Here is a 57,671-nt window from a genome sequence, read left to right as displayed (position 1 = left end):
GGTGCATCATGAAGTTCCCGGCTCGTGGGTGGCACGACATCGCCGCACGGTTCTGGTGCTGATCCTGCTGGTGCTGACATGGGTGCTGGGCCAGTTCTCGCCCCTGCTGCTGGAATATCCCGAAGGCCAGACCATCACGACGGGCGCGTTCTGGGACAACACGGTGGAATATCTGAACGTCAACTATTTCGACACGTTCGAGGCGATCAAGGTCTTTTTCCTGACGTGGTTCATGATCCCGATCAAGACGGTGCTGCTGGGCATCCCATGGCCATGGGCGATTGCGATGCTGACCCTGCTGGGCTGGCACGCGGGCGGCTGGCGGCTGGCGCTGCTGTGTGGCGGTATGGCCTCGCTGATCCTTGTATCGGGTCTGTGGTCCAAGGCGATGGTCACGGTCTATCTGTGCGGCGCGTCGGTGATTTTGGCGACGCTGATCGGGGTGCCTCTGGGCGTGCTGGCGGCGTTGAACAAACGGGCCGGGACGGTCATCAACCTGCTGATCGACACGCTGCAAACCCTGCCCAGCTTTGTCTACCTGATCCCCGTGGTGATGCTGTTCCGGGTCGGCGATTTCACCGCCCTGATCGCCATTGTCCTTTACGCGTTGGCGCCAGCGGTGCGCTATGCCGCGCACGGGGTACGGTCGGTCAGCGAAGAACTGATCGAGGCCGGTCTGGTCTCGGGCTGCACCCGCGCGCAACTGCTGCGCCATATCCGTCTGCCGATGGCGTTGCCGGAAATCCTGCTGGGCATCAACCAAACCATCATGCTGGCGCTGTCGATGCTGGTGATCACCGCCCTCGTCGGCACCCGCGATCTAGGGCAAGAGGTCTATATCGCCCTGACCAAGGCCGACACCGGTCGGGGTCTGGTGGCCGGTCTGTCGATTGCCTTCATCGCCATCATCGCCGACCGGCTGATCAACGCCAGCGCCCGTCAGGCCCGCATCCGCTTTGGACTGGAGAGTTGACATGAACCAATCCGATGTGATGGCCCGCATCCGCGATCTGCCGATTTGGCAGGGCGAGATCGAGGCCACTCCGCTGACCGGCGGCATCACCAATGTGAATTACAAAGTGACCGATGACAGCGGATCTTATGTGGTCCGTGTCGGCGACGATATCCCACTGCATCAGGTGATGCGCTTTAACGAACTGGCTGCGACGAAAGCCGCCCACGCCGCGGGCCTTTCCCCCGCAGTGGTCCATGCCTCGGGCGATCTGACAGTGCTGGAATTCGTCGAAAGCCGCACCCTGACGGAAGAGGACGTGCGCCACCCCGACATGCTGCCCCGTGTGCTGGATCTGGTAAAGCGATGCCATATCGAGGTGCCCAAACACCTGCGCGGCCCGTCTCTGGTATTCTGGGTGTTCCACGTCATCCGCGACTATGCCGCCACGCTTGCGGAACGCGGCAGCGTCCACGTGGCCCTGATCCCGGAGTTGGTGCAAACTGGTAACGATCTGGAAACCGAGGCAGCACCTTTTGACATGGTCTTCGGTCATAACGATCTGCTCTGCGGCAACTTTCTGGACGATGGCACCCGCCTGTGGCTGATCGACTTCGACTATGCCGGGTTCAATTCGCCGCTGTTCGATCTGGGCGGGCTGGCTTCGAACAACGGGCTTTCACCGGATCAAGAAGATTGGATGCTGGAAGCCTATTTCCAGAACCCTGTCACCGACGACCTGCGCCACCGTTATACGGCGATGAAATGCGCCTCGCTGCTGCGCGAAACGATGTGGAGCATGGTGTCCGAGATCACCTCGGATATCGACTTTGACTATGCGGCCTACACCGCCGAAAACCTCGCGCGGTTCCGCGCGGCCCTTACCGATTTCAAAAATACCTGAGGACAGACATGACCGACCTTCCGACAACAGCCAAAGCCGTCATTATCGGCGGCGGGATCATCGGCTGCTCGACCGCGTATCACCTGGCCAAGCTGGGCTGGACCGACACGGTGCTGCTGGAACGCAAGAAACTGACCTCGGGCACCACCTTTCACGCCGCCGGACTGGTGGGGCAGTTGCGCTCGAACGCCAATATCACGCAATTGCTGGGCTATTCGGTCGATCTGTATAACAAGATCGAAGAAGAAACCGGCCTCGGCACAGGTTGGAAGATGAACGGCGGGTTGCGGCTGGCCTGTAACGAGGAACGCTGGACCGAGGTCAAACGACAGGCCACCACCGCGCATTCTTTCGGTCTGGACATGCAGTTGCTGACACCGTCCGAGGCGCAGGAGCTGTGGCCGCTGATGGATGTCTCGGACGTGATCGGTGCGGCCTATCTGCCGACGGATGGTCAGGCGAACCCCTCGGACATCACGCAGGCGCTGGCCAAAGGTGCCCGCATGGCCGGAGCGAAGATTTTCGAGGACACCAAGGTCACCGATATCGAGATCGAAGATGGCAAGATCCGCGCCGTGATCACCGAACATGGCCGCATCGAATGCGAAAAGGTGATCTGCTGCGCCGGTCAGTGGACCCGCACCTTCGCCGGGCGCTTCGGGGTGAACGTGCCGCTGGTGCCGATGGAACATCAGTATATGGTCACGGAACCCTTTGACGTGCCCGGGAACCTGCCGACCCTGCGCGACCCCGACCGGCTGACCTACTACAAGGAAGAAGTCGGCGGGCTGGTCATGGGCGGGTACGAGCCGAACCCGATCCCATGGGCGACTAAGGGCATTCCGCAGGGCTTTCACTACACGCTGCTCGACAGCAATTTCGACCATTTCGAACAGTTGATGGAACTGGCTTTGGGTCGTGTGCCTGCTTTGGAAAACGCAGGTGTCAAAACCCTGACCAACGGGCCGGAGAGCTTTACCCCCGACGGCAATTTCATCATCGGTGAAGCGCCCGAATTGAACAATTTCTTCGTCGGCGCGGGTTTCAACGCCTTTGGCATCGCCGCTGGAGGTGGCGCGGGTATGGCGCTGGCGGAATGGGTGCATAAGGGCGAGCCGCCGTTCGACCTGTGGTCTGCCGATATTCGCCGCTTTGGCCGCCCGCATTTCGACACCGATTGGGTGCGTACCCGCACGGTCGAGGCCTATGGCAAGCACTACACAATGGGCTGGCCGCATGAGGAGCATGACTCGGGGCGTCCGTGCCGGAAATCGCCGCTCTATGACACGCTGAAATCGCAGGGCGCGTGTTTTGGCGAGAAACTGGGCTGGGAGCGTCCAAACTGGTATGCGGATACCTCGCTGGGTGAGACGCCCAAGGACGAATACAGCTTTGGACGACAGAACTGGTTCGCCGCTGTGGGCCGGGAACACAAGGCAGCGCGTGAGGCGGCGGTGCTGTTCGACCAGACCTCATTTGCCAAATTTGCCCTGAAGGGGCCGGATGCGCTGGCGGCGATGAACTGGATCTGCGCCAATGACGTGGACAAGCCGGTGGGCGCGCTGACCTATACCCAGATGCTGAACGACAAGGGCGGAATCGAATGTGACCTGACTGTGGGCCGCGTGGCACATGATGAGTTCTACATCGTCACCGGCACCGGCTTTGCCACCCATGATTTCGACTGGATCAGCCGCAATATCCCCGAAGGCATGAATTGCCAGCTGTTCGACATCACCTCATCCTACGCCGTGCTGTCGCTGATGGGACCAAAGGCGCGGGATATTCTGGCGGCGGTGACGCGCGATGATGTCTCGAATGACGGGTTCAAATTCGGCACGATCCGCACCATCGGCATCGCCGGTTGCCCGGTCAAAGCCTTGCGCGTGACCTATGTGGGCGAGCTGGGTTGGGAATTGCACCTGCCGGTGGAATACGCCCAGACGGTATACGCCGCGCTGATGCAGGCGGGTCAGCCCCATGGACTGGTCAACGCAGGCTACCGCGCCATTGAATCGCTGCGGCTTGAGAAAGGCTATCGCGCCTGGGGGGCCGAGATTGGGCCGGATCACACGCCGTTCGAAAGCGGGCTGGGCTGGGCCGTGAAGCTGCGCAAGGATGTCAATTTCAAAGGCCGCGCGGCGTCTGAAAAACAAAAATCCGAGGGCGTCAAAAAGATGCTGGCCTGTTTCACCGTCGACCCGGATGTGGTTCTGCTGGGCCGCGAGACGATCTATCGCGACGGTAAACGCGTCGGTTGGCTGACCTCGGGCGGGTGTGGCTACACGGTGGGTAAATCCATCGGCTACGGCTATGTCCGCAATCCGGATGGGGTCGATGCGGAGTTTGTCACCTCTGGCACTTATGAGCTTGAGGTTGCGACCCGACGCGTGCCGTGTCAGGTCTCGCTACAGCCGCTTTACGATCCGAAAATGGAGCGGATCAAGGCGTGACCCGAATGCAGTCAAAAGGAACCTGACATGCTGGATGCCATGGCGCTTGAAGACCACGCAAAGGCGATCTCGGATATCGCATCGCAGGCGGCGATGCGGTACTTCCGGGGCACGCTGGGGGTGGAATTCAAACAGGATGAAAGCCCTGTTACCCAGGCCGACCGGGGCGTGGAAGCCGAAGTGCGGGCCTATCTGCGCCGGCACTTCCCGGATCACGGTATCTTCGGTGAAGAACACGGCAAGGAAGACGGTGACGGGCGACATCTATGGGTGATTGACCCGATTGACGGCACGCGTTCGTTCCTGTCCGGGCATCCCCTGTTCGGGTTCCTTCTGGCGCATCTTGTCGATGGTCAGCCGCAGCTTGGCATCGTCGGTATGCCTGCGATGAATGAAACCTTTGTGGGCGCGCGTGACAGCGGGGCCACGCTGAACGATCGAGCCATTCAGACCTCGGACGTGACACGTCTGGATCAGGCGATCCTGTATGTGAATGAGGGCGACAAGATATACCGCGATCAACCGTTGGTCTTTGACCGTCTGATGCGAGCCGGGCAGACCCGCCGCTTTGCGTATGATTGCTACCCTCATGCGCTGCTGGCTGCGGGGCATGTGGATGCAGTGGTGGATTATGAGCTTCAACCCTATGATTACCTTGCACTCTGCCCGCTGATCGAGGCGGCTGGCGGGGTGATGACCGATTGGAAGGGGCAGGCCCTGACCATGCAATCCGACGTGGCGGTTGTGTCAGCCGCAACCCCCGAATTGCACGCCGAGCTTTTGAGCCTGCTGAACGCCTAACCGATGGAGCCGAGAATTGAAAAGCCGCCCTACTGTTGAGATCATTAACCCCGATGGGGCGGGGCGCGTGGTGTTGCTGTGCGAACATGCCAGCGCGTTTATCCCACCTTATTACGAAGGGTTGGGACTGGCCGAGGCGGATCGCGAAAGTCACGCTGCCTGGGATCCCGGTGCGCGCGACCTGACAATGCGTTTATCGCAGGCACTGGATGCGCCCGCTGTGGCCTCGACCGTGTCGAGGCTGGTCTATGACTGCAACCGCCCGCCTGAAGCCGCCAGTGCCATGCCGGTGAAATCCGAGCTGATCGAGGTGCCGGGCAATGTTGCTCTGAGCCCCGAACAGCGCAGGCTGCGCATGACAACCGTGTATGATCCGTTCTGCAACGCCGTCGCGCGGGTTCTGGGCGCGCGCGGGCCTGATACGGTGCTGGTTACGGTCCATTCATTTACGCCCATCTATTTCGGCCAACCCCGCGCCGTCGAAATCGGCTTGCTGCATGATGAGGACAGCCGTCTGGTCGATCTGATGCTGGATCACGTGGATCAGGTCTCGGGCCGCCGGATCGAGCGGAACGAGCCCTATGGGCCGTTGGACGGTGTAACCCATTCCCTGCGCCTGCACGCGATCAGCCGAGGACTGGCGAATGTCATGATCGAAGTGCGCAACGATCTGTTGCGTTCAGATCAACAGGTTGCCACGGTGGCGGATGAAATACTGGCGCTGCTCAGACCCGCCATTCAGGAACTCAGGGAGGACGCATCTTGACCGCAACACTTACCTTCGAACATCTCAAGACGCAGGTCGCTGCGGGCGAAGTGGATACGGTTCTGGTCTGCATGGTCGATATGCAGGGCCGCCTGATGGGCAAGCGGTTCCATGCGGGCCACTTTGTTTCGGGCGCGTGGGAAGAGACCCATTGCTGCAATTACCTGCTGGCGACCGATCTTGAGATGGGCACACCGGACGGCTACGCCTCGACCAGTTGGGAGCGGGGCTATGGCGATTATGTCATGAAGCCGGACCTGAGCACGCTGCGCCCGGTGCCGTGGCTTGAGGGCACCGCAATGGTTATGTGCGATGTGCTGGATCATCATACGCATGAAGAGGTGCCGCACGCGCCGCGTTCGATCCTGAAGAAACAGGTGAACCGCCTGAAAGCCATGGGCTATGAGGCGATGTGCGCGACCGAACTGGAGTTTTTCCTGTTCGAAAAGAGTTTTGACCAGATCCGCAAGGAAGGTTTCCGCGATCTGGAGCCGATCTCGGGCTATAACGAAGATTACCACATCCTTCAGACCACCAAGGAAGAGCATGTGATGCGCCCGATCCGCAACCATTTGTGGGATGCAGGCATTCCAGTCGAGAACTCGAAAGGTGAGGCCGAGACCGGGCAGGAAGAGTTGAACATCAAATACGCACCGGCGATGGCGACAGCGGAATATCACTCGATTGCCAAAAATGCAGTGAAAGAGATCGCGTGGCAGCATGGGCACGCAGCGACCTTCCTGCCGAAATGGCATCATGAAAAGGTGGGCAGTTCTTCGCATGTGCATCAGTCGCTGTGGAAGGATGGGCAGCCTGCGTTTTATGACCAGTCGGATGCCTTGGGTATGTCGGCGCTGATGAAAAGCTACATGGCGGGTCTTTTGAAATACGCCGCCGATTACACTTATTTCATGGCGCCTTACATCAACAGCTACAAGCGGTTCATGAAGGGGAGCTTTGCGCCGACGCGGATCATCTGGTCGGTGGACAACCGCACCGCCGGGTTCCGCCTGTGCGGCGATGGCACCAAGGCGGTGCGGGTGGAGTGCCGGATACCGGGCTCGGACATGAACCCCTATCTGGCGATGGCCGGGATGCTGGCCGCCGGGATTGCAGGAATCGAGGAAGGTTTGGAGTTACAGTCGCCTGCCGCAGGTGACGTCTATCAGGGCGATACGGGCATGATCCCGGGCAACCTGCGCGCGGCGCGGGATGCGTTGCATGGGTCGGCCATGTTGCGGGCTGCCATGGGGGATGAGGTGGTGGATCACTATGCGCGCGCGGCTGAGGTTGAGATCGAAGAGTTCGAGCGTGTGGTGACCGATTGGGAAATTGCGCGCGGGTTTGAGCGGGCGTAAAGGGAAGGAGCGAGGGGCCAGCCCTTCGCGCTCCCCGAGGTATTTTTGAACAGAAGAAGCAGGGGACCCTGCGTTTCTGGTAGATGGAGTGGATATGGGGCAGATGTTGCGATGTGTCTCGCCGATTGATGGGTCGGTTTTTGCGGAACGCGAGGTGCTGTCGCCGGAGGCGGCGTTTGAGGTTGCTGGCCGGGCACGGGCGGCGCAGGCTGGCTGGGCTGCGCGACCGTTGCAGGAGCGGATTGATTTGGTGATGGCAGGCGTGGCCGCTGTGGGCGCGATGAATGATGAGATCGTACCTGAGCTTGCGCATATGATGGGCCGACCGGTGCGCTATGGCGGTGAGTTTGGCGGGTTCAACGAACGTGCGAGCCATATGGCCGAGATCGCTGAAGGCGCGCTGGCGGATATCGCGGTGGGCGAGGATGAGACGTTCAGGCGGTATATCAAGCGCATTCCGCATGGGGTGGTGTTTGTGGTGGCGCCCTGGAACTACCCTTACATGACCGCGATCAACACGGTCGCTCCGGCGTTGATCGCAGGCAATACGGTGATCCTGAAACATGCGACGCAGACCCTGTTGGTGGGTGAGCGCATGGCGCGGGCCTTCCATGCGGCGGGTGTGCCCGAGGATGTGTTCCAGAACGTGTTTCTGAGCCATGACGTGACCAATGATCTGATCGCAGGCAATGCGGTTGATTTTGTGAACTTCACCGGCTCGGTCGGTGGCGGTCAGGCGATGGAGCGCGCGGCGGCAGGGACATTCACCGGCGTCGGGACAGAACTGGGCGGCAAGGACCCCGGCTACGTCATGGAGGATGCCGATCTGGATGCTGCGGTCGATACGCTGATTGACGGGGCGATGTTCAACTCGGGCCAATGTTGCTGTGGGATCGAGCGGATTTACGTGCATGAGAGTCTTTATGATGATTTTGTCGCCAAGGCGGTTGAGATCGTAAAGGGCTATAAGCTGAGCAATCCGCTGGATAGCGAGACAACACTTGGTCCGATGGCGAACGTGCGATTTGCCGATGAGGTGCGGGAGCAGATTGCCGCGGCCGTGGCCGATGGCGCTGTGGCCCATATCGACACTTTCGCCGAAGATGATGGCGGCGCCTATCTGACCCCTCAGATCCTGACCAATGTGACCCACGATATGCGGGTGATGCGGGATGAAAGCTTTGGTCCCGTGGTGGGCATCATAAAAGTGTCCGGCGACGAAGAAGCGATCGCGCTGATGAATGACAGTGAGTTCGGCCTGACCGCCAGCCTCTGGACCCGCGACGTGGATCGCGCGGCGCGGGTAGGGGACCAGATCGAGACTGGTACCGTGTTCATGAACCGGGCCGATTATCTGGATCCCGGCCTGTGCTGGACCGGCTGCAAGAATACCGGGCGGGGCGGTGGCCTTTCGGTTATCGGCTATCACAACCTGACCCGCCCCAAATCCTACCATCTGAAGAAGGTGACATCATGAGCCTTGTTGGAAACTGGTCCTACCCGACCGCGATAAAATTCGGTGCTGGCCGCATCCGGGAATTGCCCGAGGCCTGCGCGGCGGCCGGGATGAAGCGCCCTCTGCTGGTCACCGACAAGGGGTTGGCAGATCTGCCGATTACCGTCGCAATGCTGGATATCATGGAGGCCGCCGGTCTGGGGCGCGGGTTGTTTGCGGATGTGGATCCGAACCCAAATGAAAAGAACCTTGATGCGGGGGTCGCGGCCTATAACGCGGGTGGCCATGACGGGGTGATTGCGTTCGGCGGCGGCTCGGGGTTGGATCTGGGCAAGATGGTGGCCTTCATGGCCGGTCAGACGCGGCCCGTCTGGGATTTCGAGGATATTGGCGACTGGTGGACCCGCGCCAATGCCGACGTGATTGCGCCGATCATTGCGGTGCCGACCACCGCCGGGACCGGGTCGGAAGTGGGCCGCGCCAGCGTCATCACCAATTCCGAAACCCATGTGAAGAAGATCATCTTCCATCCCAAAGTGCTGCCCTCGGTGGTCATCTGCGACCCGGAACTGACCGTCGGGATGCCCAAGTTCATCACAGCAGGCACCGGTTTGGATGCCTTTGCCCATTGTGTCGAGGCCTATTCCAGCCCGCACTACCACCCGATGTCTCAGGGTATTGCGCTGGAGGGGATGCGGCTGGTCAAGGACTACTTGCCGCGCGCCTATGCCGATGGAACCGATATCGAAGCCCGCGCCCATATGATGAGTGCAGCAGCCATGGGCGCGACCGCCTTTCAGAAGGGTCTGGGTGCGATCCACGCCATGAGTCACCCGATCGGCGCGCATTTCAACACCCATCACGGCACCACCAACGCCGTCTGCATGCCCAGCGTTCTGGAGTTCAATGCCCCTGCCATTGCTGACCGGTTCCAGTCGGCCGCAGCCTATCTGGGCATCGACGGCGGGTTCGACGGGTTTCGGGACTTTGTGCAGGAGCTTAACGACTCGCTCGGCATCCCACGCACGTTGTTCGAACTGGGCGTGACCGAGGCGTCGATCCCGGAACTGGTCGAAGGTGCGATCATTGATCCGTCCTGTGGCGGCAATCCGATTGAACTGACCAGGGAAAACCTGACCCAGCTGTTCAAAGCGGCGCTGTAAAGCACAAGGCCCGGCGTGTTTCCCCGCCGGGCCTTTCATGTGATGCGGTTATTCCGCTGCGATGGCGTTTTCTCTGATCTCGGAATTGACCATAGGGACCCACTCAAGGTCTTTCGTGTAGCGCCAGGCAAGATCGCCGTTTTCGTCCATGGCGATCAGGTGCAGCCAGCGGTTGTCGAACAGCTCTTTGACGCTTTGATGGCGTCTCAGGATGTCGTTCATTGCTTCACGCGGGGCTTCGATGACCACCGACAGGCGCAGCGGGTCGTGCTGATAGGTTTCGCCATCATGCACCGATTGCCAAGGCAGGCCGGGGCGCAGCGCACCGCCATTGCCTTCGACCACGCCGATGCCTCCTACCACGTTGTGCAGCAGCTTGTTGCCGCCGCCGAACAGGGTCGGCGCAACGGTCGAGCCATAATATTGCAGGCTGATCCAGCTTGCGACCACGACCGGGGCGGTCATGATCAGTTCCAACACGCCAAACCCGGTATCGTCCCGCCAGTCATAGCTGTGCAGGAAGGTTTGACCTGACAGGCCGGTCCCATCCGTCCTGGATCGGGGTGCAGCGATGAAGGCCCGGCATCCGGCCAGACCCCATTCGGGGCGCAGTTCGGCCCAGTCGGTGGCGCGGCGGGCGATGTCGCGGGCCCCTCGGGCCCGAGGCAGACGTGTTGAGCGTTCGGTCCGGGCAAGCCGCCCAGCCGATTGCAGCCACATCTTCAGTTGCGCGATATTCTGCGCCCATTGGCCGGTCGACTGGTCCTGATCGAACAGTGTCACCTCATCCGTTGTCGTGTGGTGCATGGCGGCCAGGAACAGCGTGTCCCTGGGGATGTCGATCCCTTCTTCGCGCAGCCCGTTGCGCACGGCTGGATCGTTCAAAAGACCTGCCAGAAGGCGGGCGCTGACATCTCCGGCATGGCCGCCGCACGCACCGCATTGCAAGGCGCTTTCATGCGGGTTGTTGGTCACATCCGCGCCATGACCGGTCAGCATGACGATGTGGCCAAAGTTGCTGGTCAGGGACATGGCACCAAGGATGGCTTTTGCCGATGCGATCCGTGTGGGCAGGTCAATTGATGGGTCCAGCTTGGGTGCAGGATCGAACGTAGACCCACCATGTCCTTTCCCCAGCGCATCCCGCAGCAGCTTTCCGGCATAGACCGGTCCTGTCGCCTCGACAAAGGCAAAAGAGGACACCGCGGCCAGCTTAAACCGGCCCCAGGCGCGCTTGGCCCGCGCGGAATAGCGGCGGTTGAGGTCGGCCTGCGTATCCTCAGCCGCATGCGAGCAGACATTGGGGTTTAGCAGCACGGGACCCCGCAATTCGGTCACATCCGAACCCGCCGCCTTGTGGGCGCTGGCGAGGCCGAAGAAGCCTGCGAACCCGAGGGTTTCGATCCCTTCGCCCTGCGCCTCCAGGGCGCGGCGAAAGACCTCTGACCGGACGTCGATGCAGAACGCGGCCTGAACCATCGGGCGGCCCGCGATCTTGCGCGGCAGCCGCTTGGCAAGCGACTGTCCCAGCTGGCGTTGTTGCGCGCGTTCAGCGGCATCCTGCAGCACCGCGTCGATCACCATATCGCGGGATGGTGTAACTGGGGTTTCGTGTTGCGCGACGGTCTCGGCCCAGCGTTCGGCAATCTGATCGCGATAAAGGTCGAACAGCGCCTCTTCAAACACCATGCGGATGGCCAGCAACTCGGTCGTGGTTGTATCGGTCTTGCCTTCAAGCTCGGCCTGCCACAGCAGATAGCGCGCATATTGCGCCCATCCGCCCAGCGTCATCAGCCAGCGGTGGAAGGCGGTTCCAGCGGCTTTGGGCGTCACCCCCAGCGCCTCGGACGCCCGGCCAATCGCCCGCCATTGCGAGCGGTTGGTGCCGGCGACAAAAGCACCAAAGCCTTTCAGGCCGTGTATCTCGAGCGTCAGATCACGTGTGGCGAATTCACGCCAGGCAATATAGGCCCCGCCGGTGCGGTTGGCCTGCCACAGCGCCTGACCCTGATCAAAGTGGCTGGCGGCCCAGGCTCCGATCCGCTCGTCTATCAGGCCGGGCCAGTCGATCCCCGAAACTTCTGCGGCCAGATCAGCGACAGTGGGCAGAGGTGCGGGATGTGCCGCCTCGGTTTCAAGCGCTGCTGCCAAATCCTCTGGCGACGGTGTGTCAAACGGGCTGTCGATATGGGCCAGTGCTTCAAGCAGATCGGCTTCGGTGATCTCTCCGGCGTTCAACTTTTCTGCAAACGCCCTGCGATCCGGCATGATCCGCGTTCCTGCAACCCGGCCAAGCCGCGCGGCGGTTACGGCCAAAGGCGCGTTGGTTTGCCCAAGAAACGGGTTCACCGCGACGTTCGAGGACAAGGGAAACAGAGGCGGGATCTGACGGGCCGCGTCATTGGCCAGTGCGACCAGTTCCAAAAGGGCTGCGGGATAGCTTTCGTGCTTCATATACATCTTGGGAACCCCTCTTACACAGTCTGCCGCTTGGACCATCCGTCCAGCAGCCGGTCAAAGATTGCATTGGCGTAAAGCCCGTTCGACAAATGCACCCGGATGCCCGCCGCTGCAGGATGCGAGGCCCAAAGCGGGAAGGTGGATTGCGCCAGTGCGACCGCGCCAAAGCTGATGAGGGCGAGGATGATCAGCGCCCATTCCAACGGTCCCGGAACCGGGGTCGCGGGCAGGGTGCCTGCGGTCAGTTTTTGCGCGATGATTTGCAGCACAAAGTAGCTGACCGAGGTGACGCTGGCATAGATCACCGTGCGACGAGTCAGTGCTCCGGGCGCTGCATCCGCGAAACCCTGCGCCAACAGGTAGGCGACGCCGAAGATCAGGATGACGCCCAGGGCAATGGCCTGGACCGACTTGCCGTCGATGCCAAACACCGCCGCCACGATGCCGTAGATCAGGATGCCCGTGGCAAAGGCCAGCACCACATTCCGTGCGCTTGGCACCGCAACCGGGCCGGGGCGGCGAATTGCGGCCACGTTCCGCACGGCCTCACCCGCGCTGAGAAAGGCGTGCGCCTTGTACAGTGAGTGCGCCACGATATGCAGCAGGGCCAGCGGGAACAGCGCCAGACCGCACTGCATGATCATGAAGGCCATCTGCGCGATGGTGGACCACGCCAGCGAGGTTTTCACAGCCGGTTGCGTCAGCATGACCAACCCGCCGAACAGCGCGGTGAACCCGCCCAGCATAACCAGCATTGCCATGATCCCCGGGGCGACCAGCATGACGTCCGCGAAGCGGATCAGCAGGAAGCCACCGGCATTGATGACACCTGCATGCAACAGGGCGGATACCGGGGTCGGGGCCTCCATTACTTCGGTCAGCCAGCCATGGATCGGGAACTGGGCCGAGGCCATGACCGCAGCCAACGCGATCAGCAAGGCCGCGACGATGGTCAGGGCGTTTCCTTGGGCCGAAGACAGGATCGTCGCAATGTCAGTGGTGCCGTAGCTGGCAAGCAGCAGTACGACCGCAACGGCCAGCGCGCCTTCGCTGATCCGCGCCACCACGGCCTTTTTACGAGCAGCACGTCGAGCGGTGGTGCGTTCTGGGTAAAACAAAAGCAACTGGTGCAGCATCAGGCTGGTCGCGATCCAAGCCGCCAACAGTTGGACCAGATTGCCCGACATCACCAACAGCAGAACGGCCGCAAGCGTGGCAGACATCCAGCCTGTGAACGCACCTTGACGCGCTTCGCCGTCCATATAAGTGGCCGAGTAGCGCAACACGATCCAGCCGATAAAGCTGACCAGCACCAGCATGATGGCGCTGACTGCATCCAGTCGCACTGATAACCCCAGACCCAAAAAGCCAATCAGCGGCGATGTGCCGGAACCCTGCGTCACCAGCACCAGCGCCGAGATAGCAGCCACCGCAAAGGCGGCCAGGGCGGCCCATTCGGACAGTTTCGCGACATTGCCCGGCCGCAACCCCGGATGGCGACTGGCGTAATACGCCGATGCCAGCAGAATCAGCGGGCTCAACAATGGAAGAAACAGATGAAGCATTTTGCGCGTCCCTTTTGGTCTTGGGCTGACTCGGCCCGTTTTGCAGGACATATTGCGCGTGCAGCCCAATGAAAAATTCATTGTTCTGATGTTTTCGTTCATTTAAATAGAACGATATGCCGTTGAACTATCATCACCTCCGCTATTTCTGGGCCGTCGCCCACGATGGGAACCTGACCCGAACAGCCCAGCGACTGAACCTGTCGCAATCGGCGCTTTCGGTTCAGATCAAAGAGCTGGAGGAGAGGCTGGGCCACCCGCTATTCGAACGGCGCGGGCGCAAGCTGCACCTGACCGAGGCCGGGCACATCGCCTTGGACCACGCGGACGCAATTTTTGCGGCAGGGCAAGAGCTTGTGGCAACGTTGCAGGATGCCGGAAACGCCAGGCAGGCGCTGCGTGTCGGCGCACAGTCGACCTTGTCGCGCAACTTTCAGATCGGGTTCTTGCGGCCCATTCTGGCCCGTACGGATGTCGAGGTCATCTTGCGTTCCGGCAGCCCCAGTGAGTTGCTTGAAGGGCTTGAGACGCTGAATTTCGATCTGGTCCTGATGAACCACGAACCGGCCAGTGACAGCCTGACCAGTTTCGTCACCCATCATCTGGCGGAACAACCGGTCAGCATTGTCGGCACCCCGGCGCGGCTGGATCCCAAGCGCCCCATCAAGGCGCTGCTCGAAGAACAACCGTTCATCCTGCCAACCAGCAAAAACAGTGTGCGCACGGCTTTTGACGCAATGGCCAGCCGGATGTCCGTTCGTCCGCAGGTGGTGGCCGAAGTGGATGACATGGCGATGATGCGCCTGCTGGCACGTGAAGATATTGGGCTGGCCCTTGTGGCCCCGATTGTGGTGCGGGATGAGTTGTCCTCGGGCCGGTTGATCGAGGCGCAAGAGCATCCGCGCATCAAAGAGAACTTTCACGCAGTCACGTTCAAGCGGCGGTTCCCCAATCCGCTTGTGCAGGAATTGCTGTCAAACAGTCAGGGTCTGGACGGCGCAGCAGTGCGGGAAAAGGCCGGGGGTTAACCCGGCCTTTGTCCAAATCGTCTAAAGGCTGGCGCGACACCAGACGCAGTCATGATCGGACAGGGGCGTGCCCTCATCCGAGATTGATGTCAGCAACCCTTTGTCGATGCAGCTCAGATCCCGGCCTGCGAGCCAATCAAGTTTCATCACCCGCTGCGGGTGCGGGGTGATCAGGCTGGGCCGTGTGGTGGGGCCATCGATCGTAAAACCCCAGTCGTATCCGTGCGTTTCGGCCAAGCTGAACAGGCTTTCGTCCTGCCAGTTGAAATCCGGGGGCAGGTGGTTGCCGGTGTTCAGGTCGCCACCGATCAGAACCGGCAGGCCCGGTGCAAACCTGTCGATTGCATCCAGCAGAAGAACGAATTGGGTGTGCCGGTGCGCAGCATCCGCATTGCTTTCCAGATGGGTCGAGATCACACAGATTGGTCCGTTTTCCGTCGGCACGATGGCAGCGAGTGCCATACGGCCCCCGACTCGCGGCTGATCCGGGTCGGCAGCCCCTTCATCGCAGGAAAACCAATGGCCGTGATCGTCCAGACGGATCAGGGCCGTGCGCTGGAACGGAACCGAGGACAGAATGGCGTTGCCATGCCAACCCAGCGTGTTGAAGTCGTCCTTGCAAAAACTGCGTTCGGTCGGGCCGCCAAGGTCCAGTTCGTGGAATTCGACACCAAAGGCATAGACCATGCCCAAGGCCTCGGCCATGGCTTCGGTCGTGTGCCGTTGCGAGGTGCGGGCCATGCCGTGATCGACCTCGGACAGCAAAACAATGTCCGGTCGGATCGGGCGCAGATGGGCGGCAGTCGCCTCGGGGAAGAGGCACCGTTCCACATTCCACGCCGCAACATTGAACTGCGCGGGCAAGTGCGTGGCTGTTGCCTGACCGCCTTGTTGCAACGCGTTCATCGCCGGAATGCCGCCCAGCAACTCGCGATGAGCAGCGGCCGTGCGCGGCGCCGACAGGATATGCGCCCGCTGATCCGCTGTCACAGCGGGCAGGGCGTCCATAACGTCTGTAATCAAATGACTTTTCCCGTTTCCACATCAAACAGACGCAGCGCGTCGGGTTTCAGGGTGATATGCGCCTCGCCGGTCTGGGCGGCATGGTCCTTGCCTACCAAGACGGTAAAGGGCTGACCGCCAAGCTGACCATGCAGCAGCCGGTGCGCGCCCAGTTCTTCGAGTATATCAACCTGAAACGGAACCGAGCCCTGACCGTCCAGTTCAATGTCTTCGGGCCGGATGCCCAGCGTCACAGGGCCATTGGCCGAGGCCGGCGCGGTCATGATCCCGTCATAGCCATTGATCCGCACCTGGCCCTGATCGACTTCGGCGTCAATCAGGTTCATCGGCGGCGCGCCCATGAAGGATGCCACAAAGGTTGAGGCTGGGTTGTGGTAAATCTCGGACGGCGTGCCGATCTGTTCGATCTTGCCCGCGTTCAGGACGATGATGCGGTCGGCCATGGTCATGGCTTCGACCTGATCGTGGGTCACGTAAACCGCCGTCGTACCAAGGCGGCGTTGCAGGGCCTTGATCTCGATCCGCATCTGATTGCGCAGTTTGGCGTCGAGATTGGACAGAGGTTCATCAAATAGGAACAGCGCCGGATCGCGCACAACGGCGCGGCCCATGGCAACGCGCTGACGCTGACCACCGGACAGTTGCGCCGGTTTGCGGTCCAGATATTCGGTCAGATTCAGCATCTTGGCGGCGTCTTCGACCTTGGCCGCAATCTCGGACGCGGGCGTGCCCCGGTTTTTCAGCCCATAACCGATATTCTTGCGCACGGTCATATGCGGATACAAAGCGTAGTTCTGGAACACCATCGCAATGTCGCGATCCGCTGGGTCCACATCGTTCACCACCCGGTCGCCGATTTTCAGCGTGCCTTCGGTGATATCCTCCAGCCCCGCGATCATCCGCAGAAGCGTGGACTTGCCACAGCCCGAGGGGCCGACCAGAACGACAAACTCGCCGTCCTGAATGGTGAAATTGGTGGTCTCAACCGCCTGAAAGCCGTTGGGATAGACCTTGCGGATGCCCTCTAACGAGACCTGAGCCATGCGCGTGTTTCCTTATTTATCGGATTCTGTGAGGCCCTTGACGAACCAATTCTGGAAGAAGATGACGATGGCCACCGGCGGGATCATTGCAACGATCGCCAGCGCCAAGGCCTGCCCGTGTTCGGGGATCTGACTGTCGGTATAGGTCAGCACGATCTGCTTGATGCCCCGGACCAGCGTGAAGAAGCTTTCATCCGTAGTGATCAGCGTTGGCCACAGATACTGGTTCCAGCCGAAGACGAACATGATGATGAAGATCGCCGCAATCATCGTCCGGCTGAGCGGGACGAGGATGTCGATGAAGAACTTCCACGGCCCTGCGCCATCGATTCGGGCGGCCTCGGCCAGTTCCTCGGGCACGGACATAAAGAACTGCCGGAAGAAGAACGTGCCTGTAGCGGACGCGATCAGTGGGACGATCAGGCCGGTATAGGTGTTCGTCAGGCCCAGTTTCTGGATCGCTTCGTATGAGGGCAGAATCCGCACCTCAAGCGGCAGCAGTAGCGTGGTGAAGATGATCCAGAAGGCCAGCGTGGCAAAACGCAGGCGGAAATAGACAATGGCATAAGCGGCCATCATCGAGATGATGATCTTGCCCACCGCAAAGCCAATGCCAAGGATGAACGAATTCATCAGCATCAGCGTGCCATCGACGGTTTGGGTAAAGCCGCCTTTTTCGAACATGGCGGCGTTGAAGTTCTTGCCGAGATCGTCGCCAAGGCCCAGTTGAATGCCCTGCCGGTGGATGGTCACCGCATCATGGCTGGCCGTGGTCAGCGCCAGCAACGGCGGCAGCATCATCAGCAGCGAGCCCAGGATCAGGACGGTGTGATCGCCAACCGCGCTCCATTTGATCTTGCGGGGGCGGCGGGTGGTTTGGGTTGTCTCAAGGGTTGTGTCAGCCATTTTGCGCCCCCATCACGTATAGTGGATCCGGCGTTCAACCAGCCGGAACTGAAAGACGGTCAGGATCAGAACAAGAACCATCAGGACAACGGATTGCGCGGATGAGCCGCCAAGGTCATTGCCCCGGAACCCGTCCAGATAGACCTTATAGACCAGCGTCATCGGGTTGTTCCCCGGCTCACCCTTCATAAGCGCATCGATGATGCCGAACGTGTCGAACAGTGCGTAGGTGATGTTGATGATCAGCAGGAAGAAGGCGGTCGGGGCCAGCAGCGGAAAGGTCACCTGCCAGAACCGACCGGTGGCCGAGCGGTTGTCGATCATCGCCGCCTCGCGGACCGAACGCGGGATGGACTGCAGGCCGGACAGGAAGAAGATGAAATTGACCGGGATTTGTTTCCAGACGGCGACGATGATCATCGCGGTTGCGGTGGCATTGTAGTCGACGCCCAGTTTGAAATCCCAGCCAAACATCTGGAAGAACTTGGTCATCGGGCCGGTGCTTTGGTCGAAGAACAGGATGCCCAAGAACCCGGCGACCGGTGGCGCGATGGCGTAGACCCACATCAGAAGCGTGCGATAGGATTTGGCACCCCGGATCACCTTGTCGGCCTTGACCGCCAGCAGCAGGGCGATGGACAGCGAAAAGAATGTGACCAGGACCGAGAAGACAATCGTGAACCACGCGATGCGCTTGTACTGATCGTTACCCAGCAACGAGGTGTAGTTATCCGCCCCTACAAAGGTCGAACCGAAGCCAAACGGGTCCTGCAGAAAGAAGGACGATTGCAACGCCCAACCCGCAGGCCAGTAGAAGAAGATTGCGATGATCATCAGCTGTGGCAGCAGCAATGCCACAGGAAGCCAGATAGTGTCGAAGCCCGCGCGTTTCATGACCCGTCCAGTTGCGAAAATGGGGGATGGCCGCGCCCGGAGGCGCGACCATCTTGGGGGTGATCCCGGGGTTTAGCCCTGGGTTTTTGCGAAGCGGGCCAGCAATTCGTTGGCTTCGTCTTCGATTGTCTGGAACGCAGTGTCCACGTCGGTTTCACCGGTCAGGATACGGCCATATTCGCGGTTCATGATGTCGCGAATCTGCACGTAGAAGCCCATGCGATAGCCCTTGGTGTTGTCACCGGCTTTCGCCTGCAACTGGTTCACACCGACTTCGGCTGCCGGGAAACGGTCATAGTGGCCGTCTTTCTTGGCAACGTCATAGGCGGCCTCGGTGATCGGCACATAGCCGGTTTCCTGATGCCAGAAATACTGGGTTTCAGGCGCGGTCAGGAAACGGAAGAACTCGGCAGTTGCCTTGTTTTCTTCGTCCGATTTGCCGGCCATCGCGAACAGGGCGGCACCACCGATGAAGGTCTGGGTCGGCTCGGGCGTCACGGCTTCCCAATAGGGCAGTTCAACCGCGCTGAATTCAAAGCCCAGATTTTTCTGCAACAGGCCACCGAACGAACCGGACGAGCCCAGCCACATGGCAACTTTGCCCTCTTCAAACGGCTTGGCGTTGTCACCCCAACCGGTGCCGTACCACTCGAACAGGCCATTGTCCTTCCACTCGGTCACGGCGGTGAAGTGCGCCTTGATCGCGTCGTTGTTCACCAGAATCTCGGTATCCATGCCGTCATAGCCGTTGTTGTTGGTCGCAAACGGCAGGTTGTGGCGCGACATGAAGTTCTCGGTGAAGATCCAGGGCAGGTGCGATTGGCTGAGCGGGATATAGCCCGCCTCTTTCAACGCCGGGGCGGTGGTCGACTGGAATTCTTCCCATGTCTTCGGCGGGGTCACGCCAGCGGCTTCCAGCGCGTCGACGTTGTAGTACAGAATCGGGGTCGACGAGTTGAAGGGCATCCCGATCATCTTGCCATCGCTGTCGGCATAGAAATAACGCACACCGGCGATGTAGTCGTTGATGTCGAACTCGACACCGTTTTCGGCCAGCAGGTCCTGTACCGGAACGGTTGCGCCCTTGGCGGCGATCACGGTTGCAGCGCCCGCGTCAAAGACCTGCATGATGTTCGGCTGCTCACCGGCGCGGAAGGCCGCGATACCAGCGGTCAGCGTCTCTTCGTAGCTGCCTTTGTAGATCGGAGTGATTGTGTATTCGTCCTGCGACGCGTTGAATTTCTCGGCCACCTTGTTGACGGTCTCGCCCAATTGCCCGCCATGTGCGTGCCACCAGGTGATTTCGGTTTCTGCAAAGACTGTGGTCGCGGTGAACGCGAGTGCGGCAGCCGTTGCGCAAAACTTCAGTTTGGTCATTTCGATCCTCCGGTTCGGTGTCGGCCCCTTGCAGCTAAGGGACCGGTGGCAAATTTGTGCCAGGTTATTGTGCAGGCTCCCCTGCGGCGTTTGATGCGCGCAGCCTCCGACCTGCATCATGGACGCGTCTGGAATCTGCACACGTGCCCACATAGTGTTAACGTATGACAGTTCGGTGAAAGATTTCTAGCAATATTGACAAATTCCACCAAATCGAAGGACAGGTTGAGCGTGGTTCAGGATCGTGACAAACCCGCCGAAAGGCGCCGCAGGGTCACTGCGCAGGCCGTCGCGGACGCGGCTGGGGTGTCTCGATCGGCCGTTTCCCGCGCCTTTACACCCGGCGCATATCTTGATGAAAATAAAAGAAAAATAATCGAAGATATGGCCGAGCGTATGGGCTATCAGCCAAACGCTTTGGCCGCCGGTCTGAAGGACGGACGCTCGCACCTTGTGGCGGTGTTTGTCGGCAATATGCGCAGCGATTTTGATTCCGAATTTGTGCGTGCTTTGGTCGGTAAACTGAACGCTTTGAACAAATGGCCGATTCTCATCGACGGTGGGGATCAGCGTGCAGAAGACGCGATCGAGCAGGTTTTGCGCTATCCGCTGGATGCTTTGATCCTTCGCGGGGGCAGTATGCCTCAGGCGCTGGTCAAACGATGCAGCAAGCTGGGCGTGCCGATGATTTCTGCCGGGCGCATTGTGCAGGCGCCAGGGGTCGACAACGTGTGCTGCCGCAATGCCCAAGGCACGCGACTTGCGACTGAGGCGTTGATCCGGAAAGGTCGGACACGGTTTGGATTTCTGGGTGGCGCGCCCAGTTTCTCATCCTCGGCCGAGCGCAGGGCGGGTGTGATCGAGGTGCTGGAACGCGCGGGCCTTGGACTGGTGGCGGAAGAGACCGGAGATTTCACGGTCGAGACCGGGCGGGACATCGCGCTGACCTTGCTGGGACAGCACAGGCTGGACGCGCTGATCTGCGCCAATGATGCCAGCGCAATCGGGGCGCTGACAGCGGCGCGCGAGATGGGTCTGGACGTTCCAAACGCGCTGTCGCTGGTCGGGTTCGACGACATCGAAATGGCCAGATGGCCGATCTTCAACCTGAGCACGGTCAACAACCCGATTGCTGAGGCTGTCGATCAGGTCATTGCGCTGCTGGAACGCAGGCTGGCCGATCCCGCCAAAACCAGCGAGACGATCATGGTCGATCCCTATTTCGTGCCACGCGGCACGCACTAGGCTTAGTCGTTGCGGGCGGATTTGAACAGGTACAGGAAGACGAACAGTGATCCGATGGATGTGGTGACGATGCCGACGGGAAGTTCCTGCGGGGCCAGCAGCAAGCGCGACAGGATGTCGGAGAGCGTCAGCAGGATCGCACCCACGATGGCCGAGGTTACCAACAGATTGCGGTGCAGTGTTCCGGCAATGCCTCGGGCGATGTGAGGGACCATCAGGCCGACAAAGCCAATGACGCCCGCGACCGAGACAAAGCTTGCCGTGGCCAGAGCCGCAACAAAGAACATCCGAAACCTCAGGCCCTGAACCGGGATACCCAGCGTAGCAGCAGTGAAATCCCCGGTCAGCAGCGCGTCCAGCCAGCGGCTGCGGTAGAGTGAATAGCCCAGGATCATCGCAAGCCCGATCAGGACAAGGGGAAAGGTCTCCCACCGCGCGAGGCCAAGACCGCCCAGCATCCAGAAGATCACCGAATGCGCGGCACGACTGTCGCCGGAAAAAATCAGATAGTTGGTGATGGCAGAAAACAGGAACGAGACCGCAAGCCCTGCAAGGATCAGCTTTTCCGGCGCGCTTGTGCGCAAGCCCTGAACCAGCGCGAGAACGATGCCTGACGCGATCAAGCCGCCACAGAAGGCAGCAAGCGGCAGGGTCCAGATGCCAAGCACGTCCCCGGTTACCGTGATGACCAGAACCGCCCCGGCGGCTGCGCCCGAAGACAGGCCAAACAGAAACGGGTCGGCCAGATCGTTGCGCGTGGTCGTTTGCAGCACCACGCCGACCACACCCAGACCAGCGCCAATGACCGCCGCGAATAGGGCGCGGGGCAGGCGCAGGTCGAACACGATCCGATGCAGGGGGGACATCTCGCCTTCGGTCAATCCGGTGCCCAGCATGATCGCTGTGCCTACGTCTGCGACAGGAATGGATGTCGTGCCATAGACAACGGACAGCAGCAAAAGGGCGGTCAGAATGACCGCCCCCAGCAGGACCGCACGCCCCGTTTGAGCCATTTTAGTTGAGCTCCGGGTGCATGGCCGAAACCATCTTTTCGATGGCGTCGATATTTGCCGGTCCCGGTGTCAGCTCTTCATAGCGCAGACCGATCCAGCGTTCGTTCTTGACGGCATCGGTCAGGGACATGGCCGGATGCTCCTGCAGGAACTTGAACGTGTCTTCGGCACCGTTCCCGGTCTGATAGTCCAGTAGGACCAGAAATTCGGGGTTTGCGGCGGCCACTGCTTCCCATGAGGTGCGACCCCAGCTGGTGTCCATGTCATGGGTGACGCTGACACCGCCCGCAGCCTCGATCATGGCGTCTGGAATGGCGAATTTACCGGCGGTAAAGGGCGCATCGGCGGGACCGTCCAGCAGGAAGACGCGGGGTTTCGGCAGGTCTGCGGTTTTGGATTCGATGGCCGCCAGCTGGTCTTTCCAGCCCGAAACCAACGCTTCGGCCTTGTCTTCCACATGCATCACCTTGCCCAGACGCAGCACGTCATCGAACAGAAGGTCCATGCTGGCTTCGGGGCGGTCCTTGTTCAGGTGAACGCAGCTTTCGGTCAGGACCATGGTTTTGATGCCAAAGGGTTCCAGCGTGTCGGGGGTGACTTCGCCACCCGGCTGCATGCCGTAATACCAACCGGCAAAGAACATATCCGGCTCGACCGCGACCAGATTTTCGACGGTGGGGTATTTGGGCGCCAGTTCCGGGATGTCACCGCGTTTTGCATCGAAATCCGGGCTGGTCTTGTACCAGCCGGTAATGCCGGTCAGGCCGACAATCTTGTCCTGCAAACCCAGCGCAAAGGCCATGTCGGTCATGTTCATGTCGTGCACGACAATCCGCTCGGGCGTGCCGTCGAACACCAGTGGTTCTCCGCAATTGTCGACGGTCACTTCATGTGCCGCCGCACCACTCGCGAGGCCCGAAACAAGGACTACGGACCAGAATTTCTGCATCATCAAATTCTCCTGTTAAGATGACAGCTTTCGTTTTCGGATATCCAGCGCCGGGATCACGCGCCCTTCGTGCTGGAAACACAGGTAGTCAACGCCAAACGTATCGCGCACACGCTCGGGTGTTAGAACTTCGGGAACCGGGCCGAAGCCGGTCATGCGGGTTGCCTTCATCAAAGCGACATGGGTGGCGAATTCGGGGATCATGACCAGATCGTGCACGATCATCACAACCGTCACGCCCAGTTCGGCCACCAGCGACAGCATGTGGCCCTTGGCGTCGGGGTCGAGGTGGTTTGTCGGCTCGTCCAGAAACAAAAGCGATGGCCTTTGCGCCAGAGCCCGTGCGATATGCGCCCGCTGACGTTCCCCGCCGGACAGACGTTGCATCGGTTTATCGGCCAGCGGGACCAGTTCGGTGATCTCAAGCACCCGCTCAAGATCGGCCTTATGATCCTCGGCGGACCGGTCGGCCTGAATCGGGATTTGCCCAAGGGCCACATAGTCGCGCAGTTTCAACCGGCCGTCAGGCAGTTCCTGCTGCCCGACCACGGCGATGGTGCGTGCCCGTTCCGGGGCGGACAATTGACGCAGGCTTTGCCCCTTGATCGTCACATCGCCCAGGGCCAGACGTTCAAGGCCGCAAAGCAGGTTCAACAGCGTGGTTTTCCCGGCCCCGTTTGGCCCGGCAACGGCCAGGATCGACCCCTCATCCAACGAGAAGGAGACATCCTGTAGCAACACATCCCCGTTCAGGGCGTAGTATTCCAGACCTTTGGCAACCAGAAAACTCATGCCTCACCCTTCGATGACAGGCGCGGCAGACGCGCCAGAGTTTTGTAAAGCAGGGCAGGGGGCCGGTCGGTTGCGCTGGTCCAGCCGTCGTCACTGTCGCGGAACTGACGGGCAAAGGCGGCAATCGCGTCCAGATCGGCTGGGCTTTGGATATCGCCGAACAGATACTGCGCCTTGCCTTCGGCTTGCAGCCCAACGGTCATGGGGCGTTCGCACCCTGCCATGCAGGCAATCAACCGGGTCGCAAACTCCGGTGGTAGGGTTGCGTCCAAACTGGCCTTGGCTGCCTTGGCTTCGATTTCACCCTGACAGGTCGAACAGATCAGGACGAAGTGGTCAGCTTGGGATGACATGGCTGTCCCCGCTGCGGAAACCGCGCGAAAAGAAGACGCCACGCCCGCAGGCGAAAAATTGAGCCATCAAATCCTCCTTCCAGGACGCCCCGCCCCGGGTTGGTTGCACAGGTGATGGCAGGTCTCCTGACTTGCGGGTCGTGGCTTGGCCAACCTTCCCGACCTGTTCAGGCCAGTGGTGATTTGGCGTCGCTCTGCGCTTACAGTTGCGGGGGCAGTCACGGATTTGGCCGCAGGGCCGCACCGTATTCCCATTTTCATCCCGCAGGCATCGCTACGGGAACCATCGCTGGTCAGCTAGTCTGTCGCGGATTTAATTGTCAAGCGTTCTGGCCGAGATTTTGGCGACGCGGACTGAGTGTTTAGTAGTCCGCAACCAGCAAAAATTCCGGCGCTGCGTCCTCTTCAATGGTCGCGAACCGGGGGATCGGTTGCTCGAACACATTGTCCGTGCGGTCGTCATTGACGGTTGAGACTTCACCGATCAGACAATCGCCACGCTCGGCCCAGAAGGCATGCCAGATACCGGGCATCAGGGTAACGCTTTCGCCGGGTTTCAAGCGCAGCAATTCGCCGGGCGTGATGGTCACGTCGCAGCCATCGCTGGGCACAACAACCGGATTGTCGCGATCAATGCCGCCTTCGGGGTCTGAGGCGTAGATCTCCATCACCAGATCACCGCCACCCCGGTTGATGATGTCCTCGGCCTTGATGATATGGCGGTGCATCGGAGACAATTGTTTGTCGCGCGAAATCAGCAGTTTCTCGGCATAGAGCATACCGCGACCCTGGTTCAGATCATTCACGTCGCCATTGCGCAGGGTGAACAGGAACAGGCCCAGCTCATCAAACTTGCCCTGACCGTAATCGGTAATGTCCCAGCCCAACCCTCGGGCGCGGATCGTGTCGGCCTTTGCGCTGCGCATCTGATCAGGGGACCAGTCGGCGAAGGGCGGCAGGACCGCGCCGAAGGATTTGATGAAGGCCTGCGCCTCGGTCTTGATGTCGTTGATGTCGGATCGTTTCATGTCGCTTCCCTCGTGGGATCAAAGCTCATGCGCCCAGGGCGGATTTGCCCCGGCGCGGGATACGGTGACGGCGGCGACATCGGCGCCCAGGGACAAAGCCGCGCGCAGGCTATCAGGTGTCAAGGCGCGCAGGCCCTCTTTGCTCAGGTGCCCGGCGCGGTGGAGTTCGGCCAAAACGCCCGCGTTGAACGTATCGCCGGCGCCCACAGTATCGATAACCTGCACCGGTTTGACCGCCACCGAGGTCTCGGACCCGTCCGCCAGATAGCCTGTCGCCCCCTGACTGCCGCGTGTCACAATCACCACGGACGGCCCGGCCTTCAGCAACAAGGGCACCTTCTCGGCATGGGTTTCCGGCCCGGGAATGATCCAATCCAGATCCTCGTCCGAAACCTTGACGATATCGGCCTGCGCGATCATGCGATTCAGGCGGGTGCGATAGCGGGTCTGGTCCTTGATGAACCCCGGCCGGATATTTGGGTCCAGCATCACCGCGCGGTCGCCGCCATGACGGTCGAGCAGCGCGGCATAGGCATCGGCACAGGGTTCACAGGCCAGACTGATCCCCCCCAGATACAGGGTCGAGGTCGCCAGCAATTGCTGCGGCACATCCTCGGGCTGCAACATTCGCCCCGCCGTGTTTTCATCAACAAAATTGTACGAGGCATGCCCATCCACCAGCTTCACAAAAGCCAAAGTGGTCGGGCGGTCGCTGACAATCACATGCGAGGTGTCCACATGGCTTGCCTTCAGCGTGTCCGCCAATTGCGCGCCAAACATATCCGAGGACAGGCCCGTCAGCATCCCCACCGGCGCGCCCAAGCGCCCCAGCGCGATGGCCGTGTTGAAAATTGCGCCGCCGGAATGGGGCACATAGCCCTGCGCGCCCGAATTGGTCGGTTCGGCGATCATGTCGATCAGGGCTTCGCCACAACACAGGATCATCCCGCGGTCCTTCTTTGGAAATGGTCACACGGTTTTACCGCATGAGCGCATTTTTACAGAAGTTGTTAGCGCCAACAATGCCAAATTCGACCTGTTCCGAGATATAAAGGTTCATCCCTTGCCGCAAATCGCTGAATCGCCCGCCTTGATTGAAGGCATCCAGAAAGCACTCGCCAAACAGCCAGCGGTTCTTCTCCGCCACACCGCCCACCAGAAACACGCCGCCCCGGGGGATCAAGGTGACGGACAGATCACCCAGCAGAGCGCCCAGATGGGTCGTGAACATCTCTGCCGCTTTGATGGCATGCGCATCCGATCCGTTGCGGGCGCCGTCAAGAATGTCCTTTGCCGACAGGTGAGGGGTGTCTGTCTGACCAGCCGCAATCGCGATGGACCGGTAGAGGACAGGCAGACCCGTGCCGCTCAGGAACATTTCAGCTTCAAGCGTCAGGTTGTCGCCAAAGAAACAGTCCGGCGCGATGTGGCGGGCAGCTTCGAAAATATCAACCTCGTCCCGGTGGCGCGGGGAGACACCGACATGACCGCCTTCGCCCGAGGCTGTGTGGTAATGTCCTTCCGAATACAACAGCGCCCCGACGCCCAGACCGGTCCCGGGGCCGACGACCAGACGGGTGCCGGTTGGCGGTGTAGGGTCGCCCTGCAGCACGGCCACATCGGCCTTCGTTGCCTCGGCCACGGACCATGCCGCAGCGGTGAAGTCGTTGATCACATAGGTATGCCGCGCACCTGTGGCCTTGGCTAACTCGGCCTCGGACAGGTCCAGATGGGCGTTTGTCAGTTGGATGACGCCATCCCGAACCGGGCCTGCACCTGCGGCGACAACGGCCTGAGGGTCGGTGCCGACGTCATCACGCAGGCTGTGGAACGCCTCCAGCAGGTCGGGCAGAGTCCCTGTCGGATGCTTGCGCAGATCCGTCAGCTCTCCGTTTGTGATGACCCCAAGCCGGGTGTTGGTGCCGCCGATATCTGCCACAAGGTTCCAATGCGCATGCACCGCACCTGCCGGTTGTGCCAGGGGCACCGCAACGGGTTCACCTTGCGCCAGCGCCGATTTCAGCGCGTTAAACGAGGCTTTGGGTCTGCGCTCCAGCGTGTCGAAATCCACATCGACCAACCCGAACCGCTTTTCATAGCCGAACGCCCATTCGTAATTGTCCAGCAGCGACCAGATGAAATACCCCTTGACCGGAACGCCCTGTTCCAGCGCAGTCTGCACCGCCGTAAGATGCTGATTCAAATACTCTATCCGGTCGTCATCCTGCTGCCGCTCGGGGCTGGCCATGCCGTTTTCGGTGACATAGATCGGCAGGTCCCCTGTGTAATCCCGCGCCGTGCGGGTCAGAAAACGGGAAAGGGCCGTCGGCTCGATCTCCCACCCCATCTGCGTTTTTGGCAGCGGGCCGGGCATCTCTTTCAGGCTGGGCCATGCGGTGTCGGACGGGGCGATCAGCTTGCGGGTGTAATAGTTCAGCCCACACCAATCGACTGGCGTTCCGATCGTTTCGAAATCGTCCTGCCAACCGGTTGGCAAGTGCTTTTCCAACCCGTCCAGCACATTCTGCGGGTAGGCTTTTTTGAAGACGCCACCCAGGAAGAACCGGTTGTAAATCCCATCATAAAGATCGGCGGCCTCGCGCGCTGTTGGGCTGCTGTCGGCGGGTTCGGCCCATTCCAGATTGAACACCGCGCCCAGATTGTTCATCCCCAGCCCCCGCATGGCCTGAATGGCGCGCCCATGGGCCAGCAGAACATGGTGCATGGCGCGCGCCGCCGCACGAATGTCGCGCATGCCGGGGGCGTGGTGCCCTTCGAAATGGCTCAACCAGCTCACGCACCAGGGCTCGTTGATCGGGGCGACGCTGTGCATACGGTCGCCGATGCGGCCCATGATGACCTCGGTGAAATCGGCGAACCACCCGGCAATATCGCGGTTGCGCCAGCCGCCGAGGTCGGCCAGGGCCGAAGGCAATTCCCAATGATAAAGCGTGGCGCAGGGGCGGATACCGCGATCCAGCAGCGCATCGGTCAGGCGGTCGTAGTAGTCCAGCCCGGCCTGATTGACCTGACCGCGCCCCTCGGGCATGACCCGCGCCCAGCTGGTTGAAAAGCGATAGCAATCAAACCCGGCATCGCGCACCAGATCGAAATCCTGCGGGAACCGGTTCAGGTGATCGCAGGCCAGATCGCCGTTTTCGCAGCGCACGACATTGCCGGGCGAGGCGGCGAAGGTGTCCCAATGGGTCTGGCCAGCGCCGCCCTTCGCGTGGCCTTCAATCTGATAGGCCGAAGTTGCCACACCAAAGAGAAAATCCTTGGGGAAATCAGCGCGGGTGTATTTCATTTTGTTACCTGCTTGGCACCGGGCCGGTTGATCTGCCCACGACCAGTTCCGCCTCGAGCAATTTGGTTTTGGTCGGATCGTTCGGGGACTTGATGCGCTCGATCAGCATGTCGGCGGCCAGTTCCCCTGCCTGACGTACGGATGAGCGTGTGGCTGTGAAAATGGGCACGTCCTGCCCGTTCTTGAGGTAGGACAGGTCGTCGTCATGGGCAATCACGGATACATCGTGGCCCATCTGCAAACCGGCCTCCTCCAAAGCGCGGCGCACACCAATGGCCGAGATCATGGAGGAGGTCAGGATTGCGGTGGGTGGATTGTCCAGCGCCAGCATGGCGCGGGTTTCGTGATGGCCGTAAACTTCGGTCATTTCGGCGCTGCGCATCAGATCGGGATCCAGCTCCAGCCCGGCCTGCGCCAGCGCAGCAAGATAGCCGTCGCGGCGGCGATGGGCGAAATCCATATCCTCAAGCCCGTTGATCAGCGCGATGCGGCGATGGCCCAGATCCAGCAAAAACCGGGTCGCGCGCTGAAACGAACTTTTGTTGTTCACGTCGATCCAGTCATAAGGCATGTCCACCCCAGTTGAACGTCCGTGCACGATAAACGGCACGGACATGCGGCTGAGCACTGAAATCCGATGCTCGTTCACCTTGGGACCTTGCAGCACGACCCCATCTACCGCGCCGCGTTGAAACAGGCTGCGATAAGCTTCTTCGATCGAGGTGTCGTCGGCATTAGTGAACATCATGTCATAGCCATGCTCGGCATATTTCTTTGCAGCACCGGCGACGAAATCCCCAAAAATCGGGTTCACCATTTCATGCTGGGATGAGCTGGGGATCACATGCCCGATCACCATGGATTTGCCCGTCGCCAGCCCTTTGGCCCGGCTGTTCGGTCGGTATCCATGTTTCTGCGCAGCGGCCTGAACCCGAACCCTCGTATCCTCGCTCACCTCCGGATAGCCGTTCAGCGCGCGGCTGACGGTTGTCTGTGAAAGACCCAGGATTTCCGAGAGCTGTTTCAGGTTCATGAGCGGTTCAAAGCGCCTTCAAATGAGGTGTTAAACTTGTTTTGTGGCCAAATCGACCATTCGTCAACCTGTATTCCGTCAATTCGAACTCTGCCAACCATAGTGCAGTATCAGAAACAGATTGTTGACAGAGGCTGAATGTTAGCGGATAAAGTTCCGCATCCAAAGCGCTTTGAAAAACGAATCTCAGAAGCGCGTTGTTGTCTTGGGAGGATTATTGATGAAACACTCGCTATATGCAGGCGCGGCGGTGCTCGCCCTGATGGCCGGGTCCGCGCATGCCGAAGGTGAAATGATTCACGCGGTCGGCGATGGAAACTTTGATTGGGATGGGTTGCAGGCTTTTGCCGATGCTCATGACCTGACCGGTCAGGACCTGACGATTTTCGGGCCATGGCTGGCGGGTGAGGGCGATTCTTTCGAGAACCTCGTGGCCTATTTCATCGATGCAACCGGCGCCAATGCCAGCTATGTCGGGTCGGATTCGCTGGAACAGCAGATCCTGATTGACGCTGCCGCCGGGTCGGCCCCCAACCTGACTGTCTTTCCGCAGCCCGGCCTTGCCGCCAACATGGCAAAGAACGGGTATCTGACACCTCTGGCCGAAGGGTCGGCGGATTGGATCAAAGAGAATTTTGCCGCCGGGCAGTCCTGGGTTGATCTTGGGACATTCGAGAATGCCGAAGGTGAAGACGGGTTCTACGGCTTCTTCTTCAATGTGAACGTGAAATCCCTGGTCTGGTACATCCCCGAGAATTTTGAGGATTTCGGTTACGAAGTGCCCCAGACCATGGAAGAGTTCAAAGCACTGATGGACCAGATGGTCGAAGATGGCGAAACGCCGCTTTGTGTTGGTCTGGCGTCTGGTGGTGCCACTGGCTGGCCCGCGACCGACTGGGTCGAGGATCTGATGCTGCGCACCCAGCCGCCCGAGGTTTATGACCAGTGGGTTTCGAACGAAATGAAGTTCGACGATCCGCGCGTGATCGCCGCGATCGAGGAATATGGCAGCTTCACCCGCAATGACGACTACGTCGTGGGTGATGCCGATGACACCGCCGCGATTGATTTCCGCGACAGCCCCAAGGGTCTGTTCGACAGCCCGCCGGCCTGCATGATGCACCGTCAGGCCTCGTTCATTCCGGCCTACTTCCCGGAAGGGACCGAACTGGGTGTGGATGCCGATTTCTTCTACTTCCCGGCCTATGCCGAGAAGGATCTGGGCACCCCGGTTCTGGGTGCGGGCACGCTGTTCACCATCACCAACCCGAACCCGGCGGCCGAGGCCTTCATGGAATTCCTCAAAACCCCCTTCGCGCATGAGATCATGATGTCGCAGGACGGGTTCCTGACCCCGCATCTGGGGGCAAACCCCGAGAACTACGCCAATGACACGCAGCGCGGACAGGGTGAGATTCTGACCAATGCCACCACCTTTCGCTTTGACGGCTCGGACCTGATGCCCGGTGCGGTCGGCGCGGGGACCTTCTGGACCGGTATGGTCGACTATTCGTCGGGCGCGAAAGATGCCGCCACAGTCACCGGCGAAATCCAGTCCTCGTGGGATGCCGCGAAGTAACTGATGTTATGGGGCGGCCCACCGGCTGCCCCGTTTCCAAACACATGAGGGCGTCATGACACCGGCACTTCAGGGCCTGCTGACCATCATCATCGGTGTGTCGGGTTGCGTGGGCTACTTCTACCTCTCGAACCAGTTTCTGGACAAAGTCCTGTTCCCGCCGCGCGGGCCGAATGCGGGACGCAACATCAACCGCGCGAACATGATCCGGCCCTGGCTGTTTCTGTTTCCCGCGCTGGCCGCACTTGGGCTGTATCTGGCCTATCCGGTGGTTGAAACCTTGCGTCTGTCCCTCACGGAACGCGTGCCCGGCGGCGGGTACAGATGGGTCGGGCTGGAAAACTACGGCCAGATGGCAGCCGAGCCGAAATTCTGGGAGGCCATGCGCAACAACATGCTGTGGCTGATCGTGGTGCCTGCGATGTCCACGGCCTTTGGTCTGCTGGTTGCGCAACTGACCGACCGCATCCGCTGGGGCAATCTTGCCAAATCGCTGATCTTCATGCCGATGGCGATTTCCTTCGTCGGTGCATCGGTCATCTGGAAACTGGTCTATGACGCCCGGCCAGCCGAACAGGACCAGATCGGCATCCTGAACGCGCTTTATATCTTCTTTGGCGGGACCGAGCCGCAGACCTGGCTGACGGTGCCGTTCTGGAACAGTTTCTTCCTGATGATCGTCCTGATCTGGATCCAAACCGGCTTTGCCATGGTGATCCTGTCGGCAGCCCTGCGGGGTATTCCCGAAGAAACGATCGAGGCCGCTATTCTGGACGGGGCGAACCCGTTTCAGATCTTTTTCAAGATCAAGGTGCCGCAGATCAAGACAACCATTCTGGTGGTCTGGACGACGATCACGATCACGGTGCTGAAGGTCTTTGACATCGTTTTTGCTATGACCAATGGCCAGTGGGAGACGCAGGTCCTGGCCAATTACATGTATGACAAGCTGTTCCGGGGCGATGACTGGGGGGTCGGTTCGGCCTCGGCCATGGTCATCATGCTGCTGGTAACCCCGATCCTTGTCTGGAACGTGCGCAATGCGCGCAAGGAAATGGAGTAGCGGGTATGAGCGATATTGCAGGAACCAAACCCGCCCTCAGATGGGTGGTTCATGGCTCGGTCATCTTTCTGGTCGTGTTGTGGCTGGTGCCGACACTGGGGCTGTTGATCTCTTCGTTCCGCACGGCGGATCAGATTTCCAGCAGCGGCTGGTGGCGCGCCATGTTCCCGTCGGAACAGAACCTGACGATCCGCGCCGCCGCGCCCGAAACTCAAGTGCAACAGGGTGATCTCTATGTGATCGAGGGCAACCTGTTCGACGAAGCGCAGCAGGCGACGATTTCAAAATGGGGGATCAGCGCGCGTGAGATTGATGCCTTTGCACCCGGCGATGTGGCGGAGTTGCGCAGGGGCGGTACAATCACCGTGGACGCAGACGGCAACTACCGAATGGAGAACTCCGAGGCGTTCACCGGCAATCGTGGCGCGCGTGTCTTTGTCACCGCCAAAGTACCGTCGGAATTCACGATGGAGAATTACGGCACTGTATTGCTGAGCAACAGCGGTGACGACAATATGGCCAAGGCGTTCTTCAATACGCTGACGGTGACGATCCCGGCGACGATCATCCCGATCCTTGTGGCGGCTTTTGCGGCCTATGCGCTGGCCTGGATGGATTTTCCGGGCCGGGCGCTGCTGATCGCGGCGGTGGTCGGCCTGCTGGTGGTGCCGTTGCAACTGGCGCTGATACCGCTGCTGAAATTCCACCTGAACATCGGGATCGGCAAAGGCTATCTGGGTGTCTGGCTGGCCCATACGGGCTTCGGGATGCCGTTGGCGATTTACCTGCTGCGCAACTACATGGCCGGATTGCCGCGTGATCTGATCGAAAACGCCCGCGTCGATGGCGCGACCGAGTTCCAGATCTTCACCAAGCTGATCCTGCCGCTCAGCTTCCCGGCGCTGGCTTCATTCGCGATCTTCCAGTTTCTGTGGACATGGAACGACCTGCTGGTCGCCAAGGTTTTCCTGATCGATGCAACCGGTCAGACCACCGTAATGACCAACCGGATTGTCGAGCTTTTGGGAACCCGAGGCGGCAATTGGGAAATCCTTGCGACAGCGGCCTTTGTGTCGATCTTCGTGCCGCTGGTCGTGTTCTTCGCAATGCAAAAATATCTGGTCCGGGGCCTGTTGGCCGGATCTGTCAAATAGAGGCGTCTGATGAACGTGCAAAACATCCAGGATATTTCCAATTCGACCAAAGCAACGTCCGAGTGGTGGCGCGGCGGTGTGATCTATCAGATCTATCCGCGCAGCTTTCAGGACAGCAATGGCGACGGGATCGGGGATCTGAAAGGCATCACTCAACGGCTCGATTACATCGCGTCGCTTGGCGTGGATGCGATCTGGATTTCGCCCTTCTTCAAATCTCCGATGAAGGATTTCGGTTACGATGTCAGCGACTATCGGGACGTGGACCCGATGTTCGGCACGCTGGCCGATTTTCAGGACCTGCTGGCCAAGGCCCATGCCAAGGGGCTGAAAGTCATGATCGATCTGGTGCTGTCGCATACTTCGGACCAGCATCCGTGGTTCAGCGAAAGTCGGGCCAGCCGAGACAATCCGAAATCCGATTGGTTTGTCTGGGCCGACCCCAAGCCGGACGGCACACCGCCCAACAACTGGCTGTCGATCTTTGGTGGCTCGGCCTGGCAATGGGATTCCCGTCGCCTGCAATACTACCTGCACAACTTTCTGACCTCGCAGCCGGACCTGAATTTTCACTGCGTTGAAGTGCAGGACGCGCTGCTGGACGTTGCCCGGTTCTGGCTGGATATGGGCGTTGACGGGTTCCGCCTGGACACCATCAACTTCTATTTCCACGACAAAGCGCTTAGGGACAATCCGGCGCTGCCCGAAGATCAGCGCAACGCCTCGATCGCGCCTGCGGTTAATCCGTATAACCATCAGGATCACCTGTTCTCAAAAAGCCAGCCGGAAAACATCGCGTTTCTGGAACGTCTTCGCGCATTGACCGACGAATATGAAGGCCGCGCCTGTCTGGGCGAGATCGGGGATGCCCAACGCGGGCTTGAGATCATGGGCGAATACACCACCGGCGATAAGCGAATGCATATGTGCTACGCGTTCGAGTTTTTGGAAAAGCGCGCGCTGACGGCCGACTACGCCAAGCAGGTCTTTGATCAGTTGGAAACGAAAGCAGGCGACGCCTGGCCTTGCTGGGCGTTTTCGAACCACGACGTCGCCCGCCATGCCTCGCGCTGGAATCTGACCGAGGCTGCCGCCCGGCAACATGCTGTGTTGATGATGTGCCTGCGCGGTTCAGCCTGTCTGTACCAGGGCGAAGAGCTGGGTCTGCACGAAGCGGATGTACCCTTTGAAAAGCTGCAAGACCCTTACGGCATCGAGTTCTGGCCCGAATACAAGGGGCGCGACGGTTGCAGGACGCCGATGGTTTGGGCCGCACAGGATGAACATTCCGGTTTCAGCGCAACTGAGCCATGGTTGCCGGTAAGCGGGGCGCAGGCTGAACAGGCGGTGGATCGGTTGGAAAATGATCCGATGTCGATGCTGAACCACTATCGCCGTGCCATTGCCTTGCGTCAGGCGCATTCCGCGTTGGCCTCGGGCACGCAGACGCGGATGGAGCAAACCGGACCGATCCTGACTTTCCTGCGTGAAGATGAAACCGAACTGGTGTTCTGCGCCTTCAATCTGGGCTCGGACAGTGCCGATCTGCGCCTGCCGGAAGGTAACTGGCGGCCAATTGGTCAGGACCTTGGCGCGGTGGATGGTACCGGGCAAGTCACACTGAACGAAGCACAATTCTGCCTGATGATCAGGGAAAAGGGGTAAAGCTATGTCTGAACTCAAGCTGACGGACGTTGCCAAGTCCTATGGTCCTGTTGATGTCCTGAAACATATCGATCTGGATATTGAACAGGGTGAGTTGATTGTCTTTGTCGGCCCCTCGGGCTGCGGTAAATCCACCTTGCTGCGGATGATCGCAGGGTTGGAAAAGATCTCTGGTGGCACGCTAGAGATCGAAGGGCAGGTCATGAACGAAGTCCCGCCTGCACAGCGCGGCATCGCCATGGTGTTCCAATCCTATGCGCTCTATCCGCATATGACCGTGCGCGAGAATATGGCATTTGCCCTGAAAATCGCCAAGATGCCAGCGTCCGAGATCGATGCCTCGGTCGAGCGCGCCGCCAAAATCCTTCAGCTTGAACCGTTTCTGGATCGCTTGCCCAAAGCGCTGTCAGGCGGTCAGCGGCAACGGGTTGCTATCGGGCGCGCGATTGTGCGCGACCCGAAGGTGTATCTGTTCGATGAACCGCTTTCGAACCTCGACGCCGCCCTTCGCGTGGCCACAAGGATCGAGATCGCGCGCCTGAAAGAGGCGATGCCTGACAGCACGATGATCTACGTGACCCACGATCAGGTCGAGGCGATGACGCTGGCCAGCCGGATCGTGGTTCTGGCCAATAAAGGGATTGCGCAGGTCGGCACGCCGCTGGAGCTTTATGAAACGCCGGACAATGAGTTTGTGGCGCAGTTCATCGGCTCGCCTTCGATGAACCTGTTGCCGGGCACAATCACAGGCACCGGGCAAATGACGACCGTTTCGCTAGCCTCCGGCGGCACGGCGATTTCGACAATCCCGACCGAGGCTGGGGACGAAGGCAAACAGGTCAATATTGGCGTTCGGCCCGAAGATTTTGTCCTGACCGACAGCGATCCGATCCTGTCCGGCACCGTCGATTTCACCGAAGCCTTGGGCGAGGTCACACTGCTTTATTTCGAGAAATCCGAAGGGGCAGAATCGGTCATCGCCAAACTGCCCGGCGTGCAACGAAACCTGCGGGGCCAGACCGCGTCGGTGACCGCCGCCCCGGACAAGGTGCATTTGTTCCACAACGGAATGTCGATGCGAAAATAACCGAAAACAAGGGCCGTGCGGAGTGCTTGACAAGCGCGCCCCTCGTATTCCACCATATTTGAAACGTTTCAATGGTGGGATATGCGTATTTCCGCGCAGCTTTACACAGTCCGGCATTGCGGGGGTCTGGCCGATCAGCTGGACATGGCAGCGACCTGCGGTTTTGCGGATGTCGAGACGACGGGCTTACACGAACTGACGCCGTCCCAGATGGCAGAGATCGTTCAACGCTCGGGCCTGCGGGTTCGGTCTGCCCATTTTGACTGGGAAGAGTTCGAAGACCGGTTTGACGAGGTCTCAGCGGTTCTGAACCTGTTGGATTGCCCGGTGGCGATCATGCCCTGGCTGTCACCAGAGATGCGTCCAAAATCTCGTGCAGACTGGTCCAAGGTGGCGCATCAGCTATCCGAATGGGCCACCCGTTTGGCCGCGCAGGGTGTCAGGCTGGGCTATCACAACCACGATTTCGATCTGCAGGGCGAGGCGGGTGACACCCCGCTTGATCTGATTCTGTCGCAAGGCAACATCTACTGGCAGCCCGATATTGGCTGGGTTGTGGCGGTGGGTCTGGATCCTGTGGTCATGGTTCAGCGCCACGCGGGTTCGATCCTGTCCATCCATGCCAAGGATGTCGATCCGACCGAGCAAGGCGATGATCGCTGGCGCGATCTGGGGCAGGGCGTCGTTGATTGGGAGCCTTTGTTGGCGGCCCTTGCGCGGACCGGCTGCGCGGATTTGTTTGTCGAACATGACGAAAGCACCGACCTCAAGGCCACGCTGGAAACCGGGCGCAGGTTTCTGGAACAACAGCTGAGGACAGCCGCGTAATGGCGCGGGCGACGATCAAGTCGATTGCCCGTCAAACGGGCTATTCGGTTGGAACCGTCTCGAACGCCTTGCGCGATGACGCATCTGTCAGGCGCGAAACGCGCGAGGCGATCCAGAAGGTTGCGCAAGAGCAGGGATACCGGGTCAATCTGGACGGCCTGAAACTGCGCACCAACAAATCCTATCGTATTGCGGTTCTGGTTGGCGTCTCGGCTCATGAGCCTGAGGAGTGGGAAGGTGTTGAATTCACACGTATTCTGTCCGGAATATCGGGCGCCTTGCAGGGCTCACGCTATCAACTGAGCGTATTCAGCGTCTCGAACTTGAACGGCGCCATGACCACTTTGCGCAATATCGTGCAAGAGGGTCTGGCCGATGGGGTGATCTTTTCGGGTACGCTCAGGAACGATCCGCGCATTGCGTATTTGCAAGCACAGAACTTTCCCTTTGTGACATATGGGATGAGCGATGCCACCCAACCCCACCCCTATGTTGATTTCGACAGTCAGGCGGCAGCATTTGATGCGACCCGGCGACTGATCCGTTTGGGGCACCGCAGGATCGCGCTGGTCAATCCACCGTCCGAGTTGATCTATGCGTCGCAACGGGAAGAGGGGTATGTGCAGGCTCTGACCGCTGCGCAGATCGGATTTTCCGAAGACCTCATGTTCAACGGGCCGACCACCGCGTTGTCGGGTGAAATGGCTTTCCAGACATTTACGAGGCTTTCAAACCCACCCACAGCAATCATCTGCGCCAATGAGGCGATGACGCTGGGCGTTTTGTCCTCGGCTGCCAAATCCGGCGTGCAGGTCGGGCGGGATGTGGTGGTAATATCGACCGACGATCTGCAACTCAGCCAGTATTTCGTGCCGCCGCCCAGCACCTACTACCTGCCGATCGGCGAAACCAGCCGTCTGCTGGGCGAGTTCATGCTGAAATCCCTGGACGGGGCCGACCCGTCAGAAATTCAAAAAAAGATCAGGCCCACCTTAATCGAGCGGCAACCTGACACCCCCGCGCCGGAACTGGCGCAATCCAACTGATCCAACAAAGGAGAAACCGAACATGTTCAAACATCTATTTGCCGCAGCGGCCCTTGCCGCGATGACCGCGCCCGCAACTTTTGCCGCTGATCTTGAAGGCCGCGTGCTGAAGATCGGGACGGATGCCACTTATCCGCCGATGGAAACCGTGGATGAAACAACGGGTGAGATCGTGGGCTTCGACGTAGACGTGATGAATGCGATCTGCGCCAAGGTCAATTGCGTGCCCAACTTCGTCAACACCGCCTGGGACGGCATCTTTGCCGCGCTTCAGCAGGGTGAGTTCGATCTGGTGATCTCGGGTGTGTCGATCACCGATGAACGCGAAGAGACCATGGATTTTTCCGAACCCTACATCATCGTCAGCCAGGCCATCCTGCTGCAGGTGGACAATGGCGACATGACGCTGGATGACTTCAAGGCCGGGGGTCAGAAACTGGCCGCGCAGACCGGCACCACCAACGCACAACTGGCCGAAGAACTGGTCGGGCGCGAGAATGTCAGCCTGTATGACAACTTCTCGGCCGCCATTCTGGCGCTGCAAAACGCCGATGTGCAGGGCGTGATCATCGACGGCACCTCGGCTTCGGCTTACGAGCAGGAGTTCGCCGGAGAGCTGACCGTGGGCATCACCGGCCTGCAATCCGACCCGCTGGGCATCGTGTTTCAGGAAGGCGACCCGACCGTGGATGCGATCAACACCGGGCTGGCCGCCATTCAGGAAGACGGCACTTTGGACGAACTGAAAGCGAAATACTGGGGCACCAACTAATCCCATAAGACACGAACAGCCCCGGCGGACCCAATCGCCGGGGCTTTGACTTAGCGGAGAACCCCATGTCGCGCCTCAGCTCGATCCGCCCGAGCAACCTTGTGTTGCTCGCCGCCGCGCCGTTTATCATTTACCTGTTCGCCACGTCGTCGAAATACCTGCGGTCCCTGGTGGCCATTCTGGGGATCGGCAACAATGCAGGGCCGATCTTTGTGGGCTTTCTGCTGGTCCTGACGGCCGCAATCCTTGGATACCTCTGCGCCCGGCACACCCGGTTCCAATCGCAAGCCCCCCTTTGGTTGCGCCTCGCCGCGCTGGCAGCGTTTCCGGTGGCGGTTGGCTTGTCGATACTGGCCCTTGTCGCACCGCAAATGCTGATGCCTTTCGCCGAATCCGTGTTCTTTCATGCCCTCAGCGAAAACACGTCGACCCTGATTGACCGGTCCAACCAAACCTGGGTGCTGTTCCCCGAGGTGGTCGCGCAGGTGCAGACGGGTTTACAGGTTTTGCTGGCAGCTTACGCAGTGATCATTGCGCTGTGTTCGGTCTCGGGCCGTTTGCCCAATCCGATGCGCGGGTATGTGCAGTTGGGGTTTGAAATCCTGACCGGGGCCGCATTGTTCTATCTGATGTTCATGGCCCATTGGCAGTTTGCCACCGGCGTCGCCATCACATTCCGCGCGGCGATCTTTGCCTACATATTTGCGGCCATCCTTGGGCTGATCTGGGTGGGGCTGCAATCGTTCAAGGCCAGGGCGCGTACGACGATGATCTACGGGGCGATCAGCCTGTCGTTGCTGGCCATTTCGACGTTTTTCTTCATGCAGCCAAAGGTGAGCTATATCCTCGTCGGCAGCACCGAGGCGCGGATCGCCATCGTGCGCGGCACGCCGCAAGCGCAGGCCGATATCATCCGGTTTGGCGAATTCGACGGCGGAGGAGATCAACAATACCGCATCCGCAGCGCAACCGATGCGGCCAGCGCGTTGGAGCAGATCGAAACCGTCGACAGCGTCTCGGGTGCGTTTGTGCCGGTCGAGGCGCATACACAAGGCTATCCGGTGTTGTGGCAGACCAGCTTTCTACCGGACAAGTTCCGCAATCCGGCGCTGGCCTTTGCGGTGTTCGGTTTCCTGCTACTGACCCTGACTATTGGTGGCGCGCAACACAAACTGCATCCGCTTGCGGTTGGGGCTGAGTTCTTTGTGGACACGATCCGGGGCATTCCGATGCTGGTGATCATCCTCTATATCGGTCTGCCTCTGGCCGGGGCCGTGAAAGATGCGACCGGCGGCGGTATCGACATGACCAACATGACGCGGGGGATTATCGCCATTTCGGTCGGATATTCCGCTTACATGGCCGAGATTTTCCGGTCCGGGATCGAAGCCATCCCCAAGGGACAGTTGGAGGCAGGCAACTCTCTGGGCCTGTCCCGTTGGCAAACAGCGCGGCTGATCGTGCTACCGCAGGCGCTGCGGATCGTGACGCCGCCTTTGGGCAACGAATTCATCGCGATGATCAAGGACACCTCGCTGCTGTCGATCCTGTCGGTGCGTGACATGACCCAGCGGATGCGAGAGTTTCAGGCCGCCAGCTTCCTGCCCTTTGCGCCCTTCAATACGGCGGCGATCCTGTATGTCGTGATCACTTTGGGCTGCGCCAGCTTCCTGAAATGGATCGAACGCCGCACCGCGAAGGACACCAGATGAGCCGGTTGGAACTTGGTGTTTGCTACTACCCCGAACAATGGGACCCGTCCCAATGGCGTGACGATGCGACGCGGATGGTCGAAATGGGGCTGGATTGGGTGCGCATTGCCGAATTCACCTGGGGGCTGATCGAGCCCAAGCGCGGTCAGTTCGAATGGGGCTGGCTGGATGAGGTGATCGGTATTCTGGGCGATACGGGCCTGCGTGTGATGATGTCGACGCCGACAGCCTCGCCGCCAAAATGGCTGATCGACGAACACCCCGAGATTCTGCCCGTCGGCCTTGACGGTCGCGTGCGCGGGTTCGGTTCGCGCAGGCATTATTGTTTTTCCAGCGAAGTTTATTTGGAAGAAGCCCGACGTATCGCGACCGAATACGCGCGGCGGTACGGCCAGAACCCGCATGTTCATGCCTGGCAAATCGACAATGAGTATAATGACCACGACACGGTGCTGAGCTACTCGGACGCCGCCCGCGACGGGTTCCGCCGTTGGTTGCGGGACCATTACGGCTCGATTGAGGCGTTGAACGAAAGATGGGGTACGGTGTTCTGGGGAATGCTCTATTCCAGCTTTGACCAGATCGAATTGCCCAACGGGCTGGTTGCGACGCCGAACCCGACCCATGCGCTGGATTTCGCGCGCTATTCTTCGGATCGGGTCCGGATTTTCAACAAGGCGCAGGCGGATATTCTAAGGGAACATGCGCCGGGCCGGGACATCACCCACAACTTCATGGCAGGTAGTTTCGAGTTCGATCACCACGCCGTTGCCAAGGATCTGGATATTGTCGGGTTTGACAGTTACCCGCTGGGCAACCTGTTGGGATCGACCCTGTCGGACGCGGACAAGCACCGCTATCTCCGTAGCGGCGCGCCGGATTATCAGGGGTTTCACTGCGACCTCTATCGCTCGCAAGGGCGGGGGCGCATGTGGGTGCTGGAACAGCAGCCCGGCCCGGTGGACTGGGCCGAGAAGAACCCCTCGCCTGCGGATGGCATGATCCGGCTTTGGACATGGGCCGCATATGCCCATGGTGCGCAGGCGGTGATGTTCTTTCGCTGGCGGCAGGCCCGCTTCGCGCAAGAGCAATATCACACCGCGCTGCTGCGGTCTGATGGCAGCGCAGATCAGGCGGCAATTGAACTTGAACAGGTCGCGGCCGAGCGCGATGCGCTGCCTCCGGTAAAGCGGCAAAAGGCGCAGGTGGCGATATTGCTGGATTATACCTCAATCTGGGCCGCCGATATTCTGCCCCATGATGACGCCTTTCCAAACGCCCATATCCTGCGGGAATGGTATGCCGGATTGCGCGCGCAGGGGGTTGATCTGGATTTTATAGGGCCAGATGACGACCTGTCCGGGTATCGCCTGATCGTGATTCCTCAGGCCATGATCGTCTCGCCTGCACTGGCGGAAAAGCTTCAGGCCAGCAAGGCCAAACTGCTGATCGGCGCGCGCGCTGGCAGCAAGACCCATGACATGCACACGCCATCAAATCTGGCGCCTGGCGTGTTGTCCGATCTGGCGGGTGTCCGGGTTCTGCGGGTGGAATCGCTTCCCGATCTGGTACAGGAATCCGTCCGGATGCCCGATGGATCGGCGTATCCCTTCACGGGCTGGCGCGAGGTCATCGAGACCGGCGATCAGGTACTTGGCTGTTTTTCAAGCGCTTACCGGGATGGAAGCCCGGCGATTGTGCGGTCGGACCGGGCGACTTATCTGGCCATGATCCCGCGCGGCGACCTGTTAATGGCTGTTTTGGTAGACGTTCTGGACTGGGCCGGACTACGGAAAACGGACTGCGGGCCTGATCTGCGGATCACCCGCCGGGGTGATCTGGGCTTTGCCTTTAACTTCGGCCCCGATGAACAGGTTCTTAAATTCGACGATTCACGCCAGTACGTTATTGGTAGTTCGAGAATCCCGCCCTATGGTATCGCTGTCTGGCACGAGTCGTGACACCCTCACGGAAAACACCGGACGTGGCTGCAAACTGGACTCATGGAAACTGGCAACTGTCACTTTTGGACAAAAAGCTCTGCCGCAACATTCTGGCCTGCAATCACATAACAAAAACAAACGTCCAACTATGGGAGACATCAAAATGGTAGAACGGAAATCCCTTTCCAGACGCACGGTGCTAAAAGGCGCAGGCGCGGCTGCATTGGCCGCACCGCTTTACAGCAAAAGCGCGCTGGCGTCGTCGGGTGAGATCAATATCCTGATGTGGTCGGACTACCTGCCGCCCAGCTTCATTGAGGAATTCGAGACGCTGACCGGCATCAAGGTGAACTACACCGGTATCGGGTCGAACGAAGAAATCATCAACAAGATGAAGGCCACCAAGGGCCAGGGTTTTGACATCGTCTCGCCCACCAACAACCGCTCGCTTCAGTGGGAACCGCTGGAACTGCTGCAACCGTTCGACATGAACAAGGTTCCGGTTGATCTGGTGAACCCGGCAATGGCCAAAATCGGCACCGACGCGTGGAACTTTGGTGACAGCGGCGCACACTGGCTGCCGCATATCTGGGGCACCGAAGGCATCGCCTATCGCACCGACCTGTGGCTGCCGGAAGGCGACGCGCCGTCCTATGGCGACGTCTGGTCGGAAGAGAACGCGGGCAAGACCATGGGCCGTGCACATTCGATGATGCTGGGCGCGGGTCTCTACATGGAACGCTCGGGCGAGATGGAGCCGGGTTCGGTCTGGGCCGCTTATGGTGACGAAGACACCATGCGCAAGGTCTGGGGTCAGATCACCGACTGGTGCGTGGCGCGCAAGGATCGGATCAAGCTGATCTGGAACGACGCGGATACGCAGAAAAACGGCCTACTGAACGAAGGCGTTGTGGTCGGCCAGACCTGGGACGGCCCGCCGCTGGCCCTGAAATCGGCCGGTGAGCCTGTGCACTATCAGGCACCGGTCGAAGGTGCGATGGCTTGGGTCGACGGTATCTCGATGCCAACGGGTGCTGCCAATATCGATCAGGTCTATGCCTTCATCGATTTTGCCTATCAGGCGAAGCCGGCCGGTGTTGCGATTGATAGCCACGGGTACAACTCGCCCGTTCTTGGTGCCGACCAGTATTCGGGCGACACCTACAAGAAGAACTTTGCCGAGGCCTATCCGGGCGACTCGCTGGCCAACCTCAACCCGTGGCCTGCCGAAGCGCCCTGGTATGCGGAAACCCGCACCGAGTTCGTCAACAAGTTCAAAAGCGCCTAAGCGTTTCGAACCCCGGCCCCTTGCATATGCGGGGGGCTGATCCCTGCGCGCCCTTGTGGCGCGACAGGCCTATCAGGGTGCGAAAGTCATGTGCCCCAGACGGAGATATCTAAAATGAGTGCAGGGGTCGGAGTAGATCTGGAAAACCTGTGGATCCGTTTCGGCGATTTCGTCGCCGTGCGCGATGCCAATGTGAACATCAACGGGGGCGATTTCTTTTCGTTTCTTGGCCCCTCGGGCTGTGGCAAGACAACGATCCTGCGCGCGGTTTCGGGGTTTCTTGATCCCAGCGAAGGCAAGGTGCTGATCGGTGGCAATGACATGCGCGGGATCGGACCCAACAAACGCCCGACCGCATTGATCTTCCAGAACCTCGCGTTGTTCCCGCTGATGAAAGTGTGGGAGAACATCACCTTCTCGATGGAGATCAAGGGGGCCAGCGCCGCGCAACGCCGCAAACGCGCGGACGAGTTGCTGGACATGATCGCGCTGCCGGGGCAGGGCGACAAACTGCCCAGCGAGCTTTCGGGCGGTCAGCGTCAGCGCGTCGCCATTGCCCGCGCGCTGTGCGCCGAACCCGACGTGTTGCTGCTGGACGAACCGCTTTCGGCGCTGGACCTGAAACTGCGCCAGCACATGCGCACCGAGCTGCGTGAAATTCAACAGCGTGTCGGCATCACCTTCATCTACATCACCCACGATCAGGGTGAAGCGCTGACCATGTCGGACAATATCGCTGTCATGCGCGCCGGGGTGATCGACCAGATTGCCGATGGCAAAACGATTTACAACGATCCCAACACGGCCTTTGCGGCCTCATTCGTGGGCGAAAACAACGTGTTCCGTGGCAAGATCAAACAGGTGATGGGCAACGAGGCGCTGATCGCGACCAACCGCTCGGGCGATTTGGTGGCGCGGATTTCGTCCGCCAATCAGGGCAAGATGAAAGAGGGCGATGACGCGATGATGTTCATCCGCCCCGAAGCCTTTGCCATTGCCCCGGATGGCGCGACCGGAGATCACTTTGTCACCGCCCGCGTCAATCACGAAGAATTCGAGGGCAACGTCTTCAACATCTTCACCGAAGGCGACGGCGGGAAAGAGATCAAGGTATCTCTGCCAAACCTGGGGCAATCCTTCGAAGATCACACCGGCCAGACCATCACGCTGGAATACGAGGCCCGCAATGCGGTTCTGGTTCCCGCGGGTGAACTGGCGGCAGAGTAAGGGGTTCAACAGATGCCCCGATTTCTGAAAGACTTCTTCAACCGCAATGGCACCGGCATGGGGTTGATGATCCTTGGTCTGGTCCTGTTCTGGACCATCGGCCTGATCATCCTGCCGCAATTGTCGATGCTGGACTTCTCGTTCCGTCCCAACCTGCCGCCGCCTGAAATTGGTGGCCCGAAGGACGTTTACACGCTGGAGAACTACAAATACCTGATCTACGGCCCCGAAGGCGGCAGTCAGGCTTACAACGCAGTCGATCTGCGCGTGTTCTTCCGAACGTTGCTGGCGGCGGTCTGTGTGACGATCTTCAACCTGATCCTGTGCTACCCGATTGCCTATTACCTGGGTCAGTCCAAGGGCAATCACATCCGCATTTTCGCGATCATGCTGATCATCCCCTATTGGATCAACGAGATCCTGCGCGCCTTTGCCCTGCGGATCATCTTTGGTGAGACCGGGGTTCTGAACACCCTGTTCATGGGTCTGGGTATCTGGGATACGCCGTTCGATTTCATCCGCAACGACATCGCGCTCTATGCCGGTTTGGGCTACGCCTATATCCTGCTGATGATCTTCCCGATGTATAACGTGATCGAAAGTCTCGACGGCAATCAGATCGAGGCCGCGCGCGATCTGGGTGCCCCATGGTGGCGCATTCACTGGCGGGTCGTGATCCCCTATGCCAAGCCGGGCATCAGTTCGGGCTGTACGATGGTCTTCATGCTGTCCGCCGGTGCGCTGGCCGCGCCGCAAATTCTGGGCGGGCCGTCCAGCCTGTGGTTCACGCAGCTGATCTATCAGCAATTCAACGACAACAATGACTGGCCACAAGGGGCCGCCTACGCCATCGTGCTGCTGGTGACCTGTATCCTGTTCGTGCTGGCCGTGATGCGCCTGTTCAAGGTGAACATGGGGGATATCGGGAAATGAATAATTCCTTCCTCCGCATAAGTATCTGGGTCTATCTGACGATCTTCTTCCTGTACCTGCTGGGACCGCTGGTGATCATGTCGATTACCGCCTTCAACTCGCCCAGCTTCCCCAGGATGAGCCCGTGGGAATGCCTGACCTTCCAGTGGTTCGGAGAGCTGTTTCAGGATCAACGCATCCTGAACGGCATCAAGAACTCGCTGATCATCGGGGCCGGGACGGTTGTTCTGTCGGTGGCGATGGGTTTGGCCGGGGCGCTGCTGCTGACGCAGATCTGGCCCAAGCTGCGCGCCACCTACTACACGATCATCATCGCACCGATCCTGATCCCGGGTGTTGTTCTGGGTATCTCGACGCTGGTGTTCTGGGACCGGATCAACCGGATGCTGGGCCTGGGTGCGGACAGCGTGCTGTCGAACGGGATTTTCCTGACGGTGATCGGCCAGTCCACCTTTATCGCCAGCTATTGCATGCTGGTTCTGGTGGCGCGTCTGCAACGCTATGACGTGGCCCTGACCGAGGCGGCGCTGGACCTGGGTGCAACCCACGCGCAGGCGTTCCGCAAGATCCTGCTGCCCTTCATGCGCCCGGCGATTGCGTCGGCGGCGGTGCTGGCGTTTCTCGCCTCGTTCGAGAACTACAACACCACCACCTTCACCTTTGGCGAATACCCGACGCTGACCATCGAACTGGCGCAGAAGGTGCGTTATGGCATCACGCCTTCGATCTCGGCGCTGGCCTTTATCATCGTGGTTCTGACGGTGTTCTTTGCCCTGCTGAACGAGGCCAAGCTGAAGCGTCAGGAACTGGTGGCCGCAGCGCGCAAGAACGCCACCGTTGAGGAACTGGCAAGCAAGATCAAACTGCCCAGCTTCTTCGCGGGCAATATGGCTGCGGTTCTGCTGGTGGTCTTTGCGGTTGCGACGATCACGGTCGTGGGCACGGCTACGGCCTACAACCCCGGTCAGTGCATCGCCGACGTGCGCGAGCAAAAACAGCTGGAAGCCGAACAGCGCATTCAGGAACTGCGCAAGCAGCGTGAGGAGCGCCGCAAACAGCGCGAGGCGGAAGAGGCCGAACAAGGCACAACGCAAACCGCGCCGAAACCGTCGAACAACAGCGGATTCGGAAACGTGTTTGCCCCCAATGCGCTGGGTGGCGGAGAGGCCGAAGACGATGAGTCAGAGACCGAAGAGCAGCCATCAAACAATGGCGGCTTTGGCGGGGCCTTTGACCCCAACAGTCTGCAAAGCGACTAATCGCAGGCTCTGAACAAAAGCCTCGGCCCGGACGGAAGCTAGATCCGTTCGGGCCGAGCGCGTTTCAGGATCAGGACATCGCAACCCGCAATGCAATGACCGTCCCATTCAACAGCTTCGGCGTTGTAGTTGATCAGGAAAACCTGCTGGGCCGTTTCACGCTTTCGCAACCCGTCGGGCAGGGGATGCAGGATCAGCCCTGTCTTTTCCGCAGCCATCGCAATCACGCGGTCCCACAGCGCCTCATCCGGGAACCCGGCCAGATACCACAATCCGCCGTCCCCTTTCAGGACAGGGGTTCCATCCTCAAAGCTCAGCAGGTCGGGGGCGGCACCGGATACCCGGTCGATCCAGTGCTGTGCCGATCCGCCACCTGCCACAGGGCGCTGGATATTCGGTGGCAGCGTCTCGACCAGATCGACCTCGCAGTCCAAACCGTTCAAACCGGGGCGGCCCGTCGTGGGGATTTGGAAATCGCCGGTGATGGCCCCGGCTCGCGGGCCGAGAATGGCCAGATCGCAGGCGTCTGACAGACGCTGTTCCAGGCCCTCATCCACCGTCGCCAACCCCGGTGCAAGGATCATCGCATAGCCGTCGGGAACGGCGTTCGCCGGGGCAAAATCCACTGACACCCCGGCCCGCCGCAGCGCGCGATAGGCCGAGAATACCAGCCGAAAATAGTCAAACCCGGCACCCTGAGGCTGCGTTTTCCACGCCCAATCCGAGGCATAGTCGAACAGGATCGCCACGCGGGCCTGTTCCTGCTGAACCGCGCCCAAGGTGGCCAGATCATCGGCTGTCTGGCGCGCCTCAGCCAAAGCTTGGGCAGGGCGATTGCCCGGCGTCAGTAATCCTGCATGCATCTGTTCCTGCGCAAAGGGCGCTTGCCGCCAGCGGAAGTAACTGACCACTTCGGCCCCATGCGCCACGGCCTCAAGCGACCACAGGCGGACCATGCCGGGCAGGGGGGCTGGGTTGTACGGGGCCCAGTTCACCGGGCCGGGTTGCTGTTCCATCACCCACCAGCGACCCCGCCCGACAGCGCGATACAGGTCATGATGGAAGGCCTGCATATCCGGATCGCCCTGTTGCAGGTATTTGGTTTTGTGCTCCGCACTGTCCTCCAGCCGATCCGACAGGAACCCAAGCGGATAGCTGTCCCAGGTGGCGATATCCAGATCGGCCCCCACATCGAAATGGTCGAACTCAAGCACGCGACCCATATAGTTGTGCAGCAGGGGCGCATCGGTCTGATCCCGCAGCACCTCCACCTGCGCCTTGTTGAACGCCACCACCTGATCCGAGCTAAATCGGCGGAAGGCCAGAACATGGGCCGGATTGGGTTCCGTCACGGTCAGGTTGGGCAGGTCGATCTGGTCGAAACTGCTGTATTCCATCGACCAGAACACATTCCCCCACGCTTCGTTCAGCGCCTGGACCGAACCATAGCGATCCGCCAACCAGCGCCGAAACGCCTTCAGGGCAGGGGGGCTGTAGCTAAGTGTCGTGTCGTGACAGCCATATTCGTTGTCGATCTGCCAGGCGGCGATATGCGGATTGCGGCCATAGCGTTCGCCCATGATCCGGGTGATCCGCGCGCAGTCTTCAATATACCCTTGATGGCTGAAACAGTAATGCCGCCGTGATCCAAATTTACGCGTTTGCCCCTGAGCATCGACGGCCAGCATATCCGGGTGCTTGTCCAGCATCCAGCGCGGGGGCGTGGCCGTTGGCGTACCAAGAACAACCTTCAACCCTGCCGCGCCCAACGTATCGATAGCCCGATCCAGCCAGTCAAATTGCAGTTCGCCCGGCGATGGCTCCATCCGGCTCCACGCGAATTCACCGATCCGCACCCAGCGCAAGCCCGCCTCAATCATGCGCGCAGCGTCTTCGGCCCAAACAGCCTCGGGCCAGTGTTCGGGGTAATAACAAACGCCAAGTTCTGGCTTCATAAGAGGACTCTGTGTTCTGCCTGACCCTGACCGGCATTCGGCGCGGTAAAGGTCATTCCGTTGGAAGGTTGGGTTTGGATCGCCTCGGTGCTCAGCCCTTCGCGGGCTGTGGTGCAAAAAAGCGTTGTCAGTTCATCGCCGCCAAAGGCCGGGCACGAGGTATGGGCCGCATCGAAACGCACCGAATGCAGGTATTTCCCCGAGCGGTCATAGGCGGCAACCCGGTGGTCGCCCCATTGCGCGATCCAGATATTGCCCGCCGCATCGACCACTGCGCCATCCGGGTTCAGCCTGTCGGTCCACAGGTCCAGAAACACCGACGCCTCGCCTTCGGGCCATCCGGTTTCGGTGTTCAAAGGCCAGCGCATGACCTGCCGCGTCTTGGTGTCGGCATAGTAGGCGCATGATCGATCCGGCGCGAAACAGATCGCGTTCGAGATGGTCACATCGGGAACAAGGCGGCGCAACTCACCCTGCCAAAAGCGGTAAATCGAACCGGCACCCGGCTCGGCCCGCTTGCCCATGGTGCCAATCCAGAACCCACCCCACGGGTCCGCGCGCCCGTCATTCGACCGGGTGATCGGGTTGTCGGCCTCCAGCGCCACCACCAGATCCTTGCGCCCCGTGGTCAGGGAAAACCGCCACAGCCCGGTTTCGGAGGCGATCAGCAACGTATCGTGATCCACCCAACCCGCGGCTGAGACATGTTCGGAAAAGTCCCAGCTTTTCTGTTCGCCTGCTTCCTGGGTCATCAGTCGCTTGTTCAGGATATCAAACCAGAAAAGCTGTTGCCGTTCGGGGTGCCACAGCGGGCCTTCGCCCAATTCGCAGGGGCGGTTGTCGAAAACGGCGCTCATCCCACGGCCTCGTCATAGGCGGCAACAATCCGGATGGCCCGTTCCGAGATTTCGGCGATGTCCATACCCGGCTTAAACAGGGCCGACCCAATGCCGAACCCGTCTGCGCCTGCGGCGAGCCACTGATCGAAATTCTCGGGCCCTGCACCGCCGACAGCGAAGACCAGTGTGCCTTGCGGCAGAACCGGGCGCAGCGCGGCCAGACCGGATGGTCCGGCGGTGACGCCCGGAAACAGCTTTAGACCGGTGGCCCCGGCTTTCAAGGCGGCAAAAGCTTCGGTCGGCGTGTATACACCCGGCCAGCTTTGCAGGTTTAGCGCAATCGTGCGCGCAATCACCTCGGCGTCGAAATTCGGTGACACAATCAGTTTCCCACCGGCCTGTGCGACATCCTCTACCTGTTGAACGGTCAACACCGTCCCCGCACCTATTAACGCCTGCTCTCCGAAGGCAGAGGCCAATCGGGCGATGCTGTCCAGCGGGTCGGGTGAGTTCAGCGGCACCTCGATCCGGTCTATGCCCGCCTCGATGATGACACGGCCAACGGTTTCAGCCTCCGAAGGCTTCAATCCGCGCAGAATGGCGATGATCGGACGGCTCATGCGGTTTCCTTCGTCAGCGTGCGGGCCAGTGCCAGACCGGCCAGAGTGGAGAGCGTGGCATCCGCCGTCTCGACGAATGCGCCCTGTTGCTGCAGGGCTTGCGCATAGATCTTCGAGACCTCGTCCGCACCGATTATGGCCAGTTGCTGGCCCAGCCAATAAGGCCGGGTCGCAGCCAGTTCGGCCCCGATCAACAGGCCGGACAGACGCGCCCGGGCGATGGACTTGTCCTGCCCTTGCAACAGGTCCGCTGCGCGCAGACCAAACAAACGGCCCGCCAGATTTTCCGGTTTTGACAAGGTGTCTGCCACAGCCTCGGCAAAGGCCGCTTCATCCCAACCTTCGCCGACCGAATGTTTCAGAACCGATTGCCCGCACAGCAGGTCAAACATCTCGCCCGTCATGAAGGTGCGGAAGCTGATCACTTCGCCCGCGCTGACCTGCACCCATTTGGTATGGGTGCCGGGCAGGCACAGCACACCGTCCCAGTTCTGGTGCCCGGCCAGAAATCCGGCGATCTGGGTTTCTTCGCCCCGCATCACATCTGGCGGCGTCGCTTGTTTCAGACCCGGCACGATAAAGGCCCGGATACGCGGATCGGTGCCGGGAACACGAACCGGCGCATTTGGTACGGGGGCCGAGGGCACAGCGGCATAAGGCGCTTCGGCCCAGCCTTGCCGCGCGCCAACCATGCCACAGGCGACGACATCGACGGGCGCATCGCCCAGCCAATCTTGCACCAGCGCCAGCAGCGCAGATTGAAACGCGCCCGGCGCAACTCGGGCCATGCCCAGATCACTCTGCGCCTGATCCAGCACCGTGTCGCCCTGCATGGCCCAGGCCCGTAAGTGAGAGGTTCCCCAATCGACAGCAATCCATTCGGTCTTCATCGCGTCACCCCGATACCACTACGCCGCCGTCAACGGCCATGCACTGCCCGGTCATGGCGCGGCTGGCCTGAGACGCCAGAAACAGGGTCGGTGCGATCATGTCCTCGGGCGTCAGGTGTTCTTTCAGGCATTGGCGATCCATATGGGCGGCCAGATCTTCGGGCGTGGCCCACATATCCAGTTGTTTCTGCGTCAGCACCCAGCCCGGGGCCAAGGCGTTCACTCGGATGTTCTGCGGCCCCAATTCGCGCGCCAAGGACCGCGTCATGCCGGTGATCCCAGCATTCGAGGTCGTGTAGATCGGATAGCCCGCATTGCCCATCATGTAACTGATCGAGCTGAAATTGACGATGGCACCGCCCTTATCCTGCATTTGTCGCGCGGCTTCCTGACAGGCGAAGTAATAGGCCTTGAGGTTGACCTCGATCATCCAGTCCCAGAACTCGGTGGTGGTTTCTTCCAGCGAGTGGCGTTTGTCATTGGCCGCGTTGTTGATCAGCACATTCAGGGGTCCATGCGCCTCGGCGGCTTTTTGCATGGTGGCGTGCAACAATTCGGTGTCGGTCATGTCGCCCTGCATGAACAGCGGGGTGCGACCGTGTTTATCACGCATTTCTTCGACAAAAGCGCTGGCGTCCGAGCGGCCGATGAAGGCAACGTTTGCCCCTTGCGCCAGGAACCCATCCGTTAGGGCTGCACCGACGCCCGAGCCGCCGCCGGTGATATAGACAGACGCCCCGTTCAGGTCATGGAATGTGGCGGGTTGGGTCATCAATGGCTCTCTCTGGTCACAAGGCGGGTATCTTTGCCGACAAGGAAATCAAGGTCTGCGCCCTGATCGGCTTGCAGCACGTGGTCGATATAGAGTTTTGCATAGCCGCGGGTGTAGTGCGGGTCGTCCGGTTGCCATGCCGCGCGGCGGGCGTCCAGTTCCTTTTCATCGACCAGAAGTTCCAACTCGCCCTTACTGGCCGAAACGCGGATGCGGTCGCCGGTTTTGACCAACGCCAGAGTACCGCCCGCCTGCGCCTCGGGGCTGACATGCAGAATGACAGTGCCATAGGCGGTCCCCGACATGCGCGCGTCGGAAATGCGGATCATGTCGCGCACGCCTTCTTTCACCAGCTTGGCAGGGATCGGCATATTGCCGACCTCGGGCATGCCCGGATAACCCTTGGGGCCGCAGCCTTTGAGCACCAGAATGGTCTCAGACGTCACCGGCAGGTCATCACGGTCGATATTGGCTTTGAGGTCTTCGATATTCTCAAAAACGTAAGCCTCGGCTTCGGTTTCCAGCAAGGCATCTGTGGCCGCCGAAGGCTTCACGATGGCCCCGTTCGGTGCCAGATTGCCCCGCAGCACGCGTAGGCCAGCGGCGGGTTTCACCGGACCATTGAAGGGTCGGATCACGTCATTGTTGAAACATTCAGCCCCTTCGTAATGGGCCGAGATATCCTTGTTCAGCACCGTTTTTGCCGGGCGCAGGAAGGGCTTGAGTTCGTTCAGAACCACCGGCACGCCGCCTGCATAACAGAAATCCTCCATCAGGTACTTGCCCGAAGGCATACAATTGACCAGCAGGGGGATTTCGGAACCGATCTCAAAGTCTTTCAACGTCAGGTCCACGCCCACCCGACCCGCCAACGCGAGAAGGTGAACCACCGCGTTGGTCGACCCACCTACGGCGGCGTTGGCGAGGATGGCATTCTCAAACGCCTCTTTGCTCAGAATGTCGGATGGTTTGAGGTCTTCATCCACCATCTCGACAATCCGCTTGCCGGTCAGATGCGCCAGCGCCATGCGGCGGGCGTCAACGGCAGGCAGGGCGGCATTGGTGGGCAGGGACATGCCCATCGCCTCGACCAGAGAGGCCATGGTGCTAGCCGTGCCCATGGTCATGCAAACCCCTGCGCTGCGCGACATACCAGATTCGGCGTTCATGAAGTCCTGCAGCGTCATCTCTCCGGCGCGCACGGCCTCGGAGAATTTCCAAACGTCGGTGCCCGAACCGATATCCTGCCCGCGATACTTGCCGTTTAGCATTGGGCCGGAACTGACCACGATCGACGGCAGATCGACTGACGCAGCGCCCATCAACTGCCCCGGCGTGGTCTTGTCACACCCGCCCAGCAGCACGACGCCGTCGATGCCATAGGCACGGATCGATTCCTCGACATCCATGGCCAGCAGGTTGCGGAACAGCATGGCGGTGGGTTTCATTTGGGTTTCGCCCAGCGACATGACGGGGAATTCCACCGGAAACCCTCCGGCCTCCCACACGCCGCGTTTGACGCCCTCGGCCAGATCGCGCAGGCCTGAGTTGCAGGGGGTAAGTTCGGACCAGGTGTTGCAGATGCCGATGATGGGCCGCCCGTCAAAGGCGTGATCGGGGAAGCCCTGGTTCTTCATCCAGGACCTGTGGATGAACCCATCCTTGTCGAGCTTTCCGTACCAATGCGCTGAGCGGCGTTTCTTTGTCATTCTTGTCAGCCTTCTACTCTTGGGGTCAGGCGGCCTTGGCGGGTTTGCACCAGTCCGGCAGCCAGTCGGTATGCGCAATCAGTAGATCGTCAACTAAGTTTCGGATCTGGCGCAGGTCCAACTCGGCAGCGGTGTGGGGGTCCATCATGGCAGCATGATAGATATATTCCGGGTTCTGCTCGACCAAAGCGCGCACCGTTAGTTCCTGCACATTGATCTGCGTCCGCATCAGCGCGATCAGTTGGGGTGGGATATCGGTCACGACCGAAGGCTGCACCCCGTTGCTGTCCACCAGACAGGGGGTCTCGACCGCAGCGCCAAGGGGCAGTTGCGGGATTTGGCCAGTGTTGGGCAGGTTGCCATAAGCCACATAGGGCGTGTCGGTGACGATAGCGTTCATGAGATCGGCGGCGAATTCATGGCTGCGGGTGACAGTGATGTCACGGCCATCGGTCAGCGTCTTGGCCTGCTCTTTCCAGTTGGCGACCTGTTCAATGCAGCGGGTGGGGTATTCGTCCAGCGGGATCGAGAATTGCTCGATCAGATCCGAGCGCCCGTCCTTGATGAACCACGGAACGTATTCGGCCAGATGTTCCGAGCTTTCGGTGCAGAAATAGCCAAGATGGTCCATAACCTCATAACGCACCTTGTTGGGACAACGCGGCATCAGCAATGGCGGTTTGGGCAGGCGACCGCTGGCATAGCCTTGCCGCAGCGCGGGGTAAAGGTCGCGGCCTTGATGTTCCAGTTTCAGGAAAAAAGCGACGTGATTGACGCCCGCAACCTTGTAGCGGAATTCGTCCTTAGGCAGGTCCAGATCATGGGCCAGTTCCTCGACCGTGTTCTGGACCGAGTGGCACAGGCCCACCTGTTTCAGCGCCGAGAATTGTTCCGCCAGCGCCCATGTGTTGATCGCCATCGGATTGACGTATTGCAGCAGCGTCGCGTTGGGGCAAAGCTGCATCATATCTCGCGCCACGTCCCACAGAACTGGAACCGTGCGGAGCCCGCGCATGATGCCACCGACTCCCAGCGTGTCGGCAATGGTCTGGCGCAGGCCGTATTGTTTAGGAATCTCGAAATCGGTGACCGTGCAGGGCTCATACCCGCCGATCTGGAAGGCGGTTATGACAAAGTCGGCCCCGTCCAGCGCGGCGCGGCGGTCAATATGCGTTGAAACGGTTGCGCCCGAACCGACCGAGCGGATCATGGCGCGGGCCACCGCTTCGCTTTCTGCCAGACGTTCGGGATTGATATCCATCAGCGCAAAGTGGCTGTCGGCCAGCGCAGGGGTCAGCAGCGCGTCGCCCACGATGTTCTGCATGAAGATCGTTGAGCCCGCTCCGACAAAGGCGATTTTGGTCATTTTGCAAACCTTTGGTTTGACGTTATTTTACGGCACCGAGGGTCAGGCCCGCGATGAAGTGTTTCTGCATCAGGAAGAACATGGCCACCGGCGGCAGAGCCGCGACGATGGAACCGGCACTCATCAATTGATAGGCGGCGCGGAATTGCGCGTTGAAACTGGTGATACCTGCGGTGACAGGCTGGCTTTCGGCACCCTGGGTCAGGACCACGGCCCAAAAATAGTCGTTCCAGATAAAGGTGAAAATTAGCACGCTGAGCGCCGCGATCGCGGGCTTCATCAGTGGCAGAACCACGTACCAGAAGATGCGCCATTCGCTGATACCCTCGACCCGCGCAGCCTCGATCAGTTCAAAAGGCAGGGCGCGGATGAAATTGCGCATGAACAGGGTACAGAATCCGGTCTGGAAGGCGATGTGGAACAAGACCAGCCCGGTTTTGGTGTTGTAGAGACCTAATTCCAGCGTCAGGTCGCGTACGGGAACCATCAGAATCTGGAACGGCACGAAATTGCCCGCGACAAACATGAAGAAGATCCAGAGGTTCGATTTGAACTTGTATATCCCCAGCGCGAACCCGGTCATGCAGCTAAGCGCGACACATCCGATCACCGTTGGGATGGTGATCAGGAAAGAGTTCATCAGATAGCGCGGCATGTCCGAGTTGAAGAAGACCTGCCCGTAGTTGAACGCGCCCTCAAAGCTGGACGGCATGCCCCAGTAGTTCGCATTGGTAAAATCCGCAGCGGGTTTGACCGAGAACAAGGCGACCGCCAGCAGAGGGCCAAGCCACAACAGAAGGGCGACCGGCAACATGGCCTGATAGGTGATCTGCGCCGCGCGGGGTTGTTTTTCGATGGGTTTGGGAAACATCTCAGTGCCCCTTTTCTTCGCGATACATCGACCACAGGAAGTAGGCGATGAAGCAGAGCATGATCAGGAACAGGATCACCGCGATGGCAGCGCCGTATCCCATGCGGAAGCCGTATTCGGACAGGGCGACCTCGAACATATAATAGGCCAGCACGCGGGACGACCCGAACGGCCCCCCTTGGGTCATGATCGAAATCAGGTCGAACGACCGCAGTGCGCCGATGATGGTGACGACGAAGGCAATAAAGGTGGCCGGGCGCAGTTGCGGCAGGATGATGTGCCATAGCATCCGCCCGCCCTTTGCACCGTCCAGCCGTCCGGCCTCGATCTGTTCGGGGTCCACGGCGTTCAGGCCGGTCAGGTAGAGGATCATGCAGTACGCGGTCTGCGGCCAAAGGCCCGCGAAGATGATGCCGTAGGTGACGAACCTCTCATCGCCCAGCACGTTGAGCGGGCCCATGCCAAAGAAGCCAAGAAACTCGTTCAGCAGACCAAAGGTCGGATCATAGAACCATGTGAAAACGAGGCCGACAACGACCTGAGAAATCACGAAGGGGAAGAAGAACAACGATTTATACAGGCGGATGCCCCAGACTGTTTGGTTCAGGAACAGCGCAATGAACAGGCCCGCCGGGATGGCCAGCAAGTAAAGGAGCAGCCAGATCAGGTTGTTTTTCAGCGAGATATAGAACGCATCCCGGTCAACCCATTCCCAGTAAAGGTCCTCGTAGTTGCGGAAGCCCACATATTCCGCAGCCCCCAGCCCGTCCCATTCATAAAGCGACAGGTTGAAGGACTGGAAAACCGGGATGATCACATAGACCATAAAGAACAGCAGACCCGGGGCCAGAAACAGCCACGGCGCGATGCGCTGTTGGTTGCGGTGGAACCAGCTTTCCTGTTCTGGGGCGTCTGCGGCAATGGTCATGGCGGCATTCCGGCTGAGGGGTGGCGGGATGAAGCCCGCCTTACATTTGCAGTTTGGCGTAGGCCGGGCTTCAGCCCGGCCCTGTCCGTTTAGTTGTCGTAGATGCGCTGACGTGCGCGCTCCAGCTTGGCCAGGATACGATCAGCATTGTCCGGCTTGACCATGAATTCCTGGAAGCCTTCCATCGACACCTTTGCCATTTCGGCAGGCGCGTCACGATCCCAGAACTGGGCAACGCCGCCCGGGCTGTTCGACGACAGCATGGTAAAGCCCTGCTGCAGGAACTTGTCATCATC

49 protein-coding genes, 1 pseudogene and 1 riboswitch (2 of these 51 running past the window's edge) are annotated in these 57,671 nt (G+C 60.0%); of the genes and pseudogenes, 24 read left to right on the top strand and 26 right to left on the bottom strand.

The genetic code is table 11. The features are described from left to right. From ACR0C9_RS13305 to ACR0C9_RS13270, 8 genes are all read left to right on the top strand, one after another. Positions 1 to 973 carry the 3' portion of an ABC transporter permease gene (locus tag ACR0C9_RS13305; RefSeq protein ID WP_480781219.1) on the top strand. The gene continues 1,019 nt to the left of window position 1, outside the view, so 973 of the gene's 1,992 nt are visible here — the last part of the coding sequence; its start codon lies off the left edge, out of view; it ends in the stop codon at positions 971 to 973. Between the two features lies 1 nt (position 974). Continuing rightward, entirely contained in the window at positions 975 to 1,856 is an 882-nt protein-coding gene (locus tag ACR0C9_RS13300; RefSeq protein WP_480781218.1) for a phosphotransferase, read from the top strand. A gap of 8 nt (positions 1,857 to 1,864) precedes the next feature. Continuing rightward, on the top strand, positions 1,865 to 4,309 hold the full coding sequence (locus tag ACR0C9_RS13295) for a GcvT family protein (protein ID WP_480781217.1): 2,445 nt from the start codon (positions 1,865 to 1,867) through the stop codon (positions 4,307 to 4,309). A gap of 27 nt (positions 4,310 to 4,336) precedes the next feature. Next, positions 4,337 to 5,110, top strand: a complete 774-nt coding sequence (locus ACR0C9_RS13290; protein WP_480781216.1) for an inositol monophosphatase family protein — start codon at positions 4,337 to 4,339, stop codon at positions 5,108 to 5,110. Between the two features lie 16 nt (positions 5,111 to 5,126). Beyond that, positions 5,127 to 5,876 carry an N-formylglutamate amidohydrolase gene (locus ACR0C9_RS13285; protein WP_480781215.1) on the top strand — a complete coding sequence of 250 codons (750 nt, stop codon included), beginning with the start codon at positions 5,127 to 5,129 and terminating at the stop codon, positions 5,874 to 5,876. Then, the gene (locus ACR0C9_RS13280; protein WP_480781214.1) at positions 5,873 to 7,234 is read left to right on the top strand and encodes a glutamine synthetase family protein; all 1,362 of its coding nucleotides are present in this window, start codon (positions 5,873 to 5,875) and stop codon (positions 7,232 to 7,234) included. Before ACR0C9_RS13285 ends, ACR0C9_RS13280 begins: the two co-directional genes overlap by 4 nt. 94 nt (positions 7,235 to 7,328) lie before the next feature. Next, positions 7,329 to 8,711 carry an aldehyde dehydrogenase family protein gene (locus ACR0C9_RS13275; RefSeq protein ID WP_480781213.1) on the top strand — a complete coding sequence of 461 codons (1,383 nt, stop codon included), beginning with the start codon at positions 7,329 to 7,331 and terminating at the stop codon, positions 8,709 to 8,711. Further along, positions 8,708 to 9,853 (top strand): iron-containing alcohol dehydrogenase, encoded by a 1,146-nt coding sequence (locus ACR0C9_RS13270; RefSeq protein ID WP_480781212.1) that lies wholly within the window; start codon positions 8,708 to 8,710, stop codon positions 9,851 to 9,853. Before ACR0C9_RS13275 ends, ACR0C9_RS13270 begins: the two co-directional genes overlap by 4 nt. A 48-nt stretch (positions 9,854 to 9,901) precedes the next feature. Here the strand turns inward: ACR0C9_RS13270 and ACR0C9_RS13265 are convergent, their stop codons facing one another. Together ACR0C9_RS13265 and ACR0C9_RS13260 are read right to left on the bottom strand one after the other, a co-directional pair. Continuing rightward, positions 9,902 to 12,313 carry a YbcC family protein gene (locus tag ACR0C9_RS13265; RefSeq protein WP_480781211.1) on the bottom strand — a complete coding sequence of 804 codons (2,412 nt, stop codon included), beginning with the start codon at positions 12,311 to 12,313 and terminating at the stop codon, positions 9,902 to 9,904. A gap of 14 nt (positions 12,314 to 12,327) precedes the next feature. Next, positions 12,328 to 13,878: a proton-conducting transporter transmembrane domain-containing protein gene (locus ACR0C9_RS13260; RefSeq protein ID WP_480781210.1), complete on the bottom strand. Its 1,551-nt coding sequence runs from the start codon at positions 13,876 to 13,878 to the stop codon at positions 12,328 to 12,330. A 116-nt stretch (positions 13,879 to 13,994) separates the two neighbouring features. Between ACR0C9_RS13260 and ACR0C9_RS13255 the strand changes: the two genes are divergently transcribed. Beyond that, entirely contained in the window at positions 13,995 to 14,906 is a 912-nt protein-coding gene (locus ACR0C9_RS13255; RefSeq protein ID WP_480781209.1) for a LysR family transcriptional regulator, read from the top strand. A 21-nt stretch (positions 14,907 to 14,927) separates the two neighbouring features. Here ACR0C9_RS13255 and ACR0C9_RS13250 read toward each other — a convergent pair whose 3' ends face one another. From ACR0C9_RS13250 to ACR0C9_RS13230, 5 genes are all read right to left on the bottom strand, one after another. After that, positions 14,928 to 15,914, bottom strand: a complete 987-nt coding sequence (locus tag ACR0C9_RS13250) for an endonuclease/exonuclease/phosphatase family protein (RefSeq protein ID WP_480781208.1) — start codon at positions 15,912 to 15,914, stop codon at positions 14,928 to 14,930. Between the two features lie 11 nt (positions 15,915 to 15,925). After that, the gene (locus ACR0C9_RS13245) at positions 15,926 to 16,972 is read right to left on the bottom strand and encodes an ABC transporter ATP-binding protein (RefSeq protein WP_480781207.1); all 1,047 of its coding nucleotides are present in this window, start codon (positions 16,970 to 16,972) and stop codon (positions 15,926 to 15,928) included. Between the two features lie 12 nt (positions 16,973 to 16,984). Beyond that, on the bottom strand, positions 16,985 to 17,878 hold the full coding sequence (locus ACR0C9_RS13240; protein WP_170453822.1) for an ABC transporter permease subunit: 894 nt from the start codon (positions 17,876 to 17,878) through the stop codon (positions 16,985 to 16,987). 12 nt (positions 17,879 to 17,890) lie between these two features. Continuing rightward, a complete protein-coding gene (locus tag ACR0C9_RS13235; RefSeq protein ID WP_170453821.1) occupies positions 17,891 to 18,772 on the bottom strand; it encodes an ABC transporter permease subunit in 882 nt (293 codons plus the stop codon). Between the two features lie 72 nt (positions 18,773 to 18,844). Further along, a complete protein-coding gene (locus tag ACR0C9_RS13230) occupies positions 18,845 to 20,149 on the bottom strand; it encodes an extracellular solute-binding protein (protein WP_480781206.1) in 1,305 nt (434 codons plus the stop codon). A 231-nt stretch (positions 20,150 to 20,380) separates the two neighbouring features. Here ACR0C9_RS13230 and ACR0C9_RS13225 point away from each other — a divergent pair, with 231 nt between their 5' ends. Continuing rightward, positions 20,381 to 21,394, top strand: coding sequence for a LacI family DNA-binding transcriptional regulator (locus ACR0C9_RS13225; protein ID WP_170622184.1), 1,014 nt, complete (start codon positions 20,381 to 20,383; stop codon positions 21,392 to 21,394). A gap of 2 nt (positions 21,395 to 21,396) precedes the next feature. On the opposite strand, the gene ACR0C9_RS13220 is transcribed toward ACR0C9_RS13225, so the two are convergent. The 9 genes and pseudogenes from ACR0C9_RS13220 to ACR0C9_RS13180 all read right to left on the bottom strand — a co-directional run bounded on the left by ACR0C9_RS13220 (position 21,397) and on the right by ACR0C9_RS13180 (position 29,869). Next, entirely contained in the window at positions 21,397 to 22,407 is a 1,011-nt protein-coding gene (locus tag ACR0C9_RS13220; RefSeq protein ID WP_170453818.1) for an iron ABC transporter permease, read from the bottom strand. A 1-nt stretch (position 22,408) separates the two neighbouring features. After that, a complete protein-coding gene (locus tag ACR0C9_RS13215; protein ID WP_480708484.1) occupies positions 22,409 to 23,359 on the bottom strand; it encodes an ABC transporter substrate-binding protein in 951 nt (316 codons plus the stop codon). A 12-nt stretch (positions 23,360 to 23,371) separates the two neighbouring features. Further along, entirely contained in the window at positions 23,372 to 24,148 is a 777-nt protein-coding gene (locus ACR0C9_RS13210; protein WP_480781205.1) for an ABC transporter ATP-binding protein, read from the bottom strand. After that, positions 24,145 to 24,501, bottom strand: coding sequence for a DUF1636 family protein (locus ACR0C9_RS13205; RefSeq protein WP_480781204.1), 357 nt, complete (start codon positions 24,499 to 24,501; stop codon positions 24,145 to 24,147). The genes ACR0C9_RS13210 and ACR0C9_RS13205 overlap by 4 nt, the downstream gene beginning before the upstream one ends. A gap of 99 nt (positions 24,502 to 24,600) precedes the next feature. Next, positions 24,601 to 24,804: riboswitch (cobalamin riboswitch) on the bottom strand. Between the two features lie 59 nt (positions 24,805 to 24,863). Continuing rightward, entirely contained in the window at positions 24,864 to 25,529 is a 666-nt protein-coding gene (locus ACR0C9_RS13200) for a D-lyxose/D-mannose family sugar isomerase (RefSeq protein WP_170453815.1), read from the bottom strand. 18 nt (positions 25,530 to 25,547) lie between these two features. Then, entirely contained in the window at positions 25,548 to 26,474 is a 927-nt protein-coding gene (locus ACR0C9_RS13195; protein ID WP_170736078.1) for a carbohydrate kinase family protein, read from the bottom strand. A 34-nt stretch (positions 26,475 to 26,508) separates the two neighbouring features. After that, positions 26,509 to 27,468, bottom strand: a complete 960-nt coding sequence (locus tag ACR0C9_RS13190) for a glucokinase (protein ID WP_480781275.1) — start codon at positions 27,466 to 27,468, stop codon at positions 26,509 to 26,511. Positions 27,469 to 27,534: 66 nt separating this feature from the next. Continuing rightward, a pseudogene (locus ACR0C9_RS13185) lies at positions 27,535 to 28,836 on the bottom strand (GH1 family beta-glucosidase); the annotation flags it as partial. A 4-nt stretch (positions 28,837 to 28,840) separates the two neighbouring features. Further along, positions 28,841 to 29,869 (bottom strand): LacI family DNA-binding transcriptional regulator, encoded by a 1,029-nt coding sequence (locus ACR0C9_RS13180; RefSeq protein WP_480781203.1) that lies wholly within the window; start codon positions 29,867 to 29,869, stop codon positions 28,841 to 28,843. A gap of 220 nt (positions 29,870 to 30,089) precedes the next feature. Here ACR0C9_RS13180 and ACR0C9_RS13175 point away from each other — a divergent pair, with 220 nt between their 5' ends. From ACR0C9_RS13175 to ACR0C9_RS13110, 14 genes are all read left to right on the top strand, one after another. Continuing rightward, the gene (locus tag ACR0C9_RS13175; RefSeq protein ID WP_170453811.1) at positions 30,090 to 31,448 is read left to right on the top strand and encodes an ABC transporter substrate-binding protein; all 1,359 of its coding nucleotides are present in this window, start codon (positions 30,090 to 30,092) and stop codon (positions 31,446 to 31,448) included. Between the two features lie 55 nt (positions 31,449 to 31,503). Continuing rightward, positions 31,504 to 32,511 (top strand): carbohydrate ABC transporter permease, encoded by a 1,008-nt coding sequence (locus tag ACR0C9_RS13170; protein WP_170453810.1) that lies wholly within the window; start codon positions 31,504 to 31,506, stop codon positions 32,509 to 32,511. A 5-nt stretch (positions 32,512 to 32,516) separates the two neighbouring features. Next, positions 32,517 to 33,665 carry a carbohydrate ABC transporter permease gene (locus ACR0C9_RS13165; RefSeq protein ID WP_480781202.1) on the top strand — a complete coding sequence of 383 codons (1,149 nt, stop codon included), beginning with the start codon at positions 32,517 to 32,519 and terminating at the stop codon, positions 33,663 to 33,665. A gap of 9 nt (positions 33,666 to 33,674) precedes the next feature. Beyond that, a complete protein-coding gene (locus ACR0C9_RS13160) occupies positions 33,675 to 35,330 on the top strand; it encodes an alpha-glucosidase (RefSeq protein WP_480781201.1) in 1,656 nt (551 codons plus the stop codon). A 4-nt stretch (positions 35,331 to 35,334) separates the two neighbouring features. Next, positions 35,335 to 36,417, top strand: coding sequence for a sn-glycerol-3-phosphate ABC transporter ATP-binding protein UgpC (locus ACR0C9_RS13155; RefSeq protein WP_170522770.1), 1,083 nt, complete (start codon positions 35,335 to 35,337; stop codon positions 36,415 to 36,417). An 81-nt stretch (positions 36,418 to 36,498) separates the two neighbouring features. Continuing rightward, entirely contained in the window at positions 36,499 to 37,245 is a 747-nt protein-coding gene (locus ACR0C9_RS13150) for a sugar phosphate isomerase/epimerase family protein (protein WP_480781200.1), read from the top strand. Beyond that, on the top strand, positions 37,245 to 38,291 hold the full coding sequence (locus ACR0C9_RS13145; RefSeq protein ID WP_480781199.1) for a LacI family DNA-binding transcriptional regulator: 1,047 nt from the start codon (positions 37,245 to 37,247) through the stop codon (positions 38,289 to 38,291). The genes ACR0C9_RS13150 and ACR0C9_RS13145 overlap by 1 nt, the downstream gene beginning before the upstream one ends. Positions 38,292 to 38,313: 22 nt before the next feature. Beyond that, positions 38,314 to 39,063 carry a basic amino acid ABC transporter substrate-binding protein gene (locus ACR0C9_RS13140; protein ID WP_170453804.1) on the top strand — a complete coding sequence of 250 codons (750 nt, stop codon included), beginning with the start codon at positions 38,314 to 38,316 and terminating at the stop codon, positions 39,061 to 39,063. Positions 39,064 to 39,128: 65 nt separating this feature from the next. Continuing rightward, a complete protein-coding gene (locus ACR0C9_RS13135) occupies positions 39,129 to 40,775 on the top strand; it encodes an amino acid ABC transporter permease (RefSeq protein WP_480781198.1) in 1,647 nt (548 codons plus the stop codon). Next, the gene (locus ACR0C9_RS13130) at positions 40,772 to 42,736 is read left to right on the top strand and encodes a beta-galactosidase (RefSeq protein WP_480781197.1); all 1,965 of its coding nucleotides are present in this window, start codon (positions 40,772 to 40,774) and stop codon (positions 42,734 to 42,736) included. Before ACR0C9_RS13135 ends, ACR0C9_RS13130 begins: the two co-directional genes overlap by 4 nt. Positions 42,737 to 42,881: 145 nt before the next feature. Beyond that, on the top strand, positions 42,882 to 44,006 hold the full coding sequence (locus ACR0C9_RS13125; protein ID WP_170523054.1) for an extracellular solute-binding protein: 1,125 nt from the start codon (positions 42,882 to 42,884) through the stop codon (positions 44,004 to 44,006). 114 nt (positions 44,007 to 44,120) lie between these two features. Then, positions 44,121 to 45,233 carry an ABC transporter ATP-binding protein gene (locus ACR0C9_RS13120; protein WP_170453800.1) on the top strand — a complete coding sequence of 371 codons (1,113 nt, stop codon included), beginning with the start codon at positions 44,121 to 44,123 and terminating at the stop codon, positions 45,231 to 45,233. Positions 45,234 to 45,245: 12 nt separating this feature from the next. Then, positions 45,246 to 46,166, top strand: a complete 921-nt coding sequence (locus ACR0C9_RS13115; protein WP_170453799.1) for an ABC transporter permease — start codon at positions 45,246 to 45,248, stop codon at positions 46,164 to 46,166. Continuing rightward, positions 46,163 to 47,425, top strand: a complete 1,263-nt coding sequence (locus tag ACR0C9_RS13110) for an ABC transporter permease (RefSeq protein ID WP_480781196.1) — start codon at positions 46,163 to 46,165, stop codon at positions 47,423 to 47,425. Before ACR0C9_RS13115 ends, ACR0C9_RS13110 begins: the two co-directional genes overlap by 4 nt. Positions 47,426 to 47,463: 38 nt before the next feature. On the opposite strand, the gene ACR0C9_RS13105 is transcribed toward ACR0C9_RS13110, so the two are convergent. The 10 genes from ACR0C9_RS13105 to ACR0C9_RS13060 form a co-directional block, all read right to left on the bottom strand. Continuing rightward, entirely contained in the window at positions 47,464 to 49,380 is a 1,917-nt protein-coding gene (locus tag ACR0C9_RS13105; RefSeq protein WP_480781195.1) for a beta-galactosidase, read from the bottom strand. Further along, on the bottom strand, positions 49,377 to 50,237 hold the full coding sequence (locus tag ACR0C9_RS13100) for an SMP-30/gluconolactonase/LRE family protein (protein ID WP_480781194.1): 861 nt from the start codon (positions 50,235 to 50,237) through the stop codon (positions 49,377 to 49,379). The genes ACR0C9_RS13105 and ACR0C9_RS13100 overlap by 4 nt, the downstream gene beginning before the upstream one ends. After that, complete coding sequence (locus tag ACR0C9_RS13095; RefSeq protein ID WP_170522801.1) at positions 50,234 to 50,839, bottom strand: 2-dehydro-3-deoxy-6-phosphogalactonate aldolase; 606 nt, start codon at positions 50,837 to 50,839, stop codon at positions 50,234 to 50,236. The genes ACR0C9_RS13100 and ACR0C9_RS13095 overlap by 4 nt, the downstream gene beginning before the upstream one ends. Further along, positions 50,836 to 51,729: a 2-dehydro-3-deoxygalactonokinase gene (locus ACR0C9_RS13090; RefSeq protein ID WP_170453794.1), complete on the bottom strand. Its 894-nt coding sequence runs from the start codon at positions 51,727 to 51,729 to the stop codon at positions 50,836 to 50,838. The genes ACR0C9_RS13095 and ACR0C9_RS13090 overlap by 4 nt, the downstream gene beginning before the upstream one ends. Positions 51,730 to 51,733: 4 nt before the next feature. Next, on the bottom strand, positions 51,734 to 52,501 hold the full coding sequence (locus tag ACR0C9_RS13085) for an SDR family oxidoreductase (RefSeq protein ID WP_170453793.1): 768 nt from the start codon (positions 52,499 to 52,501) through the stop codon (positions 51,734 to 51,736). Continuing rightward, on the bottom strand, positions 52,501 to 54,210 hold the full coding sequence (locus ACR0C9_RS13080) for an IlvD/Edd family dehydratase (protein WP_170453792.1): 1,710 nt from the start codon (positions 54,208 to 54,210) through the stop codon (positions 52,501 to 52,503). Before ACR0C9_RS13080 ends, ACR0C9_RS13085 begins: the two co-directional genes overlap by 1 nt. 25 nt (positions 54,211 to 54,235) lie before the next feature. Further along, positions 54,236 to 55,576: an alpha-glucosidase/alpha-galactosidase gene (gene melA, locus ACR0C9_RS13075; protein WP_170453791.1), complete on the bottom strand. Its 1,341-nt coding sequence runs from the start codon at positions 55,574 to 55,576 to the stop codon at positions 54,236 to 54,238. 22 nt (positions 55,577 to 55,598) lie between these two features. Continuing rightward, a complete protein-coding gene (locus tag ACR0C9_RS13070; RefSeq protein ID WP_170453790.1) occupies positions 55,599 to 56,447 on the bottom strand; it encodes a carbohydrate ABC transporter permease in 849 nt (282 codons plus the stop codon). Position 56,448: 1 nt separating this feature from the next. Beyond that, complete coding sequence (locus ACR0C9_RS13065) at positions 56,449 to 57,375, bottom strand: carbohydrate ABC transporter permease (RefSeq protein WP_170736103.1); 927 nt, start codon at positions 57,373 to 57,375, stop codon at positions 56,449 to 56,451. A gap of 89 nt (positions 57,376 to 57,464) precedes the next feature. Then, positions 57,465 to 57,671 carry the 3' portion of an ABC transporter substrate-binding protein gene (locus ACR0C9_RS13060; protein ID WP_170453788.1) on the bottom strand. The gene runs 1,053 nt beyond the window's last position, so only the last 207 of its 1,260 coding nucleotides appear in the window; its start codon lies off the right edge, out of view — the gene reads right to left on this strand; it ends in the stop codon at positions 57,465 to 57,467.

The sequence above is a fragment of the Ruegeria sp. C12 genome, assembly GCF_056537745.1.
The sequence above is the reverse complement of the archived record's forward strand: the minus strand, read 5'-3'. Positions and strand labels throughout refer to the sequence as shown.

Bases quoted from the DNA above. Each gene is read 5' to 3' on its own strand.
- ACR0C9_RS13300 (WP_480781218.1), top strand. From the start codon at position 975: ATGAACCAATCCGATGTGATGGCCCGCATCCGCGATCTGCCGATTTGG.
- ACR0C9_RS13295 (WP_480781217.1), top strand. From the start codon at position 1,865: ATGACCGACCTTCCGACAACAGCCAAAGCCGTCATTATCGGCGGCGGG.
- ACR0C9_RS13290 (WP_480781216.1), top strand. From the start codon at position 4,337: ATGCTGGATGCCATGGCGCTTGAAGACCACGCAAAGGCGATCTCGGAT.
- ACR0C9_RS13275 (WP_480781213.1), top strand. From the start codon at position 7,329: ATGGGGCAGATGTTGCGATGTGTCTCGCCGATTGATGGGTCGGTTTTT.
- ACR0C9_RS13270 (WP_480781212.1), top strand. From the start codon at position 8,708: ATGAGCCTTGTTGGAAACTGGTCCTACCCGACCGCGATAAAATTCGGT.
- ACR0C9_RS13265 (WP_480781211.1), bottom strand. From the start codon at position 12,313: ATGTATATGAAGCACGAAAGCTATCCCGCAGCCCTTTTGGAACTGGTC.
- ACR0C9_RS13260 (WP_480781210.1), bottom strand. From the start codon at position 13,878: ATGCTTCATCTGTTTCTTCCATTGTTGAGCCCGCTGATTCTGCTGGCA.
- ACR0C9_RS13255 (WP_480781209.1), top strand. From the start codon at position 13,995: ATGCCGTTGAACTATCATCACCTCCGCTATTTCTGGGCCGTCGCCCAC.
- ACR0C9_RS13250 (WP_480781208.1), bottom strand. From the start codon at position 15,914: ATGGACGCCCTGCCCGCTGTGACAGCGGATCAGCGGGCGCATATCCTG.
- ACR0C9_RS13245 (WP_480781207.1), bottom strand. From the start codon at position 16,972: ATGGCTCAGGTCTCGTTAGAGGGCATCCGCAAGGTCTATCCCAACGGC.
- ACR0C9_RS13240 (WP_170453822.1), bottom strand. From the start codon at position 17,878: ATGGCTGACACAACCCTTGAGACAACCCAAACCACCCGCCGCCCCCGC.
- ACR0C9_RS13235 (WP_170453821.1), bottom strand. From the start codon at position 18,772: ATGAAACGCGCGGGCTTCGACACTATCTGGCTTCCTGTGGCATTGCTG.
- ACR0C9_RS13230 (WP_480781206.1), bottom strand. From the start codon at position 20,149: ATGACCAAACTGAAGTTTTGCGCAACGGCTGCCGCACTCGCGTTCACC.
- ACR0C9_RS13220 (WP_170453818.1), bottom strand. From the start codon at position 22,407: ATGGCTCAAACGGGGCGTGCGGTCCTGCTGGGGGCGGTCATTCTGACC.
- ACR0C9_RS13215 (WP_480708484.1), bottom strand. From the start codon at position 23,359: ATGATGCAGAAATTCTGGTCCGTAGTCCTTGTTTCGGGCCTCGCGAGT.
- ACR0C9_RS13210 (WP_480781205.1), bottom strand. From the start codon at position 24,148: ATGAGTTTTCTGGTTGCCAAAGGTCTGGAATACTACGCCCTGAACGGG.
- ACR0C9_RS13205 (WP_480781204.1), bottom strand. From the start codon at position 24,501: ATGTCATCCCAAGCTGACCACTTCGTCCTGATCTGTTCGACCTGTCAG.
- ACR0C9_RS13200 (WP_170453815.1), bottom strand. From the start codon at position 25,529: ATGAAACGATCCGACATCAACGACATCAAGACCGAGGCGCAGGCCTTC.
- ACR0C9_RS13195 (WP_170736078.1), bottom strand. From the start codon at position 26,474: ATGATCCTGTGTTGTGGCGAAGCCCTGATCGACATGATCGCCGAACCG.
- ACR0C9_RS13180 (WP_480781203.1), bottom strand. From the start codon at position 29,869: ATGAACCTGAAACAGCTCTCGGAAATCCTGGGTCTTTCACAGACAACC.
- ACR0C9_RS13175 (WP_170453811.1), top strand. From the start codon at position 30,090: ATGAAACACTCGCTATATGCAGGCGCGGCGGTGCTCGCCCTGATGGCC.
- ACR0C9_RS13170 (WP_170453810.1), top strand. From the start codon at position 31,504: ATGACACCGGCACTTCAGGGCCTGCTGACCATCATCATCGGTGTGTCG.
- ACR0C9_RS13165 (WP_480781202.1), top strand. From the start codon at position 32,517: ATGAGCGATATTGCAGGAACCAAACCCGCCCTCAGATGGGTGGTTCAT.
- ACR0C9_RS13160 (WP_480781201.1), top strand. From the start codon at position 33,675: ATGAACGTGCAAAACATCCAGGATATTTCCAATTCGACCAAAGCAACG.
- ACR0C9_RS13155 (WP_170522770.1), top strand. From the start codon at position 35,335: ATGTCTGAACTCAAGCTGACGGACGTTGCCAAGTCCTATGGTCCTGTT.
- ACR0C9_RS13150 (WP_480781200.1), top strand. From the start codon at position 36,499: ATGCGTATTTCCGCGCAGCTTTACACAGTCCGGCATTGCGGGGGTCTG.
- ACR0C9_RS13145 (WP_480781199.1), top strand. From the start codon at position 37,245: ATGGCGCGGGCGACGATCAAGTCGATTGCCCGTCAAACGGGCTATTCG.
- ACR0C9_RS13140 (WP_170453804.1), top strand. From the start codon at position 38,314: ATGTTCAAACATCTATTTGCCGCAGCGGCCCTTGCCGCGATGACCGCG.
- ACR0C9_RS13135 (WP_480781198.1), top strand. From the start codon at position 39,129: ATGTCGCGCCTCAGCTCGATCCGCCCGAGCAACCTTGTGTTGCTCGCC.
- ACR0C9_RS13130 (WP_480781197.1), top strand. From the start codon at position 40,772: ATGAGCCGGTTGGAACTTGGTGTTTGCTACTACCCCGAACAATGGGAC.
- ACR0C9_RS13125 (WP_170523054.1), top strand. From the start codon at position 42,882: ATGGTAGAACGGAAATCCCTTTCCAGACGCACGGTGCTAAAAGGCGCA.
- ACR0C9_RS13120 (WP_170453800.1), top strand. From the start codon at position 44,121: ATGAGTGCAGGGGTCGGAGTAGATCTGGAAAACCTGTGGATCCGTTTC.
- ACR0C9_RS13115 (WP_170453799.1), top strand. From the start codon at position 45,246: ATGCCCCGATTTCTGAAAGACTTCTTCAACCGCAATGGCACCGGCATG.
- ACR0C9_RS13110 (WP_480781196.1), top strand. From the start codon at position 46,163: ATGAATAATTCCTTCCTCCGCATAAGTATCTGGGTCTATCTGACGATC.
- ACR0C9_RS13105 (WP_480781195.1), bottom strand. From the start codon at position 49,380: ATGAAGCCAGAACTTGGCGTTTGTTATTACCCCGAACACTGGCCCGAG.
- ACR0C9_RS13100 (WP_480781194.1), bottom strand. From the start codon at position 50,237: ATGAGCGCCGTTTTCGACAACCGCCCCTGCGAATTGGGCGAAGGCCCG.
- ACR0C9_RS13095 (WP_170522801.1), bottom strand. From the start codon at position 50,839: ATGAGCCGTCCGATCATCGCCATTCTGCGCGGATTGAAGCCTTCGGAG.
- ACR0C9_RS13090 (WP_170453794.1), bottom strand. From the start codon at position 51,729: ATGAAGACCGAATGGATTGCTGTCGATTGGGGAACCTCTCACTTACGG.
- ACR0C9_RS13085 (WP_170453793.1), bottom strand. From the start codon at position 52,501: ATGACCCAACCCGCCACATTCCATGACCTGAACGGGGCGTCTGTCTAT.
- ACR0C9_RS13080 (WP_170453792.1), bottom strand. From the start codon at position 54,210: ATGACAAAGAAACGCCGCTCAGCGCATTGGTACGGAAAGCTCGACAAG.
- melA (WP_170453791.1), bottom strand. From the start codon at position 55,576: ATGACCAAAATCGCCTTTGTCGGAGCGGGCTCAACGATCTTCATGCAG.
- ACR0C9_RS13070 (WP_170453790.1), bottom strand. From the start codon at position 56,447: ATGTTTCCCAAACCCATCGAAAAACAACCCCGCGCGGCGCAGATCACC.
- ACR0C9_RS13065 (WP_170736103.1), bottom strand. From the start codon at position 57,375: ATGACCATTGCCGCAGACGCCCCAGAACAGGAAAGCTGGTTCCACCGC.